Below are 56,058 nucleotides of genomic sequence, written 5' to 3' on the forward strand. Positions count from 1 at the left end.
GATCTCGTCCGCCTTGCGAAACTGCGCTGACGCATCGAACACGACTACCGCGAGCTGAAGACGACGCTCGGGCTCGACCACTTCGAGGGCCGCTCGTTCACCGGCTGGCACCGCCACGTCACCCTCGTCACCGCCGCCCACCTCTTCCTGACCGAACAGCGGTCCTGCCCAAAGTCCCTGCCAGGGTGGCCTGACCCTCTACCAGGCCCTGGACCTCCTCCAACACCTGCTAGCCACCTGGACCGGCACCTGCTCCACCTGTCGGCAACCCACCCCATGGCAGACCTACGACACCACCTAACAAAGCCCTACTAGGAACTGTCCGGTCGATCATGTGACTGTCGCCTGGTCGGATCGTTGTCCCGCGTATGGGGCGGGGTGAACGAGGGAATCTGTCGAACGAGGAGTGGGAACGGTTGCGGCCGTTCCTGCCTGTCAGCAACGGCCGATGCGGGCGGTGGCGTGATCACCGGCAGGCGATCGACGGGATCTTGCACCGGGTGCGGACCGGGGTGCACTGGCGCGACCTGCCGGAGCGGTTCGGGCCGTGGAATACGGTCTACGAGCGCCATCGGCTCTGGTCTGCGGACGGCACCTGGGAACGGCTGCTGCAGCAGGTACAGGCTGAGGCCGATGTGGTGGGCGAGATCGACTGGGATGTCTCGGTGGATTCCACCATCGTGCGCGCGCACCAGCACGCGGCCGGCGCCCGCACCGACCCGCCGCCAGCCCTCGGTGACTCAAAAGCGGGCAAGATATTGGAACACCAGGACGAAAGTCCGTGGCAGAGCCTCGTCGGCCGACTGGTGGAGGTGGTGCGGGAGGCGAGGGCCTGGGCCGCTCGCGCGGCGGCTTCACCAGCAAGATCCACTTGAGCGCGGACGGCTCCTGCCGCCCGCTGTCTCTGATCGTCACGCCCGGGCAGCGAGCCGACTGCACCCAGTTCGTTTCGGTGCTGGAGAAGATCCGGGTCCCCCGCCGCGGGCTGGGCAGACCCCGCAAGAAGCCCCACAGTGTCGCGGCCGACAAGGCATACAGCAACGGTCCCTGCCGTCAGTACCTGCGGCGGCGCGGCATCCGGCACACAATCCCGGAGAAGGCCGACAGTCAGGCCGCCCGTCTACGCAAGGGATCTCGAGGCGGACGGCCACCGTGGTTCGACGAGGAGCGGTACAAGAAGCGCAACACCGTGGAGAGGGCAATCAACAAGCTGAAGAACTCCCGCGCCGTCGCGACCCGTTACGACAAGCGCGGGTACGTCTTCCTCGGCACTGTCACCGCGGCCGCCCTCGTCATCTGGCTCCGCACATGATCAGTCAGCTCGTCCGGGACCTCCCCATCAGCGACCCGAAAAGCCCCTTGCACGGCCGGCGAGCCAGACGGCGACACGCTGCTTTTTCTCGCGGTTTGCGTAGGGCCTGTCGTAACGCGTGATCCATTCCAGGTGTCGCAGGACGTTCTCTGAGCGGCCCGGGTGATGCACCACGAGCACGTCGATGCCGGTCTCGCCCGTCGAGGCTTCGAGGTACACGCTGCCGTCCAGAGCCATCATGCCGAAACCCGGGTGGCCCGCGTGCACGCCCAGAAACGCCGATGCCGCGCCTCGGCCCATGATGTCCCAGTGATCCAGCAACCGGACCCGGGCCCAGAGCGCCGGTGCAGTGTTGCCGCTGTGCAGGTGCTGCAGAGCGGCCCGGTGCGAACGGGTGCCCTGTGGAAGCTGCACGAGGAACTCCCGCTGGAGGTCGAAAAGGCCCGAGGAGACCGCCAGGTCGTACCAGTCCGCGTTGAGGCGCTCGACCAGCCGCGAGGTGTCGTATCGGTGCGAGAAGCCTCCGGCCACGTCCTCCGCACCGTATCCGCGGACGAATGGCATCGTGCCCGCTGGCACAGCATTGGGGATCACCTCGAGGCCAGCTCGCAGCAGAGGCCGGTATACCTTGCGGTCACGTTCCTGAATACCCATCGACCCATGTTCTATCAGGGCCAACAGCCCCCAGGCCCGCCGCTTTCCTCCACCTCCACGTGATTGGCCGGACAGCTCCTCAAAGGCGACGGCGTGCACCACGCCATGCTCGGCATCGCTCGACTGCACAACCTCACCGTCGGCGGGTAGTCAAGCAGCCCGCACGTCAAAGATCGTTTACGGGACAGCCCCTTAGCCGCATCGGCTGGCGACGTCTTGCGTCCCTGCCCGGACAGGCTGGCCGATAGCGCGAGGGCGTTGCCGTCTCACTCCCAGCTGGTCTCCGGGATGTGGTTGTGAGAGTGGGTGCCCCAACCGGCGCGATCATGCCTGGAGCAGCGATCGGCAACCATCCTTCCCAGGACCGATCCGGCCACCACAGAGCTCCATGCTCCTCATGAAGATGATCATGGAGAGCCATCAGCGCAACCGGATCCGTGACCCGCGTGAAGACGTAGAAGGGCCACTTCTTCCGACCAGTGAAGATCCGGGTCTGCCTGATCCTCCACGTACTCATGAACACCCCCATGTCGAGGCCGACATCATGCGGCATCCGTCAGGATCGCTCTCGGCGGTTGATCATTCTGTTAGAGGTTCTCAGGGCTCAGGGCTCAGGGCTCAGGGCTCAGGGCTCAGGGATGAAGGCTGTAGGTTCCGCAAGTTCGCGAGCAACCGCAGCCCACTCACGCTACCCAGCGTTACTTCGCGAGCAGAGCTCGCGGAGGGTATTGCGGCGTGGCGGCGAGCAGGCCGCGCGCCTGGCTGGTTGCTGCTAGTCGCGGCTGAGGGGGAGTTTTAAGTGTCGCGAGGATCGCCGGTTTCGGTAACCGGCGATCGTCGTCTATGTTGCGGAGGCTGGGGACCAGCGACCTCGGTCCGGGGCTGGACGTGCCGCCACAGCTCGACGGAAGTGTCCACGTGACGGAGACCGACGCGAACATCCGCCGGGCTGAGCTTGTCAGGACGGACCAGCCTCCGGGAGCACGAAGCCCTTGCTCGGGGCGGGCCAGGGCTTCACCGCCTATGCGGCCCGCCTCGTCCACCTTGGTGACGACCGGACGAAGGCACAGCTTCGAGTGCCTGGCGCGGCTGACTGGCTGCCCCTCATTCGAGTGCTTGGAGGCGCGGTGGGTTCCGTCGCGGCGGACGCAGGTTGTTTGGTGACGGAGTTCGTGTGCGATGACGCCAAGAGTGGCGACGCCCGCTGAACCAGATCGGTACTGCGGGCCACCGCCCATGGCGGACCAGCGGAGTGCCGGTACGACGTCCGTTGTCAGCTTCAGGAAAGATGACCGAGTATGTGTGGAATCGTTGCGGCGGTCGGTGAGGTCAGTGTTCCGCTGTGTCGGGAGATGCTGGCCCGGATCGCGCACCGCGGCCCGGACGACTCGGGCGAGACGCGCCGCGGAGATGTCTGGCTGGGCCATCAGCGGCTCTCCATCATGGATCTGCAGGGTGGCCACCAGCTGCTCGTGGGGCCTGACGGCCGTTCCTGCCTTGTCACCAACGATGAGATCTGCAACCACCGCCGGCTCAGGGAGGAACTGGGTCCTGAACGCTTCATGACGGGCTCCGACAGCGAGGCGGCCCTGCACGTGCTGCTGGATGACGGTCCCGCCGGGCTGATCCGGCTGCGCGGCATGTTTACCCTCGCCTACGTGGGCGAAGCCGGCTCGCTCCAGGTCGCCCGCGACACCCTGGGGTGAAGTCGCTGTACTGGGTACGCGGGGATGACCGCGTGCTGTTCGCCAGCGAGCTGCGTGCCTTCGATTCCGCCGACCGTCCATGGGCGGAGAGCTTCCCTCCGGGATGCTGCTGGACCCGGAAGGGTGGGCTGGTCCGCTTCGCTGACGCCGTCCCGCCCCGGGTTCGCCCCGCCCGACGCCCGCAGGTTCCGGCCACACCGGGTCTGTGGGACGAGGCACTGCTCAAGGCGGTACGCGAGACGGTCGTCACCGCGGTGTCGGACCGGATGATGAGCGACGTCGGCATCGGTGACTTCCTCTCTGGCGGTCTTGAGTCGGCGATCGTCACGGCCGTGGCCGCGGAGTACGGCAAGCGTCACGGTCGCAGCCGGGCGCTGCCGACGTTCGCGGCCGGTAAGCCTGAAAGCTCCGATCTGCTGGCCGCGCGTGTGGTCGCGGAGTATCTCGGCACCGACGACCACGAGGCGGTGATGAGGCCCGAGGAGGCGGTGGCGGCGCTGCCGAGAGCGGTGCGGGCGATCGAGCATTTCGACGTCATCCGGTACGCAGCGCGGTGCCGAACCTGCTGCTTGCCGAGTACGCCTCCCGGCACGTGCATACGGTCCTGACCGGGGAGGGGGCGGACGGGTTGTTCGCCGACTACCCCGACTGCCACCGCGAGCCGTATCTACACCCGGACGCCCTTGCGAGGCTGGTGTCGATCGTGGAGGGGCAAGCTGCAGTGGGAGAATCTGCAGCGCTGCGACCGCACGACGATGGCGTACGGGCTGGAGGCCCGGGTGTCGTTCCTGGACCGGGACGTCATCGAGCTGGCCCTGTCGATCTCGCCGGAGTACAAGATGACCGGTCCCGGCATGGAGGAGAAGAAGCTCCTGCGGGACGCCTTCGCCGTCTGGCTGCCGGAGGAGATCCTGCGTCGCGGGAAGCTCCAGTTCGGCCACGGTTCCGGGGCCAAGGACGCCCTGACGGCAGAGAGCGCTGCTGGCACCGTGGTGGGCGACGCCGAAGAGGAGGCTGCCTTCTACGCGCTGTGGCTCGCCGAGTTCCCCGGTGTCGATCCCGAACGGACTCTGGGCCGTTCAGCCCCGTCAGCCAAGTGAGGCGAGAGCATGGCGGAACGCCCCCTGGCAGCGGTCCCAGACTTCCGAGCCCTCCCGCAGTAACAGGAGAAGGGGCCACAGGTCGGCGGAGAAGGCCCGGCTGGCCTCGGCCGGAACGAGGGAGGGGAGGTTGTCGATGGCGATGATGTCCAGGGGCCTGGGGCCCTCCCGCAGCCGTTCGACGGGTTTGTCCCAGTCGGTGACGTGGTCGTAGACGGGGAGGGCGTTGAGTTCAGATCCCACGTCGCACGTCACGTCAGCGATCACCGACAGCCGCCGCTCGTTGTCGAGGTCTGCCTTCGTCAGGAACGGAGGCACGGGCCGATCGCATCCGATGGCGTTGACGAGGAGGTCGTGTGCGAGCAGCGCGTCACGGTCCAGGTCCCGGGTGTCATCGGACCCCCAACGGGTCGGCCGGATACCGGCCACACCGAGTGCGTCGCAGGCCCCGCGCCCCGTGCGCCCGTCCGCTCCGATCACCACGGCGCTGGCCGCACCCATGCGTCGGCCGGGGGCCAGCCGTCTGCGCAGTTCCTTGCTGGATGAGGGAGCGAGCGGCACCGTCAGCTCGCCCCGGTGCTGGAGAACGGCGAGTGACGCGCCTACGTAGCCCGCCCAGTAGCCGAAGGCCGCGATCCGGCAGCCTTCGGCGTCGAGGAGCTGTTCAAGGTCGAGGAGAGTGCCGCCGCCCGCCGTGAAACGCCGCAGCAGTCGCGGTGCCTCCGGCTGCCCTTTGTAGGCGTGCCCGAAGAGAATGTGTTGATGAATCAGGTTCGTGGGTTCGTCGGGTAGTTCCTTGAGGCCCAGGACGATGTCCGTCTCGGGGCAGTGACTCGCCCAGCTGCCCGGCTGCGCGATCACGCACCCGGCCTCGGCGTACGCGCGGGCGGGAAAGGCGCGCTGCGACGATTCCTCGACCGTCAGGTGCACACCTTCCGCAATCAGCTTGCGGGCGTCCTCGGGCACAAGGGCAGCACGCCGTTCGGTCTGCCGGGATTCGTGTCTCATCCAGATGCGCAGCATGTCAGGCACCGTGCAATTGTCCGCCGCAGGTGGCTGGCCGCACGGCTCGCCGCGCCCGTTCGCCACACCTCTGGGGGCTGAGCGCCGTCAACGGAAAGCGTGAATGCACCCATCAGTGACTTTCCCGACCGGCGACCCCTGTGACTTGCTGAGATCAATGTACAACCGGCTGTAGCGAGCGGTCGGTGAACAGCGAAGGGACGACAGTGAGCACTCCACAAGCGGCAGCCACCGGCAGCGAGGAGTCGGCACCTCGGATCAACACGGTCGCGGGGACGGGGGTAGCGGGGTTCAAGGGAGACAACGAGCTGGCCGTCGCGGCTCAGCTGAATCGTCCGTACGGCATCGCGCTGGACAGCACCGGCAGCCTCTACTTCTCCGACTACAACAACCACCGGGTCCGGAAGATCAGTACCGACGGCAAAGTCAGCACGGTCGCCGGCACCGGGGCTGGCTACCGGGGTGACGGCGGTCCTGCTGCCTCGGCGCTGCTGAACTGCCCGCGCGAGGTGGCGGTGGACGCGGGGGGCAGTGTCTACGTCACTGATGCCGCGAACCACCGGGTTCGGGTGATCACCCCTGATGGGAAGATCGACACAGTTGCCGGAACGGGCGTCGCGGGGTTCAGCGGTGACGGAGGTCCGGCCTCCAAGGCGCAGTTGAACTATCCGTTGGGGGTGGCGGTGGACAGCTCCGGCGCTCTCTACATCTCCGACCACAGCAACAACCGGGTGCGGAAGGTCAGCACGGATGGAAAAATCAGTACGGTCGCGGGGACCGGCGTAGCGGGATACAAGGGAGACGATGGCCCGGCGGCTTCCGCGCAGTTGAACCGCCCGTACGCCTTGGCGGTGGATGACGCGGACATCCTGTACATCACCGATGGGAACAACCACCGCGTCCGCAAGGTCGCGTCCGACGGGACCATCAGCACGGTCGTCGGTAAGGGCACCGCGGGATTCAGCGGTGACGGCGGCCCGGCGACCTCTGCACAGCTGAACCTGCCACTGGGGGTGGTGGTGGACAGCGCCGGCACCCTCTACATCTCCGACTACAACAACCACCGAGTCCGGAAGGTGACGCCGGACGGGCAGATCACTACGCTCGCCGGCAAGGGCACTGCGGGTTTCGGCGGCGACGACGGCCCGGCCGCAGCCGCCCAGCTGAACAACCCGTTCGGGCTCGCTGTGGACTGTGTCGACACCCTCTACATCGCCGACCACCTCAACAACCGGATCCGGAAGATCGCGTCGCAGAGGATGGCCGGGCTTCCCGAGTCGGGCACCGTGGTCTCCTGGGCCAACGTGCGCAGTAGGCTGCGGATGGGGGTCTTGCGTGAGTCCACGAAGGATGGCGCCGAGATCCACCAGTCCCTTTCCTCCTCCAGGGCTCACCAGCAGTGGCGGCTGATCGCGACAGGTCAGGACGGCGGCGACATTCTGTACCGGATCGAGAACCTGCGCAGCGGCAAGGTCCTGGAAGTCGTCGGAGGGGGAACGGCAGACGGGGCGGTCGTCGTGCAGCGGGCCTACGAGGGCAACGGTGTGGACCACCAGCAGTGGCGGCTGATCCCGGTGGGGTCGGTGGCCGACACCCCGCGGGTCTATGAGATCGCGAACCGCAACAGCGGTCTGCTGCTGCGCGTCGACACCAACGCCCCTGCCGTGGTCAAGCAGTACGGGGCGCAGGGCGACCACCGCGACCGGCAGTGGCAGCTGCTGCCTGTGTGAACGCACGATTGGTCAGGGGCGGTACCGCCCCTGACCAATCGGATTTGTGAACCTACTTGGAGTCGGACGGCTTCTCGGCGGTGGCCTTGGGCGCCTTGGGGGGCTGATCTGCCTTGGGCGATGCCGGGGCGTCCGGTGCTTTGAAGTCGTCCCTCTTCGGTGCCTGCAGGCCCTCGTCCTTCTGCAGGTCGCTGTGCCGGGTCACGGTCTCGCTGGACTTCTCCATGCCGGCGGCCGCCGCCGTGGATACCGAGCCGGGGTCCTGGGCGTAGGCGGCCTGGGTGCCGGCGGATGCCTGGGTGGTCTGGATGAAGGAGGCGAGGAAGCCAAGGATGGCCCGGGCTTCGGGCGCCTGTTCCTGCACGATTTTCGCCCGGTGGGACGCACCGTGGATCCCGCTGGTGAACAGGCTCGTGGTCGTGTCGTCGTACGTGTCGTCGTCAGCGTCCTCGAAGTCGACGCCCGCTCCCGGTCGCGGCTTGTCGCGGCCGGTGGTCACCGAGAAGAGCCCCGCGCCCGTTCCGGCGGAGTCGAAGACGTTTTTGAGCACCATGGTTGTCCCCTCTGGTCGTCGTGGCGGCAGCCTGCCGGTCACGGCTTCTTGTACAGGTCTCGTTCGCTGTCGGTGAGGCTCTCGCCGTCGAACATCGTGTGGTGGACCTCCAGGGCGGAGACGACCTCGGCCAGCCCCTTCATGCGGAAGCCGCCGCCCGCCAGGTCGAGGTCGCTGATATCGCGGGCGACCAGCTGGTCGAGCCGGGGATAGTCGTCCGGCTGCGGCGGCGATAGGACGGACACCGGTACCGCGTACTTCACCGCGAGCAGCCCGGAGAAGGTCACCGGGATCTCGTAGGTGTATTGCTTGAGGGCCCGGCGCTGCGTGACGATGGTCTCCACGCGGGAGCCCGGCGGGACCGTGCCGGAGATCTGGGACTTCGACGCCCAGCCGGTGGACAGGGACCCGCCGACGGAGGCCGCGATGCCCTGAGCCAGGGCGGCATTGAGGCCCGCTGTGCCGGAGGCGCTGCCCGTGGTGGTGAAGTCCACCGAGCCGGTCATCGAGGCCGATGCGGAGTTCGTCATCCCGTTGCTCACCGCCGTGTCGACCGTATTGGCGTTGTCCACGCCCACACTGTCCTTGCTGTTCTTGTTCGTCACCGTGTTGGCGTTCTTGTTCGCCATCTCATTCTTGAGCTGCGTCCCGAGCTGCCCCTGCAGGTTCAGGCCGAGCTTGTTCTGCAGCTGCAGCTGCAGCTGCGCGCTGACGTTGCCGCCGAAGGTGAGCTTGGTGTCTCCCGAGAGTGACCAGGTGGCCCCGTTCGACACGGTGAAGTCGACCGAGTCGCTGAAGTTCATCGGGGACTGGCTGCGGTTGACGTAGGTGCGCGAGGAGAACGTGTCGGGCGGCGGCTGTGTGATGTTGCGCCGCTCCTCCATCAGCGGCTCCCCGAGGTTCATGTAGGCGAGCCAGCCCAGTTGGTACGCGGTGCCGGGGAAGGACCCGAAGCTCGACTTGTTCACGGAGAACCCGACAGGCTTGTGCCGCACCCCGTACTCGTCGACGTAGACCAGGTTGGGGTGCTCCAGGATGGACTGCCAGGTCTGCTCGATGTTGAGTTCCCGCAGGTTCTTCTTCGTCAGCGGCTGGCGCTTGGCCCGTTCCAGGTTGTACGCGTTGGAAGGCAATTTCTGTCCTCGACTGATCTGGCTGAAACCGCACTCGGCGAAATGGCGAAAAGGGAATCTGCACGCGCTCCGGCAAATGAAGCTAACAGCGGCTCCCTTGGCCGAGTAGGCACTTCTGCGGATCGCACTCAAATGGGTGGTCAAGATTCCCTGTCGCCCTTGATCACCCGATCGAGACCCCTCTGGCCTTCCATCGCAGCGCGGTGACCTAGAATTTTGCCACTTTGATCACATTTGCTTCGGTCGCATATTCGGTTATGGAGCCCCCCTCTCCCGTGCACGACCGGGCGGGCGGAATGCTGCGTGATAAACCATTTCACTGAACGACTGAGGCGTTGTTCCCCACATCGAGAACAGGTGAGGTTTCCGCGATGTACACCCAAGAACGCACGGCAATGGCGAATTTGGTGGTCGGCGGCCCGGTGGCGGTGAACAGCTACGACAACGCCATCGTGGCCGCCCTCGTCGAAAACCGGCCGGTCATGCTCGTCCACGCCTTCAACGGCGGATACCTGCGACCCGCGGAACTGGCTGCGAGCAGCCACGACAAGGGCGTCAAACTGGCCACCGCGCTCGACCCGGCCACCAAGGACGCGCAGGGTCACCTCTGGCACATCACCCCCGGCGGCTTCTTCGGCCAGCGCCCGCTGTACTTCATCGAAAGCGCCGCGGGCCAGGTGACACCCCCGCCCGCCGGCACGGCAGGCACGGCAGATGCGGACGCCGGTCGTGGCGACGACGGAACCCCGAAGCCGCAGCGCAGGCGCGTCACCGTCCACCAGGACGCCCCGCAGAGCACGGCCGACACCCTGCAGGTGGGCCTGCCCGCCAAGGTGGCCGACAAGTGGCGCGGCAAGAATGGTGCGACGGAGGACACCCAACTGTGGATCGTCACCGTGACGCCGTGGGGCGGGATCACCTTCGTCCCGATCACCCACCCCGACGCCATCCTCGGGTTCAAGGACCACACCGTGGCGAAGGACAGCGAAGCGCGCCTCACCTACAACTGGGGCGGGGACTTCACCGGGACGGTCATCAACACCTTCTACCCGCGGCTGCCCAACGAGTGGGACGTCCCCTACCACCACGTCTTCACGTGATCCGCCCCCACCAACGAGTCACTCCCGTCCCGAGCCGTCGCACCAACCGCCTGGAAGAGGCACCACGATGCCCGTGCCCACGCAAGAACTGAAGCTGGAGATCGTCAACGCCGCCACAGGCCAGCCCCTCGGCGCGAAGGCCACGCCGGCCGCGGACGGGACGCTCGTCGTCCGCGACTACCCCAAGGACGGCCAGCGCCCGGAGCTGTGGCAGTTCACCCCCGTGCCGGGTTCCCAGGACGACCCGGCATACGTCATCCGCAACACGGCCGGCAGCAAAGTGCTCGACACCCCAGCCGCCGCAGGCCAAAGCGTCCGCCAGTCGGACGCCTCGGGCAAGAAGGGCCAGCAGTGGCGCCTGGTCCCGGTCGAGGGCGAAGCGGGCCTCTACTTCATCGAAGGCGCGGCCGACGGCGCCGTTCTCGACCTCGACGCACCCGGGAAGGACGACACCCGGATCGTCCTCGGCGAGTACGACGACCTCGCGGAGAGCCAGCGGTGGCGATTCGTCCCGGCCGAGCCGGAGCGCACCAGCGACCTCGTGCTGGACTGGGCGCCGCTGAGCCACTGGAACAGCCGCCAGTCCTGGCGATTGACCCACCACAAGAGCGCCCTGCGGCCGGCACCCGACGCGACGCCCTCCTTCAGCAACGTGCTGCTGGTCCTGGAGAAGTTCGGAAGCGACCAGGACACCGCCGTCTGGAAGAACGACGCGGTCACCCCTTCCCCCAGCGGGGAACCGGGGCGCTGGGCGGGTGTCGGTGCGCGGTTCCTCGCCGACACCAAGGGAACAAGGCGAGCCGACATCGTGGGGATCAGATCCACGAAGGGAGCCGTGACCTCGTCCAGCCGGGGCGACGGGACGTTCGAGGACGAACGCCCGCTGCACCAGGGGGTGGCCACTCCGAACTCGGCGGATTTGTGGTCAGTCGTGGATCTGACGGGCAACGGCAAGCCCGACGTGGTCGCCCTGTGTACCGGCGGAGTCCGGGTATCCGCACAGGACGAGGACGGGGGGTTCACACCCGAAGGCGGCGAACTGGTCCTCAAGGCGTTCGGCCATGGCAAGCAGGCCGGCAGTTGGCTCGTCGACAAGCATCCGCGCTTCCTTGCCGATGTCACCGGCGACGGCAGGCTCGACATCGTCGGCTGCCACGACGACGGCCTCTGGGTATCCCTCCAGGACGAGGAAGGAAAGTTCGCACTGCTCTCCGACGAACCCGTCCTCCGGGCGTTCGGCCACAGCGAGGGGGCCGGTGGCTGGCTGGTCGACAAGCATCCGCGCTTCCTCGCGGACACCACCGGTGACGGCAGGCTCGACGTCATCGGCTGCCACGACGACGGCCTCTGGGTATCCCTCCAGGACGAAGAAGGAGTATTCGCCGAACCTCTGTACGTTCTCGACGATTTCGGGGTCGACCAGGGCTGGAGCTCGGTCAGGGAGCACCCCCGGTTCGTGGTCGCCACCACCAGCGGCGGGGTACCGGACATCGTCGGCTTCGGCCCGCAGGGCGTCACCGTCGCACGTGGACGCGGCGATGGCACGTTCGAGCCCTCCCAGCTCGTCCTGAACGACTACGGGCAGGCCCAGGGGTGGACGGGCCAGAAGCACCTCCGGCTCCTGGCCGACGTCACCGGCGACGGGACCCCGGACATCGTCGGCTTCGGCAACGAGGGCGTCTGGGTATCGCACAACAAGGGTGATGGCGCCTTCGAGCAGGCCCAGCTGGTATGCCGAGGATTCGGATACAACGACGACGCGGGTGCCTGGCGGGTCGACCGTCATCCCCGGTTCCTCGCCGACATCACCGGCGACGGCCGCGTCGACATCGTCGGTTTCGGCGGCCCGGGCGTTCACGTCGCCCGTAACCTCCACCGCCGCTTCAGGACCCGGTGACCCTTCAGGCACCTACAACCCACCACGGAACACGTGCACGACCGCAACACGGGCCCATGATGGGCCACGAAAGCGCCTGTCTGTGCAGGACTAGGCCCTTCTGCGCCTGATCTGCTTAGTCGTGGCCCTTCACCCTCGGGTCTCGGGCCGGGGCGTTTCGCCCCGGCCCGCCGTCTGGCTCACGCATTCATGCCAGTGCGGGAGCGACGTTGGCACGGTGCGGCATTCGCTGGTCGAGCAGGCCGAAAAGGCGGTGTGCTTCTTCGAGGAGCGCCTGGCCGCGTGGCGTCGCGGCGACGGGGCGTGTGCGGTGGTTGAAGATCTCGAATCCGGCGGCGGTCTCAAGCATCTTCAGTCGGCCGTTGAGTGACGTGCGGGGGATGCCCAGGGTGAGGGCGGCCGAGCGACGTGTCCGGGGATCAGGAGGGCGATGCGCAGCCATTCGGGTCCGCCCTGGCGGGTGCTGATGTGTTCCATCGGTGCTGACAGGGGGATGCCTAGGTCCGCGAAGGGGCTCGGTTGCCAGGCCGGAGGTGCTCTGTGGCCGGCCGGATGGCGGGGGATGCCCCAGGTGTCGAGGAGCGGGGAGACGTTCGTGGCGGGGGCGGCCAGTTCGCGGGCGATGTCGGCCAGCGTTCTGCCTTTGACGTGGTACTCGGTGCGCAGCCATGCCGGATCGACGGACTGTTTCAGTTCGCCAGGTGCGCGGCGGGGGCGCAGCGGGATATTCGCCTGCTTCAGCGCGGTCTTGACGACGGCGGTGGTACATCCGGCGAGTTCGGCGATCTGCAGCTGCTGGAGGCCCTGCCGCTGGTGGAGGTCGCGCAGCTTGTCGGGGACCAGGTAGCCCCGCCGCGGTGGGCGGGGGTAAGTACCTTTGTTGTGCGGGCGGGCCTGTGCGCTCAGACCGCGGCTCTCCATCAACAGGCGCAACTGGTGCACCGTGAGGCCGAGCGTCTGCGTGACGTCCCGGGCCGTGGAGTCGGGGGTCAGCGGGGCGCGGACGCGCTCGATGAGGAGGTCCAGAGCCGGTTGCGGCAGAGTGATGGTGTCGAGCCAGTGTGCGGGTGGCTCCCACGTCACTGGCTCATGGGTGATGTGGTGGGCGGCGAGGTTGCGGCGCGCCTGCTCGTTGAGGAAGGCGAGGATCTCCGGGTGGGTCCGGGCGAGAAGAACCTGCGCGGCGTCCTGGGGCGGCCCGATCCCGGTGAGATCGGCGCGGCCGGTTACGACTACCTTCGGCCTTTGCTGTCCCGCAGTCCCGCCAGCCGGAGCCGGTGATGCCCGACGGCGGCACCGGGGTGAACAGCGCCGGCCCACCGGGCGGCCGTCCGCGCCGAGCCGCCGCGGCTCCGGCGGCGGCAGCTCCGCCATCGTGAAGTGGCTGGTCAGCGGGGTCGCGTAACCGCGTTTTGGGGTGCTCGTGCCGGCCGTGGGCGGCAGCTTGTGTCGTAGATCCTGCGGTGGTGGTTTTGCCGATGAGTTCACCGTCCTCGAACGGTCTACCCAGTGACACGACCGTTCTCGACAGGAGTGCCATGTCCACCATCCAGCCCGTGATCCTGACTGCCGACCAGGACGTCCTGCTCGGCTTCTATACGAAGCTGTTCGGCGCCGAGGAGATCTTCCGGGTACCGGAGGAAGGGCCGGCCTTCTACCGCGGCTTGCTCATCGGCGACACCGACCTCGGGCTGGTGGCCAAGACGGACCTGGAGACCGGGACGGCGCCACGGATGCTGCTCAGCATCGGGGTCGACGACGTCGACGAGACGCTCGGCCGCGTGGAGGCTCTGGGCGGCTCGGTCCGCAGCGGCCCCAGCGACATGCCGTGGGGGCAGCGCGTCGCCCACATCAAGGACCCCGACGGCAACCCGGTGAACCTGACCCAGCCGATCCCGGCCGTGTGACGCGGTTCCGGGGGCATGTGCTGATCGGCCCTCCTGCCGCTCCCCCCAGCAGCGCAGGAGCTGGTGGCAGCCCACGGGCATGCGCGTGCCCAAGACGCGGGGGAGCTCCGACCGAGCCGCTCCGGCTGCCTCGCTTCTTGCGGTGCGCGGCCTGGTCCTTCTTCTCCGGGGCGACGGCCTTGAGGCCGCGCCTGCGCATGTAGGCGCGGTTGGCGCGGGAGGGGTACGCCTTGCCGCTTCCAGGATCTCGCCCAGGACGGCCCCACCGGCAGCAGGATCCCCGGCCTCCTCATCCGCGACGTCCGGAGTACCCCGGCCCGCTCGTAGCGGTTGACGGCGGCGGCCCCGGTCCGCCGCCGGAGAGTCATGACATCCGGCAAATAATTCCGTTGTACGGGGACGACGTTGTGGGAGATCATGCGCGCTTGTGACCTCGCGAGCAGATGAACCCATCCACGACGCGGCCCTGCCCGCCGCCGTTGTGGCTGTCACCCCCTCCACCCCGGTGCACCGGGACGGCAACGTCCTTCGCTGGCTGATCGCCTACACCTTCTCCGTGGTCGGCGACGCCGCCTACTTCGTGGCGCTCGGCTGGGCGGCGCAGAAGGTGGCCGGACCGGCCCAGGTCGGCCTGGTGATGGCGGTCGGCGCGATACCCCGGGCGATCCTCATGCTCGGCGGCGGTGTGATCGCCGACCGGTTCGGCCCGCGCAGGGTGGTCATCTCCTCCGACGCGGTCCGTGCTGTGGTGATCCTCGCGGCCGCCGCAGCGCTCGCGTTCAGCACCCCCGGCCTCTGGTTGCTCGTCGCGCTCGCCCTCGTCTTCGGCGTTGTGGACGCCCTGTTCATGCCGGCGGTCGGAGCCATGCCGCCTCGGCTCACCGGCCGCGACCAGCTGATGCGGGTGCAGAGCCTGCGCAATCTGGTGCAGCGGTCCGGCCACATCGCCGGTCCGCCGCTCGCCGGGTTCTCGATGGGGCTCGGCGGCCCCGCCGCCGCGTTCGCCGTGACTGGTGTCCTCTTCACCCTCTCGCTGTTCCTCCTGGTCGCGGTCCGGCTCGCCCCGCTGTCGCCCGAGGAACAGCCCGCCGCGGACTCCACCGCCCGCCGCGACCTGGTCGACGGCGTCGTCTACCTGCGCCACGAGCCCGTCGTCGGCCCGCTCGTCCTGTCCGGACTGCTCTCCATGATCGGCTGCATCCCGCCGATGGCGATCGGCGTCATCATGCTCGCCGAGGAACGCGGCTGGGGACCCTCCGGCGGTGCCTGGGTGAACGCCGCCCTCAGCACCGGTGTCTGCACGACCTCGCTCCTGCTCGTCGTGCGCGGCCGCTTCCCCCGGGCCGGCTACTGGCACAACATCGCCCTGCTCGTCGCCTCCGCCGGCATCGGCCTGATCGGCGTGATGCCGAACCTCCACCTAGCGGTCGCCGTGGCGCTCGTCGCCGGCCTGGTCTCCGGCCTCTGCGGCGGTCTTGCCATGGCCCTGATGCAGGCCAACACCGCCCTCGCCTTCCAGGGCCGGGTCGCCGCCGTCCAGGCGCTCAGCGCGGTCGGCATCACCCCGGTGATGTTCCCGCTCTTCGGCCTCTTGGTGGAAGGGTGGGGCGCCGGCCCCACCTTCCTCCTCTTCGGCTGCATCAGCATGCTCGGCGCCACGGTCTCCACTGCTTCCCACGCCGTCCGCCATGCCGACCTGCACTTCAAGAAGACCGCGGCCTGACTCCGGCCTCCGGCCGGGGCCGCAAAGGCCTGTGTGACGTTGTGATCCACGGGGTTCGGGGCGGGCGGGCCAGGAGCCCGCAGGGTCTTTCCTACGAGCCCCTCCGGGGCTGCCAGGTGCGCTGCGCGGGCGTGTCAGATCGAGCCGACGACCTTGCGCGGGGTGATACGGATGACGACGCGGTCGGCGTCGTCCTTCGACGCCGGGTTGAAGTCCGAGTAGTCCTTCCCCGTGTACTTGCGCGAGAGTGTGTCGATCAGTTGCTGGCCGCCTTCAGTGGTCAGCGTGGCCGAACCGCGGATCTCGGCGTAGGTGTAGGGCGCGTTCGCGGGGTTGATCATGACGGTGATCCGGGGATCGGTACGCAGGTTCTTCTCCTTGCGACGGCCGGTGGTCGTGGAGACCAGCAGATCGTCGCCGTCCCTGGCGAGCCAGGTGATGGACAATTGCGGGCTGCCGTCGGGCTGAATCGTGGCCACGGTCGCGAAGACCGGGGTGTCGTCGATGAGCTTCTTCAGGTCGTCGGAAAGTTCGGCGGACACTGGACGGGTTCCTCTCCTAGGCCGATTGCTGTCCCGGACCGACTGCCCGTCAGCGCTGATCAGCAACGGACAGCCTGCAGAATTGTGGTTGTCTCCTGCAAGTTCCGGTGATCGGGTGGTACGCCGACAGGGGCCTCCGGTCGCGGGACGGGGCGGGCCTTGTCGTATCCAGGCCGGCGGATCGGGCACGGGAAGGTTCACTCACGCGGCCGAGTCCGGTCCCGGTCCTCACTCCAGCTGGCCTGGGTCCCGGCAGGACAGAGCAGTATCCTGCTTCTGGTCCTCATCTTCGTCGTGCCCCTGCAGTCAGTCGCTGGACTGTTCGCCTTCCTCGCCCGCGACGCCGGCGCCGGCACTGCAATGCTCCTCCTCGGTGGCGCTTGGGCCGGAACGAGCGTGACCTCCCTCGACTCCCCACCGGGCCGGCCAGTGGTGGCACAAGCAGTCCTCCTTCTGGCGCTGGTTCCCTTCGTCCTCGCCCTCGCGGGTGCGGCGGCGCAGTCGAAGCCTCTGTTCGCGGTGCTACTCACCCTCACCGCACTGCGCTTCGGCCTCACAGGCCTTTATGAGGCGGGCCTGGGAAACGCACTGCAGGTCGCGGCGGGCTGGACGGGTCTCGGTATCGGTGCCTACGCGTTGTACGGCGGGCTGGCGCTCCTCGTGGAAGACGGCAAGCAGCGCACCGTACTGCCACTGTTCCGGCGTGGCGCTGCCCGCAGGTCCATCGAGGGCGGTCTTCGTGAGCAGCTCAGCGTCGCGCAGCAGGAGGCTGGAGTCCGCCACCAGCTGTGACGCCGGGATGACGGGCCGGCCCAGGGCAGGAAGCCCTCTGCCCAGCCATGGCTGCTGAACTCCCAAGAGGCCGGGACAGCGGGGCCAACCGCTGTCCCGGCGAGGCTGTTCGGTTCAGCTCTTGCCGCCTTCGGCCGGTGGGTCGTCGTGCGGCAGCGCCAGGATCCGCAGCACGGCCGGGGCCACCGGTGGCGCCTTCCTCGCCAGAACGCGCGGAACGGGGCTGGGCCATGAAACTGACTTCCTTCGGCGAGAAGGTCATCGCGGCATCCGCACCCTGCCGGGCCAGTGCACGAGTCAGTCCTGATCCTGAGCGTCATCGGGCCTGAACCGGGAGTCGATGTTGTTCCGCGTGAAGCCGTCCTTCCAGCCCGCCCTACCAGCCGCCCAGCCGAGCACGGCAGTCAGGACATTCTCCTGGGAGATGGTTCGCGTCTGATAGTGCTCGGCCGCAACGCCGTCCCGGAATTCGAGTTGGTACGTATTGTCGTCACGCAGCAACACCTGGGCATACCAGCTGCCCTCCAGGTCCTCCTCCGCGCGCTCCAGGACCAGATGCGCGTTTCCACGCTGGAGGTTGGCCAGCATTTTCCCTATCGCCGGCTTCGAGGGCTTCTTGACCACTCGCCCTGCCTCATCAGTTGCGATCAGCACGCCTTGATCCTCCAGCACGACTCCGACATTGCCAGCGGCTCCCCGTCGACTGGCTCCAAGCGCACCCTCGCCACCGAGGCGACGCACCACCTTTTCCCCACGCTCGTGCAGCGGCTCACGCATCGTCCCGAGGTGCTGTTGCAGTGGAGGTGCCGGTAACTGCTGACCGTCAGCACCGGTGAACAGATCTAGGGGTCTCCTCGACGTCCTTCCTGACACCTTGGACAAGATCCCGGGGACCTTCGACACGGCGTCCAAGAAGGAGTCGTCAGCCGCATCGAGCAAGTAGAGACTGTGCGGCCTTGGGTGTAACGGATGGCAGCCGCCTCCGACGTCCCCGTGCAGCTGCAGCTGCAGCCTGCTGGACCGTCTGAGGAAATGACACCGCTCCGAGACAGTCGCCAGCCGATGCAGCGTCCTGAATTTTTCCGTACTCCACAGCGCGGCCGATGAGTTTGTGGCTCCCGGCCGGTCCAAGCTCGTGACACCCCAGGAAAGGACACCGCCATGTCGGAGCTTCTCGTCGACTTCATCACCTCCCTCGACGGCCATGCATCGGGAGAAGGATGGCCCGGGTTCTGGGGCCTCGAGGGCCCGGAGTACCTCGCATGGCTCGGCGAGCAGCCCGAAGCCACCTACCTGATGGGAGCGAACACCTACCGCCTGATGTCGGGCTTCGCCGCAGGCGAGGTCCCGAGTAGCCAAGACGAGTTCAGGCCCGAAGAAGAGGCGTCCGTCGACGAGCTCACGCAAGCGTCCAAGGTGGTGTTCTCCTCCTCACTGGAGGAGCCACTGACGTGGGCCAACTCCACGCTCGTCCGCGACGACGCAGTCGATGCGGTCCGCGCCATGAAGTCCAGCGGCTCGGGGCTCCTCAGCACGATCGGCAGCCTCAGCCTGTGCCGGTCCCTGCTACGAGCAGGTCTCGTCGACCGCTTCCGGGTCGTGATGTTCCCGGTGATCACCGGGGCCACGGGCGAGGAACGCATCTACGACGGCTATCCGGACGTTGCCCTCGAGATGATCGACCACCGCACCTTCGACCGCCGCATCCAACTGGCCGAGTACAAGCCCCGCGTGCTCGAGCACCCGCCGCTCGGCGCCCCTGCGTGACGCCGCCCCGTCCGCCGGTCCGGACGGCCGCCAAGCCGCCGCCGGCGGGCGCGGAGCCGTCCGGAGCTGCCCGCGCTGCACTTCCCGTCACGGCAGGGTGACCAAAACGCCGATGGCCTCACCCCAACCATGCGAGAGGTCGTCAGGCCCCTGCGGGAGGGCCGCTTCGGCCTGCGGGCCTCCCCGTCGTCTCTGTCCCTGCGGCGGGCGCACTTATCCGGCAGGTTCCCCCAACCCCGATACGAAGCCGGTCGGCCTGGGTCGGCACCCAGCTCGTCCTTGGGGTCGATCCGCTTCTCCGCCACTGTGCACAGGTGGGCCCAGTTGTCGCCCGTACCTCGACCGCGCCGCCGTGAACGCCGACCTCACCCTGCTCAGGGCCTCGCCGAGCCGGGCCGACCCGTGTGTACGGCCACCGCTCGATGCCGGGTACTCCCTCGCAACGACCGCCGTCACAATGTCACGAACCTGTTCGAAGACCGCTCCCGCTCGGTGCGATCAATCGGCAGCACCGCTCCCATGGGGCACGATCACCGGGACATTCCAATTCCCGGGGGACTTCTCATGGCTCACACAGCTCGTTCACGCCGTACCACCGCCGCACTTGCCGCTCTGTCGATCGGCATCCTGGCCCTGACCGCATGCAACGGTGACGCCGAGAACGACGTGGCCACCCCGGGCACGCACGCGAGCCCTTCCGCTACGGGTACGGACAAGGGCACCGACACGCCCTCGTCGGCCGACCCTGGTGACGGCGGCAGCGGGAAGTCCTCCGACAGCCCCAGCACCCCGCCGTCGTCGCCGAAGCCCGGGGCCGACGACGATCAGGACGGAGGTGTCGGCATGTGCGAGACGGCCGACCTCACCTACAACGTCACCGTCGCGTCCAGGCCGGTCAACCACGCCTTGCTGACCGCCGCCAACAAAGGCAGCGACCCCTGTCTGCTGTCGCCGAACGAGCTGGTGATCACGTTTCCGGGACTCGACGGCGCCGCCGGGCACATGGGACCCGCCGGCAAGGACTGGATTCTCAAGCCCGGCGAGAGCGCGTATGCCGGGATCATGTTCTCGCGCGCCGACACCGCGGGTGGCAAGAGCGCCGACAAGGTGGAAGTGGCAGTCGCCGCTTCCGAGAGCCCGATGACCGTTCCGGTCAACGATGGCCCCGTCACGGTCAACGACAGCCAGGTCACCAGCTTCTTCGGTACCGCCGAGGACGCGCTGACCTACTGAGCTCTTTCAGCGTGGCCACGGATCGGGTGACAGGCTCGACGCCCGCGACGCACGAGGCTCCTGTGGCGCTGAGGGAAGAGGCCGTTTGGCTACTCACCACGGCGCAGGTCAGGGGTGATGGGGCACTGATGTTCAGCTGATGGCTGGGTCCACTGGCTCCGCAGCGGAGTCATGGACCAGTTCGGCGAGCTGCACGAGGTAGTTGTACGTCCCGGTACGCCCCTGGAGCCGCAGGAGGTAGGACCGGTCGGAGCACTGGTAGATCTCGCGGCGGCGGATCTTCCAGCGAGTGTGCGTGTATGCGTGCGCCGCCTGCAGGAGAGCAGCCGTCGCCTCTTGGGCCGGGGAAGCCACGGAAGGCCACAGCTGTTGGCGCAGTGCGTCAGCCTGGCGCGGGGGGAGAGTACAGCCAACGCTTCAAGGGCGGCAGCGGGTGCGAGTGCGCGTGCGCGAGAACAGCCTCTGGCCGCCCGCTCCAGGGTGCGACACTGGGGGAGTGGAGGACGACGAGCGGCAGATGGACCGATGCTTGGAACGGACCATTCTGGAGCTGTTGGAGCGGCGTGACCCGAAAGCCACGATCTGCCCATCCGACGCCGCACGGGCGGTCTACGAAGGGGAGGGCGACGGCTGGCGCGCGCTGATGGAGCCGGCACGTCACGCGGCCCACCGGCTGGTCGATGCCGGTGAGGTGGAGATCACCCAGGGTGGTAGCCCCGTCGAGCCCTCGAAGGTCCGCGGCCCGATCCGCATCCGTCGCGCCCGCTGAGTCCGTCCCGCTCGTGTGGCACCCGGCCGGACGGGTGCCATGAGGCGCCCCTGACCTCCGGCTCCGGGAAGCGGACAGATCGCGTACGCGCCGAAACTCACGGATACGCGCGGAGAAGCAAGAACGAGGCGTCATGGACCAGGGGGAAGATCGCGGTTGACCGCGTGTCCTGATGTCGTCCGTCCGAGCCGCAGGACAGCATCGACCGGATGAACCCCCCTGCGGACCCGGAGCGGACTCCGGACGGCAGATACGTGGTCGTCGACCACCGCCGATGGCGTGCGACGGATCCGGAGATCCCCGAGGACGTCGCCTCCCGCCTACGGCATCATCTGATGGCGGCGCGCCGCGGGGTGGCTGCCGCACGCCGCGCCGCTGACGCGAAGGCTGAGGGCCGGGCGCGGAAACGCGTGAACACCGCGAAGGTGGCGCTCGGTGAGCGGGGTGATCCCTGGTGGGAGCAGTCTGCCGAGGTTCGCCGTCTGCGCTGGGAGAGAGGGCTCCACGAACTCGACCAGGCTGAGCGGGAGGAAGGCGGGCGCGCACCGTGAGGCGGGTTGTCTCCTTGGGCGTGGTACGAAGCACCAGCTCGTGGTGCACGGAGCGATCAGGTCCCTGGACCCTGCCAATTCGAAGCGGACCGCTGTGCCTTCCGGTACGGGACCGCTGAGGGGCGAGGTCCGACATACCTCGCGCGGGAGTTCCGCCCTGACCGGTATGACCTCAGCCCCCGGGGAAGGGAGACTCACGTTCCCCACCCCGGGCGAGAGGAGTCCATCGATGGCAGCCGACGACATGGGGCACGCCGAGGACGCGTGGTGGCGGTCCGCGGTGGTCTACCAGGTCTATCCGCGCAGCTTCGCCGACTCCGACGGTGACGGCGTCGGCGACCTGGACGGCCTCACCGGACGCCTGGACCATCGCGGCGCGGTGCTCGTGCTGCACAATTTCTCCGAGCGGTCCGTCACCGCCTCCGTCGAGGTCCCGGGGCTGAGGGGCGGCCGGCTGCTCACCGATGTCTTCACCGGTGACACCCTCAAGTCGGCGGCCGCCGGCCTCGTCGATGTCGCGCTGGACCTGCACGGCTACCGGTGGCTGAGGGTCAACACCCCCTTGACGACCCGGATCGGGCGACAGCGGTGTGATCCGACGCGCGCGAGGTGTCCGGCCGCACGGAGTGGGCCGGGCACCTCGCGCGATGGTCGTCCCGCCGGCTAAGGCGCGTCCACCAGAGTGCGGCCGTCGGCGGGAACGAGCGAGGCGAGGCCGCCGGCGTAGGCGGACTCGACGCGGGATCGTTCAGTCGCGTTCGGAACCGCGTTCGTGCAACTGGTGCCCGCGGCCGACCCTGACATCAGCTGGGAGCACGGGCCGGGCTTGGTGTCGGGCAGGCCCAGGCTGTGCCCCATCTCGTGGGTGGCGATGCGGGTCTTGTCATAGCCCTCGGACACCGCCAGGCTGCCGAGTTCGACACGGACCTGGCCACCCGGGCGCACCGGTCCGAGTGTCGCCTGCGGCCAGCCACTGGTGGCGACGATCTGGATCTCGGCCCGGGTGCCGGGTGCGGCTTCGACGAGCCTGACGTTGCTGACGTTCCGGTTCCACGAGGCGACTCCGGCGGCGATCGCCGCTTCCCAGCCGCCTGCGCGGCTGTCGTCGTAGCGGAGTGTCACTACGGCAGCCACGCTTGTTGCTGCGGTCAACTCCGGCGCGGGTGCGGGCGCGGGTGCGGCGTGGGCTGCTGTTGCTGTGGCCAGGGCGACCGCGAAGGCGGCGCCGGCCGCCTTCAGCCATGAGGAGTGCGGCATTGCTGTCCCTTCACTCGTGGGGGACTCGGCTCGCTCCGAACCGAGAGCGGGGAGGGGCCCGCGACCGGCGCAGGGGCCGGTCGCAGGTTCTGCGGGGGCCTCAGAACTATTCCCATCGCTCCGTGCTTATCATGCCCCTGTCATTAGGTGAGGCCGGAAAGGAGCGGTGCGGACCGCGTCCGCGGTCCGGAGCGGGCTGCCTGTGCCGTGTGAGCCGGCGCTCATGACCACACATGAAAGCGGCCCGTTCGGACACGCGCCCGATGAGGTCCTGACGATGCGGCGTTACCCTGCGCGGACGATTCTTCGGTGGAGGTACGGATGCGTCGTTCCGTAGGCCGGAATGTGTCGTTCCTTACTGAGCTTCTTCGAGTTGGCCACCGATCGGGTGATGGTGACTGAGCCCTTCACTTGGCGAGTGAGCGCTTGAGTGGGTGGCTGCAGCGCCCGGTGCCGGCAGCTGGGTGCGCCGGGACAAGGGCCCACTCGAATGTCGGCCGGAACGCCAACACGGTGGGCAAGGCCGATGAGCGACTGTCAAGCTGTTGTCAGTGGCTGACTTTAGGATCGGCGCTATGACAGCAGACCTGGTCCATGCCTCATGGACTCGCATCGACGCGTGGTTGCGCGAGCACGCACCCCGCACTTTCGCGACGCTTCGGCCGCCCGCCAGGGACGAGGAGATCGCGGCAGCGCAAGAGGAACTGGGTGTCACCTTTCCGCCGGACCTGGTCGCTTCACTCCTCCGACACAACGGGGCGCTGGAGGGACCTGAGGCTTTCCGGTTCAGCACGGGCGACCGGCTGCTCGGAGTGAGCGGGATCCTCGGGGATACCGGGTTCATGCGTGGCTTTGACCAAGGCATCGACGGGGAGGTCGAGGGCTACTGGCTTCGCGACTACGTGAAGTTCGGTTCCTATGATGTGACGTCGGACGGTCTCCTGGTGGATTGCCGTACTGGGCGGGACTCCTTCGGTGCGATCGGCCGGTTCTTCGACGAGACCGGCACCAGTTTCGGACAGGCCGACTCGCTGGGTGGGTATCTGGCCGAATTGGCCGGCACGCTTGAGCGCGGCAAGGACGGTGGTGTCGTCACGTTCAACGGCCGGCTGTTCTGGGAGGGGCCTCTGGCTCCCAGGCCGGAGTGCAGTGCCGACGATCCCCTTCCCGCGCCGGATGAGAAGCTGCCGGAGCTGGAGCTGTCCCACAGTCCCACCGACCTCTTCCACGCGAGCTACCTGGACGGGCACGAGGAACTCGGTGCACTGATCGCGATCCTGCCGTACGAGCAGGTGGTTGAGGCCGCGCGGAAGCAGTTGCGCAGACTGGCGGTCGAATCGGGTCTGAACAAGTACCCGGAGGTCAAGTCAGCCCTGGACGCGTGGGAGTGCGGTGTGGCTCCACCGCGGCCGGACCAGACCGGGCCGCTCGCTTTGCGACTCCGCGCGGTGCTCGTGCAGGCCAACTCCGGCCGCGACGTCACTCTCAGGTGGGCCGCGGAGAAGATAGCCCTCGGGATCTGGGGGTCCCCCTACAGGTCCGTGTGCGAGAGCGCGGAAACCCGCAGTCATTTCACTGTCGACTGGCGTGCGGATCTGCATGCGGACCTGGGCAGTCCTCCGCTGCCGCCGATACCTGACGAGCGCTTCTGGGGGGCTCTGCGCAACCCCGCCATCGACTCCAGTTGGTACGTAGCTCAGTACACCCAAGATCAGGACTGAACGTCACCCGGCGAACAGCGCCGTGCAGGGAGACGACGACGAGCTGATTGAGAAGCTGCGCGCCCGCGCATGGGACCCGGGCCCCTCGCCGTCGACAACCCGGTGCTGCTCTACGACTCCGGCGATTGGGATCCGACGTGGGGCCGGCGTCCTCACGACGGGCTGCGTCATGCGACCGCATCACTGCGGCGGTGGCTGTGGACGTGGGCCGACGGCGGCAACGTCTGGGACGCAGTACTCAGCCGGTAGACCCTGGCCGCGATCGAGGCTCGGCATAGCCCCATCCCATTCTGTAACGAGCAGTACGTATTGTGACCCCGTGGAGTCCGACACCGTAACGTTCCCGCCTCACCCGATCCGGGGTGTCCGAGCCGTTTACGCGCGGCAGGCCAGCTGTCCCTCCGACTTCGCGGAGGTCACTGTCGACTTCGAGCCGTGGGAGACAGGCATCACCTTCGAGACAGCCTCTGAACTGGCTGTTGACGGGGACGACGATCCGCAGTGGCAAGCCGACTGCCAGGCCGCTGTCGAGGCGGGTATACGCGACGAACTCACACAGTCAGGGACCGAGTTGTCTCCGGCTACAGCGGTAGTCCTGCGGCGCATGCGCTTTCACCCGGTCGACTCTCATCCGCGGGCGTTCCGGCAGGCCGGCCGCCTTGCTGTCCGCAACGCTCTCGCAGCAGCCCACCGGCCACCGCAGGCGACAGATGAACGCCAGGGCTGACGGCAGGGTGGCCGCATGACGACACGACCGACCCGTGTGCGACCGAGGCACGCCCACTCAGGCGTACCCGCCGCAGTGGACCTGTCCCGTACTGGCTTTCGAACGGGTTCGTCCCTGCAAGCTCGTGGGTAATTTGGGGCAGCGTCCGCCTGGTTGCCAAGGTCAACCCGTTGCGCGTCCTGCACCTCGACGGACCGGCCTGATCGAGAAGCGCGGCGCGGATGCGGCGAGTGGTCCGCTGCCCCGCAGAGACCCAGCCGCCCGTCCCCGCCCGGTGGCAGCGGCGTCGGATCAGTTCATGCGTTACGCCAGCAGGGCGCCGAGGAGCATGCCACCGAGCAGGCCGACGGCGCTGACCACGATGGCGGGCACGGCGAGCCGCTCGTGCCGGACGGTCTTGGCGATGATGGCCAGCACCAGGCCGATCACGCCGAAGACGATCGGCAGAAAGATCAGCGAGAACACGCCCAGCACCATCGCGATGATGCTCAGCACGTTGCCGGTCGACGCGCGCTGCGGTGCACCGTGGGGCTGCTGTCCAGTCGGTTGGTTACCGTACTGCGTTGTCATCTGCCACTCCCTCGTGTGATCGCACGGAGACCTGATCCCGGAATGGACCGGCCCAACCCAGCGGGTGCCCACAAGTTCCATGGAAACACCACGACTTGGAAGCAAAGGCCGGAAAGACGTGTCCGGGCCTCGGCGCATTGGGCACGTTCGGCGGATGCCCGCCTCGCGACCGGACGGGGGTCATGGTCGCGGCAGGGCGTTGTGGGCTCCTACGATCCGGCCGACGCCACTGGCTCAGCAGACCCACCCTGAGGTGTCAGAGTCCCGTCCAGCACCGCCCGGCCGAGCCCGGTCCGGTGGTGGAGCACGCGTACACCTTGGCGCTGGGAAAGGAGCAGCCCCGCCTCTCGGAGAACGGTGGCGTGCCGGCTGGCCGTCGACGGTGCGAGTCGCAGCGCCGCGGCGATGTCCATGGTGGTCATCGGGCGGTCCAGCACCCTGAGGAGTTCCGCACGCGAGGCGCCGATGAGCTGGGCCACCGGGGCGTCCCCGCCGTGATGGCGGCGTTCGAGCCAGCCGGGCGGGGGCGAGAGGGGGTGGACGAGCACCGGGGGCAGTTCCTCATCGACGAGGGCGAGCGGGGCGCGAACGCAGAAGAAGGCCGGGATGAGTGTCAATGCCCTTCCATGCAAGGCGAGTTCGCGTTCTATGGGGTAGGGGGCGTGGAGATTCTGGTCCTGGTAGCGCCACCCGGGCAGTTGGTCGTACCCAGTGAGCAGGCCCTCCGCACCATGCGTGAGGACGGCCTGGACGCGTATGGTCCGGTCGGCCGCCGCCTGGGCGCGCATCGAGGCGAGGTAGGGATCGACGGCTACCTGGTGATAGGCGCGCAGAGCGGCGCCGAGGCGATGCAGCGCCTTCGGGCAGCCGTCGGCGAGTGGGCGCAGGCTGGCCGGTGCGGGGCGTCCGGTGTGGGCGTGCAGACGGGTGAGTTCGGCCCGCAACCGGTGCCGGGGGGTGGACAGCAGTCGGTCGAGCCCGGTTTCGAGATCGGCGTCACCGCGGCCGGGCGTCAGGAAATCGGGGAAGTAGGAGCCGTCCGGGCAGAGTCGCGTCAGGGCGCGTGTCAGGGAGACCAGGCCGGATTTCCGCAGAGCTGTCCCCACCTCGCGGCGCCAGGCTCCGAACGCGAGGGGTGCCTGGCGGTTCTGCAGGAGGTGGAGACTCAAGGCGGTTTCCCAGAGTGGGTCCACGCCGGACGCGACGCGTAAGCGGGCCAGCTCCTGGCTCGTGAATTCCACCCGTAGCACAGCGCACCCCCGGTGGTCGCAGGCGTGTGACGGCGCCCGCCCTGCGGAACTCTACGCGCATCACAGATGTGACGCATGCATGTCAGCAACTTGAGGCGATCGAACGAGGGTCCGACCGGAACTCGTGGAGGCCCGACCGGAATTCGTCCCGGGCCGGGCCCCACGATGCACTGTCACGGTTCAGCAGAGTGGGACCCCGGGCAGTTTCGCGTCCGGGTGGTCGATGTAGATGTTGCTGATGAAGCCGTTCTGGTCGCGCAGTTTGCTCCACCAGTTGTTGCTGTAGCCCTCGGCGTTGACGGTGTCACCCTGCTTCTGGCACAGCACCCGCACGGCCGTCGGACCCGCGAGGGTGGTGACGACGGTGGCGTTGACGCGCGCGTCGGCACGGACGTTCACCCCGCTTCCCCAGGTGTTGAAGGGGAAGCCGCTGCCACCGCAGCCGTTGTCACTGGTCAGGTACGCCTGGTTGTAGCTGCCGGGGTAGGAGAGGCCGGCGCCGTTGATCACGATGTTCTGGCCCACTCCGTTGAGCAGCTGCTCGTAGTGGATGTGCGCCCCGGAGGAGTTGCCCGTGCTGCCTGTGACGCCGATCTGCTGTCCTTGGGCGACGGACGCACCGCTCGGCACGGAGTACGCGGAGAGGTGGAAGTAGTACGTCGTCCAGCCGCCGCCGTGGTTGATGGCTATGTAGTTGCCGGCACCGCTCGGCTGCGAGTAGCGGGTGGCCGTGCCTGCGGCCGAGGCGAGCACCGGGGTGCCGGCCGTCGTACCACCGTCGGAGCGCACGAAGTCCAGCGCTCTGCGCACCTCGGCCGAGTGGTGGCTGTACGTCCATCGCTGGCCGCAGGGGTAGGGCGCCTTGAAGACGGGGGCCGCCGTCGCACCGGCCTCCCCGGCCTGCGCCGGGGCGACCGACAGTCCGGCCAGGGCCATGAGTGCCGCGACGAACAGAGCCGGAAGACGTCTGAGAAACCTCACGAATGCTCCTAGGTGGGGGAGGCGCCCGGACGGAACCGGGCGGAGGCGCGGTAGGACGTCGGGAACGTAGCGGCGGCCCGTGCCGGTGACAAGCGTGCGGCGGCCTCCTTCGACCAGGAACGAATTGCTTGCGTCTCGCGGCCGCCCCCCACCACCGTTTGCTCACGTGCCACAGCGTCACCAGGCCGCCGGCTCGGTGCGCCCGTGCCCCGAAGGAGCCCCCATTCATGTGTCCGCTCCGTCCCGCCCGCCGTATGTCGCTGCTCGGCGCCGCCCTCATGTCTGCCGCGCTGATCGGCGCGTACGCCGGCTCCGCGGTGGCCGAACCTCTCGTGTCTCCCCCCGCCGCCGCTCGTAGCGGTCCGCAGTCCGCCGGCTCCGCGCACCTCCCGTCCACCGGGCCCGCTGTCACGAGAGCCGGGCCGGCGGCGGCAGTTGAAGCGGAGACCCGAACCGTCGTGGACATACCCGCTGGGGTCACAGCGGGCGTCGCGGTGTTCGACCGGCTCACCGGCCGCTTCACCGAATCGCACCAGCCGGACCGCGCATTCCGCTCCGCATCGGTGGTCAAGTTGCTCCTCGCACTGGACCACATGTGGAATCTGGGGCCGGCCTACGATCTGCCGCAGGCGGACCGGGACCGGCTCGGGGCGATGCTCAGCAGCAGCAACGACGCCGCCGCGAGTCACTACTGGTCCACCGGTGGCAGCAGTGCCGTGATCTCGCGCATGGTGCCCCGCCTGGGGCTCACCGGTACAGCACCGCCTCCGGCCGGCTATCCCGGCTACTGGGGCTACACGGCGACCACTGCCGCGGACACCGTCCGCGTCTACCGCTATCTCCTCGACCAGGCGCCGGCACCCGTGCGGGACCTCGTCCTGGGGGCGTTGCACCGGTCCACACGCTGTGCCGCCGACGGCTTCGACCAAGGCTTCGGGCTGCCCTCCGCGTTCGAGACACCAGGGGCGGTCAAGCAGGGCTGGTCGGGCTTCACTTCCGGAGGCTGTGTCGCTCCTGAGGCACGGGCCGGCATCGCCTCAAGCAAGTCTCCCAGCCCGACCAAGCCCGGGAACGACCCCGCGAGGCCTGGATCCCGAAGGACGCCCACCGACGCTGCGGCCCCCTTCGCGCCGCCTTCCGGCGATGCCGCGGCGCCTGCGCTGGATCTGACGTCCGAGGCCCTGCACACCACCGGAACCGTGGGCCCCGACGACCGTACGGTGGTCGCCGTCCTCACCCTGCACCCCGATGGCACCCCGTACGGAACCGCCTACAGCAAGGTCACCGCACTCACCGGTTCCCTGAACGTGCCCGGAGCCGTCCGTCCCTCCGGCACCCGGTTCACCACCTGGGGCAGCGGCGTCCGTGTCCGCGCGGCCGCCACCACTTCCTCCGCCGCCCTCACCACTCTGCCCGCCGGAGTGGACGTCCTCGTCGGCTGCCAGAAGCAGGGCGGACAGGTATCTATTCCGCCCTACCTCAACGACTGGTGGGCCTATCTGCCCCAGTACGGCGGCTGGATGACCAACATCTACATCAGTACCCCCGGCAACACACTCCCGGGCGTACCCAACTGCCCGTGAACGCCTTCCCCGCCCCCACCGAGAAGGAGGCGCACAGTGCGCCGCAACCAGAGACCGAACGCCCGCCCCCTACCCGTGGGACGAGGGCCGGCCATCGCCGTCTCCCTGCTGGCCGTGGTGGCTCTCACACTCGCCGCCGGCCCCGCCGCCGCCCGCGTTTCCGCGCCCGCCGACGCCCCGCTCGGGGGCGTCAGCTGGCGGACGGACCTGTCCGCACCCACCGGTGAGGAGACCAACGTCCGCCGTGTGGACGGCAGTCTGCGTCTCCGCGATACCGGCCTGCGGCCCGCCTCCGCCCGTGTCGCCCGCGGACAGGGCACGGTCCTGCTGCCCGCGCGAATACTCGACCGCGCGGTCGACCTGATCACCCCGGACCTCGACGCCACCGTTCCCACCGGCTCCCAGGTCGCCGTCGACGTACGCGGACAGGACGGGCTGGGCCGGTGGACCGAGTGGCGCGAAGCGCGGGACGACTCCCCGGCGCTGCTGCCCCGGGCCGTCACCCGCGTGCAGACCCGTATCACCCTGGTCTCCGCGCCGGACGGCACCGCGCCGACCGTGCACGCCCTGGCGCTGAGCGCAGAACTCGACAGCACGCTGAACGAAGCGGCGGCCGCGGAAGCCGTAACGGCCAGCGTCTACGCAACCCGTGAGGGCCTGGTCGGCGGCACCACCGCGAACGGGCACGTGATCGTCCCCAACGATCACTTCGTGGCGCTCCCCTCCCGGCGGGGCCTCTCCCCGAAGGGCAGCGGTCAATATTCGGTCCGCGTCTGCGGCCCCGCGCGCTGCGAGACCGCCCCGGTCTGGGACGTCGGCCCGTGGAACACGCGCGACGACTACTGGAACCCGTCCTCCGTCCGCGAGTCCTTCAAGAACCTGCCGCAGGGCAAGCCCGAAGCCCAGGCTGCTTACCAGGAGGGCTACAACGGCGGGCTGGACGGGTCCGGTCGCCGGGTGCTCAACCCGGCAGGCATAGATCTTGCCGACGGTACGTTCTACAACGTCGGCCTGAACAACAACGGCTGGGTCACCGTCACCTATCTGTGGACCGGCAGCGGCGCTCCGACCACGTCCTTCCCGACCTGGGGCACCGACGTCAACATTCGTCAGCAGCCCACCAGCGCATCCACCCGGGTCGCACAGCTCCCCGGTCCCACGACGGTGCGCGTGCAGTGCCAGGTGCACGGCCAGCTCGTCCAGGCCGACGGCCACAGCAATGACGCCTGGTCCTACCTGCCGGACTACGGCGGTTACGTGTCCAACATCTTCATCGACGTGGCCGACAGCTGGCTTCCGGGCGTTCCGAACTGCTGATCCACCAAGTCCGTCTTTCCCGTTCGTGAGGCAGATTGCCGGGCCCTTTTGCGCGGCGGCACTCCTGGTGGGCCGGCCGCCGGGGGCACCGGCGGCCGGCCCTGTCGCGTCCGGCGGGATGTCCGGAGCGGCTGCGGGACTACTGCACGACGAGGGTCGTTCAGGCGCCCGGGAGGAAGAGACAGAACGGATGACCGTGAGGGCTGGTGCTCCTCCAGCGTCGCGCCCAGGGGCGCAAGCTCGCTCGGTCTCCACTTCGAGGTGACAGTGGGGCCTCGAGTCGAGTCTCAGCCGGTTCTCGTGGGTCGGTCCAGGGCGTCCAGGTAGGTGGAGAGCTGACCTGCGGCGTACAGCTGGGCCATTCCGCGGGACGTGAGGTCGCGCCGCCACCCTTCCAGGGCCCTGGCCAGCGCGTCGAGGCTGCCGGCGTTGCGGAGTTCTCCGAGGACGGTGGCGATGGTGCCCAGGGGCCGGCCTCCCCGGCGCAGCAGGTGCGCCAGTTCGGCGTCGCGCACGTCCTGCGCAAGGTATTGGCGGTGCCTGCTGCGCGGGTCACGTCGTGGGGTGAGGACTCCGGCCCGTTCCCAGGTGCGCAGGGTGGCCGGGTTGAGCTCGAGGTGGCGGGCGAGCTCACCGACGCTGTACGGCGCCCGGGCGCTGACCACCGTATCCGGGGCGGTGGCTCCGAGATGTGAGAGTGCCGCTTCGACGGTTCGCAGCGTGCTGCGGTCGCGGGCCAGGAGCGCGTGCCCGTCATCGACGTACTCCAGTGCTTCGTCGAGTTGGCCGCCGGTGACGGCATGCATGATGAGCCGGCTCGTCGAGTGGCCGAAGGCAGGGACGAGCGCCAGGTAGGCCGCGAGGAGGGCGGCGCTGCTCCCATCGCGTGGCCGCCCGCCGCGCGGGCCTGCATCATCGTGACCTCGCCGTGCACCCAGGCCCGGGCATGCTCGATAGCCCGGCGCGGTCGCGGATCCCCCGGTCGGGCCGACTCGAAGAGGCCAAGGACGTGCTCCGCACAGACGGCAGCCCATAGAGCGGGGAAACGATGATCCGCATCTGTGAGGGGGAGTTGCTACCCGCCGCCCAGGGCAGAAGAAGACAACAACAGAAACCGGAGCCCCACCGCCAGGTGTTACGGCCGGGAGCGTCAGGGCCTGGCCTTGCGCTGGCCGACCGCCAGGTCGCCGGCGGCGGCCGACGCACGCGAGGGATGCGATGTGTACGTTTCCCAACGGTCTCTTCGCGCGTGGCTCGTAACACTGCATGCTGGGGGGTCTTTTTGAGAACATCCCTGCGGCGGGACATCGCAGCGCTAAGGTGCCGTTCTGCGCTTACTGGGGGTTGCCACGTTGGACAACGCGCTTCTGTGGATGATCGTTCTCGGGTTTGCTGGGCTTGTCGCGATGTTCCTGGTCTTCCGGACGCGACAGCAATTCAACGCCGAGGTCGAGAAGGAACGACTGCACGTGTACCGCGCGCTGGGCGTTCCCCCGCACGTGGGGGAGATCCCTGACAAGCAAGCGGAGAGGAAGGACGTCGGGAGCGAGGACGACGGCAGTCAGTTCGTTGCCGTCCTGCTCAGCTACTACGTCTACGGCTTGCGCCAGGCGAAGAGCTCATTTGGCACAGCGCAGCGCTTTGCCGGCTTGGGTGTGCTCATTCTCTTCTTCGGAATCGGGATGGCCATTTGGCGAGCGGAGACAACTGGTGATCTCTACCTAGCCATGGTGACATCGGCATCCGGCACCGTCACCATGCTCGTCGGTCACCTCTTTCATCGCCGTGCGGATCGTTCCCTGGAGCACATGGTTCACCAGACCGACAAGCTGCGGGACGATCAGCGGCATGACGCCAACACCGCTCTCTCTGTCGAACTGATCAACCAGATCACTGATCCGGAAGTTCAGGCACGCCTTCAAGCAGCGCTCGTCCTGAAACTGTCGGGGGCCGAACTGCCCGACCTGACGACCGGCGCACAGGCGGCTGAGCCACGTCAGGCCACAGCCACCAACCTCGTGCAGTAGAGGGAGGAATTCATCAAGGGGCTGCAAATGAGGGCTCCGGCTGTTCGCTCGACTCGATGGGAAGGTCGACAGCGTGTGGTCCGCCTCGTACGAAGGTGCAGTTTGATGGGCAGCGTTGCCGGACCGGCGGAGTGTGCGTCCGCGGTACGGCGCTGATGGATCAGTGCCACCCATGCGGTACCCCGGGGCCTCACTCTGTTGCACTTACTGGGGCGAGGACTGATCACCGAAGCGCAGCCGCCGGCTGCGCCCGACCTCTCCTCGACCGCAGAGGCCCGGCCAATGCATTACTGCCATGTGGGTGTGGTTGAACCGTCTGGGGCCAGCCCATATGGCCACAAGCGTCTGAAGGGCTCGAGCTGGCCGGCCGACGGTTCGTCCGGCTGCTCGGCGGGGAGCACGGGGTCGCTGTCGGGTCTGCTGGTCGCCTCGGCCTCACGCGGGTCCAGGTTGGTGCTCGTACCTCCAGGACCCTGCCGACAGGGCCAGGCCCTTCCTGTGGATCACGACGTGAGTCAGTGGAAGCGCCGCACCGTCAGTCGCAGGATCGTTCTCGACCGAGGAGCTGTGGAATGATCGGCAGATGTGGGGCACCAGCAGTGAGGGTGGGCGAGCGCTTCGGCGTGAAACCGAGCGAGTAGTCAACGAGGTCGCCCAAGAGCTCCGCACGTTGGACGAAGGAGCATCCTGGTTCTCCGCCCTTTCCCCGGTGGAACGGCAGGCTGTTCTGCAGGAAGTCTCCGGCTACGCGATGCAGGCCCACATCACGGCGGCAGACGGGCGTGAAGGAGTTGCCCGGGCCGGTGTGAAGCCCACGGCCAACCCATCAGTGATGATTTGCATGGACCCACCTCGCTACGGGTTCGCAGCCTTGCCGGCCGACGAACACGATAAAGCGTTCCGTGTCCTCGTCTCGGTGTTCTCCGTCGCCGACACCCGCCGTAGGCAGACGTACTGCAAAGGTACTTGCGGACACACATGGCACAACTTGCCCCCTGGTGAGATGCCGTGGCGGCGCACGCTGACCTAGTGAGGCTCCCCTGGTCGTTGCCGCTGGACCATCTGATCGTTCGTTGGTTTGTGTCGTTGACTGACGCCCAGTGCGCGAGGATCGAGCCGTTGCTGCCGGACCGATCGCCGAGGCGGGGTGGGCGGTGGCGGGATCACCGACAGGTGCTTGATGCGATCGCGTTCAAGTACCGCACCGGGACACCGTGGGTGGACCTGCCCAACCACTTTGGGTCGTGGAAGGGCGTCCACAACCGGCTGCGGACCTGGGCCGCCGACCACCTTGGAGAGAGTGTTCACCTCCCTGCTGGCCCGAGCGGATACTTTGGGCGACTTGGGCTGGGTCGTCGCGGCCGACTCCACCATCGTCCGCGCATCAGCGCGCGGCCGGGCCCGCCAGAAGGGGCTCCTGGCGGCGAGCCGGACGATCATGCCCTTGGACGGTCTCGCGGCGGCCTGACAACAAATGCCCACCTCGCTGCCGACAGTCGTTGCCGACCACTCGCCTGTGTCCTCACTGTGGGCCAGGCAGGTGATGCACCCGCCTTCGAGTCGCTCATGGCACGGATCCGGGTGCCCAGACCGGTCGGCAGACCGCGAACAACACCGGACGTGGTCCTGGCCGACATCGCGCGCGTTCCGCGATCACCCGCGGTGTCAGGGGATCCGGGCGGTGATCCCGCAACCGGCCGACCAAGCCGCCAATCGCAAGCGCAGAAGCAGCCTCGGCGGCCGGCCTCCAGCTTCCGACCGCGAGTCGCGCGAATGAGTGTGTCCAGTCCCTGCCATGCCGGGGACGAGGCGTTGACCGTGCCCTGGATGAGGGCAGGGATCTCGGAGGTTGCATCCAGCTCGGGCTGTTCGTCGGGTCCGTAGCGTTCCCGGATCGCCTCGGCGATCCGGCGGGCGAGGTCGTCGATGCGGGGATCGTCAGCGTCGAGGCCCTGCGCATGGTCGTAGTCGAGGAAGAGCTGGCGTAGTGCTGGGTCGGCATCCCCCGAACCGAACTGCCCCCAAATGCCACCGGATTGCTACGACAACCCGGTGGTGACGGTCTCTGGCCTCGCTCGATTCCATGGCGCCTCGTGGCGCACCCACCCGGTACGACAAGCTCGCCGTCCGCTACGAGTCGACCGTGCGCGTCGCGGCCATCACGTCCCTACCTCCGTGGAAATCTAACGCGCCGATCATGCACAGCACCACTGACAATGACGCCCCCTCATGGACGCAAACCTCACGTGACCTGGACTCTCATAACAGGCCCCAGACCCCCATCCACGCACGCGAGCCGTGAGGTATGGCCCCGTGGGGCTCTCCGCCGGGCCGTCTCGCTGGCGAATCGGGAGCGTTACGCGTGATCAGCGGAGCTGGCAGTTCCGGCGGCCTCCCTCGTTCGGCGAGGGCTCTCGCATGTCAGCTCTGGACCGCGAGCTCCCGTTCCGCCATACTCCACGCATCATTTATGCTTGAAAATGCTTGAAACGACCCTCAAGTTTGCAATTTCACGCATCAAGTCTGCGGGTGCCGCCATGGGCCCGCTCCAGTCCTCCTAAGGAGCGATTCCCCTATGTCCACCGCAGCGTCGTCCCTCACCGCCGTCGAGATCGCCTCACAGCCGGACACCTGGCTGCAGGCCAGGGACTCGCTCGGCCTCTTCTCCGATGTCCTGCCCCGCCGTGGCGAACGTGTCGCCGTCGTCGGCTGTGGAACCTCCTGGTTCATGGCCCTGGCCTATGCAGAGCTGCGCGAGCGTGGCGGTCACGGCGAAACGGACGCCTTCGCGGCTTCAGCGTTCCCGCACGGGCGCCGGTACGACCGCGTGGTCGCGATCAGCCGCTCCGGCACCACGACCGAGGTCCTGGACCTCCTGGCCCGGGTGAAGGGCACCACGCAGACCGGGGCGATCACCGCCGATGCGGAGACTCCCGTGATGCGGGTGGCCGACGGTACCGCCGTGCTCGGCTTCGCCGATGAGGAGTCGGTGGTGCAGACACGGTTCGCCACCAGCACACTGGCGTTGCTGCGCGCACATCTGGAGGCGGAAGGCGCGCTGCCGGCCGATGTGCGCCCACTCGAGCAGGCGGTGGTGGACGCGCGGCATGCGATCGCGCTGGACCTGGACGTCGACGTGTGCGCCGCTGAGCAGTTCACCTTCCTCGGCACCGGTTGGACCTACGGTCTGGCACTGGAGGCGGGCCTGAAGATGCGCGAGGCCGCCGGTGCGTGGACCGAGGCGTACCCGGCCATGGAGTACCGGCATGGGCCGATCAGCATCACCGGTCCCGGCCGCGTGGCGTGGGTCTTCGGTCCGACCCCAGCGGGGCTGGCCGACGACGTCGCCCGGGTCGGCGGCACGATCGTCGCCGGGTCCGGTGACGGCTCCGGCGACCTCGACCCTCTGGCAGACCTCATCCTGGCCCAGCGGCTGTCCGTCCGGCTCGCCGAGGCGCGGGGTTATGACCCCGACCGCCCGCGCAACCTGACCCGTTCCGTGATCCTCGAGAGCCGCCATGCGTGACGAGGCTGACGGGAACGACTGCGTCATCGCGCTGGATGTGGGCGGGACCAGCATGAAGGGTGCCCTGCTCGGCCGCGACCTGAAGGCCCTGCTGACCGTGCGCAGGGCGACGCCTCGCCGGGAGGGTCCGGACGCGGTGATCGCCGAGATCTCCGCCGTTCTGCGTGACCTCAACAGAAAAGCCACCACGCGCGAGCTGACCGTACGTGGTGCGGGGGTGGTGGTCCCGGGCATCGTCGACGAGGAGACCCGGACGGCTGTTTACTCGGCCAACCTCGGCTGGCGTGACCTGCCGCTCGCGGCTTTGCTCGAAGGAGCTTCGGGCCTCCTCGTCGCACTGGGTCACGACGTACGGGCCGGCGGAGTCGCCGAATGTCGTCTCGGCGCGGCCCGGGGCGCACAGAATGTCTTGTTCGTGCCTATCGGTACCGGTATCTCTGCGGCCGTCTTCTGTGACGGGCGGCCGGTCCGTGCCCACGGCTACGCGGGCGAGCTCGGCCATGTCGTCGTCGAGCCCGGTGGGGAACCGTGTGCCTGCGGTGCCCGGGGCTGTCTGGAGACCGTCGCTTCGGCCGCGGCGGTCGCCGTGGCGTACAGCGCACGCTCCGGGCGCCAGGTCGAGGGCGCCGCCGCGGTGGCGGCGATGCTCGCGCAGGGCGATCCCGACGCCCGTGTGGTGTGGGACCGGGCGGTCGAGGCCCTGGCCACAGCGCTGGCGACGACTACGACACTGCTCGCCCCCGAGGTCGTCGTGCTCGGCGGCGGGCTCGCCGAGGCCGGTGGACTGCTGCTGGAACCGCTGCGCGCTTCCCTCGCCCGGAAGCTGACGTTCCAGCGGCGGCCCGATTTGGTCCTCGCGGCGCTCGGGGACATGGCGGGATGTCTGGGCGCCGGACTCGCCGCATGGCATGCCGCGGGATCTCCGCAGCGACTTCCGGAGACACCGTCGGCGGCGACGTCATGAGCCTCACCGTCACTCTCGACGCCGCTCCGGACATCACCTACAACGTCGGCGCCCTGGTTCCGCGCTCGCATCGCGTGAGCGAGTCGTTCTCGTGAGCGGACGCCGTCCTCGACCTCGAGCTCATCGCGTGTCTGCGGGCCGCTGTCGGCGTTCCCCTCGTCCTGCCGCGTAAGTACCTTGGTCCCGCTCGCGCTGCTGTCGCGGACGAAGTAGCACGACCCCTGCGTGTGCTCGCGCGCAACTAACCCGGTGCAGGCGCGGCTTTTTACCCTGACCGGCCGTGCTCACACCGGTCACCCTTTCGAGGCCGCTCCCGGGCACCGGAAGATCCGCCTGCCCGGATCGGGCCGGCGGATCGTTCGTTCCCCGGCCGGCCGGGGAAGGGGATCCCCGAATGCCGCACGGCACAGGCGTGGGCCGTGGAGTACGACCTACCGCACCCGACGACGGCGACCCGCCCGCCCGGATGCGGCAGCCGGGCGGCGACGGAGACGGCCAGTTCCGCCGCCCTCACCCAGCGCTCCGGCCGGCTTGCGATCTCCGCAGTGGCATGTGCGGCGGCGCTCATGGGGCTCTCTTCTCCTTTGCTCTGTCGGGTCGTCCGAGAGCCATGTTCCAGCCCCGTCCGCACACCATTGCAGTGAGCAATAGGCGAGCAATTGCGTCACGTTTCAACAGTACTTCAGTGATTGCTTATTGATTGCGTACGCGGAGGGTGAGTAGACCTGCCGTTCAACAGGCCGACAACGGTGTTGAGGAGCAGGGCGATGAACAGATGGTTGATCCGGCGGACCGCGGCCATGAGCGTGGCCGGCGCGCTCGCCCTGGGGCTGACCGCATGCGGCGGCTCGACAGGCAGCGCCTCCGCGGGCAGCGGCAAGGAGCTCACGTACTGGTCGATGTGGAAGGAGGGCGAGCCGCAGCAGAAGGCGCTGTCCGCCGCCATCGACGCCTTCACCGCCGAGACCGGCATCAAGGTCAAGGTGCAGTGGCAGGGCCGCGACGTGCTGAAGAAGCTGCAGCCGACCCTGCACGGCGTGCCGGCCGCCGACCTCATCGACCGCAACCTCCCCCAGGTCAAGTCGATGATGGTGTCCACCGACACGGCCGCCGACCTGGCCGGCGTCCTGAAGGAACCGATCCCCGGCGAGCCCGGAAAGACCGTCGGCGACGTGGTGCCGGCGAAGTATCTCGAGCTGGGCAAGGCCGAGGGCAAGCAGGTCGTCCTGCCGTACGCGATCGTCGCCAACGGCCTCTGGTACGACGGGAAGTCCTTCCCCGGCCTCGGCCAGAAGCCCCCCAAGGACTGGGACGCCTTCCAGGCGACGCTTGCCGCGGAGAAGAAGGCGGGCCGCGCCCCGCTGGCCCTCGACGCGGACATCCCTGACTACGGCGCCTACTGGTACAGCAACTTCGTGGTGGGTGCCATGGGCCCGGGCTCCTTCCACGCGGCGGCGGCCGACGAGAGCGGGAAGCTGTGGAAGGAGCCCGATTACGTCAAGGCGGCCCAGCGCGTCTCCACGCTCGCCAAGGGCGGGTACTTCGCCGACGGCTACGCCGCCAGCAAGTTCCCGGCGATCCAGCAGAAGTGGGCCACGGGCAAAGCCGGTTTCCTGCTGATGGGTTCATGGATCGCGGGCGAGACCAAGCCGTACGCCACGCCCGGCTTCGACTTCAAGATGCTCCCGTTCCCCACCGACGGTGCCCCGGGCGCGGGCACGCCCATCGAGACGACCACCTTCGGCTGGGTCGTCCCGAGCAAGGCCAAGCAGAGCGAGGCGGCCCGTAAGTTCGTCGCCTTCCTGTACGGCAAGAAGCAGATGCAGGCGTACGCCGACGAAGCGCAGGGCATCGTCGCCCGCGAGGACATCAAGGTCGCCCCGGCCATGGCCGACGCCGCCGCGGCCCTGAAGGAGAACACCCCGTACAGCACCTTCGACGGCGTCGACATGGACTTCGCCGAGTGGTGGACGAAGACCTTCCACCCGCTGCACACCAAGCTGGTGACCGGCAAGATCTCCGCACAGGACTTCAGCGACCAGCTCGCCGCGCAGAGCGCCGACTTCTGGAAGCGGGCGGGCTGATGACCACTGCCGTCGCCGACGGCGCGCGTTCCACCGCCCCGGCCCGCCGCACGGTGGCGGGCCGGGGCGCCGTCGGCCCGTTCGCCGCCCACCGCAAGCGCCTCTACCTGCCCTTCGTACTGCCCGCCTTCCTTCTGTACGCCGCGTTCCTGCTGGCACCTGTCGTCGCCACCGGCTGGATCAGCCTGCACACATGGGCGGGCGCCGGACCCATGGAGTGGGTGGGCGCGGACAACTACACCCGGATGTTCCAGGACCCCGCCTTCCGGACGTCCTTCGGCAACACTCTGCTGCTGCTCTTCGGCGGCGGCTCCGTCACCTTCCTGCTCAGCTTCGTCCTCACGATGCTGTTGCGCGACCTTGCCGGGAGGTCCACGGCCCGCTCGGTGATCTTCTTCCCCAACATCGTGCCCGCGCTGGTGATCTCGATCCTCTGGGGATTCCTCTTCCAGGCCGACGGGCTGCTCAACACGGCGCTGCGCTCCATCGGCATCGCGCATCCGCCCGCCTGGCTCGCCGAAGAGAACCAGTTCAAGATCATCATGCTGGGCATCATCTGGATGAGCACCGGCTACTACACCACGATCATCATGGCTGCGGTGGACCGTATTCCGCCGTACCTGTACGAGGACTGCGCTCTGGCCGGGGCCAATGCCTGGCAGCGCTTCCGCCACGTCACTCTGCCGCTGTCCTGGGACGTCATCGGGATCTGCGCGGTGCTGTGGACCATCAACGCGATGAAGGCCTTCGAGTTCATCCTCGCCATGGCCGGCTCGGCCAGCTCCATGCCCTCCATGTCCAACTGGACCGCATCGCTGTATGCGTACACCTCGGTCTTTGCGCCGACGGGTGTGCCGCAGTACGGCATCGCGGCGGCCTCCGCCATCGTCACGCTCGCGCTCGTCGGCGTCCTGGTGGTGCTGATCCGCCGGCTGATGCGGCGCGAAGCGCTCGAATTCTGATCGGGGAACACTGTGAGCACTGCATCGACTCTGCGTGCCGGCCGGGCGCAGCGCCTGCTGGGCGCGCCGCTGGTCTGGGCGTTCGTCGCCTTCAATCTTCTTGTGCTGGTGTGGATCCTGGCCTCCTCGATGAAGGAGACCAGGGACATCATCGCCTCGCCCTGGTCGGTGCCGGACGCCTTCCATTGGGACAACTTCGAACGGGCGTGGAACGCGGGGAACTTCGGCCCGGCAGCCCTCAACTCCTTTGCGCTGGTGGGTGGTACGGCTCTTGCGACGGCGCTCCTCGCCGCCCCCGCCTCGTACGCGCTGAGCAGGCTGGGGGCGCGGAGCGCGGGCGCGGCCACCTCGCTGTTCGCCATCGGCCTCGGCATCCCGGCACACGCCGTGTTCCTGCCGCTGTACCAGGTGATGGCGCCCCTGGGCCTCGTCAACAACCTCTGGGGACTATGGCTGCTCTACACAGCGACCTCGATGCCGTTCGCGGTCTTCTTCCTGACGGGGTTCTTCCGCTCGCTGCCCGCCGAACTGGAGGAGGCGGCGGCCCTGGACGGCGCCTCCCCGTCGTACACCTTCTGGCGAATCATGCTGCCGCTGGCACGCTCCGGTCTGATCACCCTGCTGCTCCTCAATGTCATCAACCACTGGGGGGAGACGTTCTTCGCACTTGTCTTCATCCAGGATCAGCAACTCCAGACGCTGCCGCTGGCACTGCTCGGCTTCATGCAGCAGATGCAGTACAACGGTGCGGACTGGGGTGGGTTGTTCGCAGGCATCGCGGTGGTCGTCCTGCCGTTGGTGGGGCTGTACATCTGGCTCGGCCGCCGCATCATCGAGGGCATGACCCTCGGCTCCGGCAAGTAGTACGCACACGTATCAGGTTGCCGGTCATGGAAGGGCAAAACGCACTGTGTCACCCCGACTCACAGCTCTCATCGCCATGCGCCAGGATGTGGCGGCACTGGCACTCCCCGACGACGTACGGGCGCGGCTGGGCGCGGTCTGCGACGTACCGGACCTGGTGGTCGACGACTTCGGCCGGCCCGAGGCGCGCAAGGCCCTGTCCCGCACCGATGTGCTGATCTCGGGGTGGGGCTGCCCGACGGTCGACGCGAGTGTGCTCGCGGACGCACCGCGGCTGCGGGCCGTCATGCACGCGGCGGGCTCCGTCAAGCATGTGCTCACCCCGGCAGTCTGGGAGCGCGGTATCACGGTCTCGTCGGCCGCGCCCGCCAACGCGGCGCCGGTCGCCGACTACACGCTCGCCGCGATCCACCTGTCGGCCAAGCGGGCGTTCCGCACGGCGGGGGAGTACCGGGCGGGCCGGCCCCAGGACCTGACGGTCTCCCCGGCCACCGGCCTGCTCGACCGTACGGTCGGCATCGTCGGGGCCTCGAAGATCGGCCGGCTGGTACTGGAACGGCTTGCCGGCGCGGGAGTACGGCTGCTGGTGCACGACCCGTTCCTGGAAGCCGCGGACGCGGACGCGCTGGGGGCCCGGCTCGTGGGCCTGGACGAGCTGTTGGTCAGCTCGGACATCGTCTCGCTGCATGCCCCGCTGCTGCCCGAGACGAGGCATCTGATCGACGCGCGGGCGCTCGGCCTGCTGCGGGACGGCGCGGTGCTCATCAACACCGCACGCGGCGGCCTCGTCGACACCGAGGCGCTGACAGTGCACTGCGCGGCGGGGCGCATCGACGCGGTCCTCGATGTGACCGAACCGGAACCGCTGCCGCCGGGTCATCTGCTGCTCACCCTGCCCCATGTGCTGGTCACCCCGCACATCGCGGGCGCGATGGGCACGGAAGTGCGGCTGCTCGGCGCGTTCGCGGTCGGCGAGGCGGAGCGATTCGCCGCGGGCGAGCGGCTGCTGGGCGAGGTACGAGCCGAGGACCTGTCCCGCATCGCCTGATCGCCTGATCACCGGGTTCCGGGGCAACGCCCCGGGACCCGTCACCGCGTGCGCCCGCCACACGACGCGCGGACCACCAGATTGGGGCGCAGCTGCACCTGGTGCAGCGGTGACGCGTCGCCGTCGGACAGGCGGCGCAACAGAATCTGCGCGGCCAGCCGGCCCACCTGGAACTTGGGCGGCGAGACGGCAGTCAGCGGAATCTCTGCCACGTCCGCGAACTCGTTGTCGTAACTGACCATGGCGAGGTCGTGAGGGACGCGCAGCGCTGCCCGCCGGGCCGCCGACTGCACCAACGCAGCCTCGCGGTCGCCGAAACACAGGGCGCCCGTGACCCCTGCGGCAACGAGCTTTGCCACGGTGGCGTCGGCGCGGTCCGGGTTCCAGGCGTCCATCACGGCGCTGTCGTACACCGCCTCGGGCAGTGCGAAGTCCACGACCGCGCGGGCGAATCCGGTCCGGATGGGCTCGGCGGTCGGCGCGTCGACGCGGACGACCAGTGCGAGACGCTCATGACCGAGGGTGCGCAGATGCCGCACGGCGTCGTAAGCGCCTCCCTCGTGGTCCGTGCAGACGTGCTCCGTGGGGTCGCCGGGACCCGCCGCCGTCAGCCGCCGCTCCACCAGTACGGCCGGGACGGGCAGATGGAGCAGTTCGTCCGTGCGTCGCGCCGGATCGTCGGAGGCATGCAGGCCCGGCACCAGCAGAAGCCCGTGCACACCCGCAGCCAGCAGCTCGGCTATCGCCGCGTCCTCCGCCTTCGGGTCGTAGTGCGAGCACGCCAGCACGAACTGGGCACCTGCCTCGGCCAGCACCTCCTGGATGCCCTGGATGACGCGTGGGTAGTAGAGCGCGGTGTCGGGCACGAGTACGCCGACGATCCTGCGCCTGTCCGGGACGCGTGGCGGGAGACCGAGCGCGAAGGTGCCCGCGCCCTGCCGCCGCTCCACGAGGCCTTGGTCGACCAGGTCCTCGTACGCCCTGCGGACGGTGGTGACGGACAGGCCGGTCTCGGTGGCGAGCGCCCGCTCGGTGGGCAGTTTGCTGCCCGGCGGCCAGGTGCCGTCATGGATGCCTCGCCGCAGATCGGCGGTGAGCTTGCGGAATTTGAGTTCTCGGGCCGACACGGTCCCCCCTGGGCGTGCGAAGAAAGAGCAATTCTCGATGCGCGGCGGAATGCTCCTTGAATCCTATCGTCGGACCTCCCTAACGTCCGCAGGCAATTCGGCATCGGATTCAGTACCGGCTCACGTCCCAGCCCAGCTCTCTTGAGGATGCTCATGAACGCTCTCCCCCCTCCGCCCGTTTCGCGCCGCAGACTGCTGGCGTACGGCGCCGCCGCCACCGGTGCGGTGGCCCTGCCCTTCGTCGCGGCCCCGGCCGTCGACGCCGCGGAGGCTGCCGAAGGGGCCGCCGAGGCGCCCGTGTTCACCGAGCTGGAGGAGCGGGCTCTGGCACTGAGGCCGCCCGCGTTCCTCCTTGAATCCGCCGTCCCACAGCAGATCACCGCGAGCCCGGACGCCGGACTCGCGATCAGCGACGTGCGATCCGTCTGCGGCACGCGCTCCCTGCGCTGGGACCACGGCCCGCGCTCCGTGATCACCGTCGACGCCGAGCTCGCCTGGTCCGCCGACCCGTACGAGCCGAGGCCGCTCGCCGACCAGGCGTGGCAGGGCACCGTCGACACCTTCTCGGTGTGGATCCACAACGAGAAGTCCACCGGCACCGACGACGTCGTGCGCTTCGAGTTCGGGCGGGGGAGCCGCACCGACTGCTGGTTCGAGTTCCGCCTGGACTTCACCGGCTGGCGCACCGCCTGGGTGCGCTATGCGTACGACATGCACGGCCGCCCGCACCCGGCCATGGACACCCTCCGCATCATCGCGCCCCGCAGGTCCGGCACGCTCTGGATCGACCAGCTGCTGCTCAATGTGGCGCTCCGTCCCGACGCCCCGACCCGCGACGCGCAGGTCCCCGAGATCTGCGTCGAGGGAGACGACTGGGACCAGCAGCACTGGCAGGCACTGCACCTCTTCGACCGCATCCTCACCCGCACCACCATCCCCGCCCCCGACCCGTCCGGGGCCGAGACCGACGCGCTGCGCGACCTGAAGACCCGCTACCACGCCGACTACCTCGCCGCCGCTCCCAAGGTCGACGATGCCTACGTCGCCACCCTCACGGGCCAGGCGAACGCCCTCCTCACCGGCCGCCCCGTGTTCTCGTACCAGTCTCAGATCTATCCGCCGGAGATCAGCGCCGACCTCAAGACCTTTGTCGGCGCCGTCACTCTGCGCGCCGTCACCGACCTCATGCAGAAGACCGCCCAGGCGTACGACGTGGCGGGCGCAGCCCACAGGCCGGCCATCGGCGCGCTCTATGTACGGCTCGTGGAGCGGCTGCGTGAGCAGGGCTGGACGTACGGGAGCTGTCTCGGCACGATCCACCACGTCGGCTACGACATCCGCGGCTACTACGACTCCGTGTACCTGATGCGAGACGTCCTGCGGGAGGCAGGCCTGTTCGAGGCCGTACGCGCCGACCTGACCTGGCTCACCGGCTTCGGCCGGATCTTCCGCGGCCTCGAACACCGCAACGCCCACGGCTCCACGTCGGACATCATCAACACCACCGTGCGCGGCAAGCTGGCCGTAGCCCTCCTCCAGGACGGCGAGGCCCGCCAGGTCGCGTACCTGAAGGCACTGCGCGACTGGCTCAGCCGATATCTGCTGCCCACCGACGGCATCCAGGACGGCCTCAAGACCGACGGCACCACCTTCCACCACGTCGGGTTCTTCCCCGACTACGCGCGTGACGGATTCGTGGGGCTCGCGCCGATCGTGTACGTGATGAGCGGTGGCCTCTTCCGGATCTCGGCCGAGGCCCACGGCTTCCTCAAGCAGGCCGTACTCACCATGCGCGTCGTCGCCAACACCCACCACTGGCCGATCTCGCTCAGCGGCCGCAATCCCATCGGCACCACCGGCCTCGTCGTCTCGCCCTTCCAATGGCTCACCATCGCCGGCACCCCCGACGGCTCCAAGGACCTCGACCCCGAGCTCGGCGCCGCCTTCCTGCGCCTGCTGCCCGCCGCCCCCGCCACCGCTCAGAAGAAGATCGCGGCCAGACTCGCCGCCGTCGGAGTCACCGCGGAGAGCGCGCCGTCCGGCGCATGGGCCTACAACTACGCCGCACTCGCCGTGCAGCGCCGTGACAACTGGCAGGTGACCGTGCGCGGCCACAACCGCTACCTGTGGTCCACCGAGATCTACGAAGGTTCCAACTGGTACGGCCGCTACAACACTTACGGCCAGATCCAGGTCCTGCACCGCGGCAGCCCCGTCACCAACCTCGACAGCGGCTACGGCCACGACGGATACGACTGGAACCGCCGCCCCGGCACAACCACCCTGCACAAGCCGTGGGCACAGTTGAAGGGCGACCTCACCGGCACCATCGAGGAAGTCATGCTCACCGAGGAGCGGTTCGCCGGTGCCCACACCATCGACGACCGCAACGGCATGTTCGCGATGCGGCTGCGCGAGCACCCCAAGTACGACGGCAGCCATCGCGCCCGTACGTCCGTCTTCCTCTTCGACAACCGGGTCGTCGCGCTGGGCACCGGCATCGAGAACGGCGACGAGGTCCACGAGACGGAAACCACCCTCTTCCAGACCCGCCTCGCCACCACCACCGAGCCCACCCACGTGGGCGCGGAGCCGGTCACCGCGTTCCCCTACGAGCACCACCGTGAACTCACCTCCGCGCAATGGCTGCTGGACGACAAGGGCCTTGGCTACTACCTCCCGCCCGGCCAGCACCTCGCGCTCACCCGTTCCAGCCAGCTGTCGCGCCACCACGGCACGGACGCCGAGACGCGCGGCGACTTCGCCACCGCCTGGCTGCGCCACGGGACCGCGCCACGCGGTGCCTCGTACGCGTACGCCATGCTCGTCGGCGCGACCGCCGAGTCGATGGCGGACTTCACCGAGGCGATGGCCGACGAGGCGCGGGCGCCGTACACGGTCCTGCGCGCCGACGACACCGCGCACATCGTCACCGACCGGTCCACCGGCATCACCGGGTACGCCGTCTTCGACGCGAGCCGCACACTCACCGGCGACGGGCCGGTCCGGGCCGTCGACACACCCTGCATGCTGCTGGTCCGCACCCCGTCCGACACCGCCGACGGCGCGACGCTCGTCCTGTCGGTGTGCGACCCGGACCTGCGTCTCTACGAGGGCCGCGACCACGCCCAGTACGAGAAGGGCGAATACACCGGCCGCTACAGCCCGTTCTCCCGCCCCTGGCTGGGCAGCCCGAGCGTTCCGCACACCTTGCGCGTCACGCTCGACGGCCGCTGGCACCCGACAGCGGACCAGCCCTGCACCACCCGCATCCAGAACGGCAGAACCGTCGTCTCTTTCCGCACGGTCGACGGCCGCCCCGTCCAATGCCTTCTGACAAGGGAGTCATGATGACCGGAACCCTCCGCCCGCTGGCGGCTGTCTCGCTGGCCGCCGCACTGCTCGGCTCCACCGCGTACGCCGTTCCGTCCGCGGCACCCGCACTGGTGGACACCGCGACCCCCGCGTCGGCCCAGCCCGCCGCCGGGCCGGCAGGAACCCTGGTGTTCAGTGACGAGTTCACCGGCTCGGCGCTCGACGCCACGAAGTGGAAGGTGCGTGATCAAGAGCGCACGGAGACCGACCGAACCGACGGCATCCGCTGGTGGTACAAGCCGGCCAACGTCCGGGTCATCCCCGACAACGGCGGCAACCTCGCCATCGACCTGCGCAACGTGGCCACGAACCAGTACGCGGGCGGCCGCGTCGACACCGACAGTGTCTTCGACTACACCCATGGCACCCTCGAGGCTCGCATTCATGTCCCGCCCACAAATGGGCACTTGGGTGCGGTCTGGCTCCAGACACACAGCTGGGGCAGCATCAAGGGCAGCGCCGAGGACGGTGCGGAGATCGACCTGATCGAGAGCGCGTACGCCGACGACAAGTACGCCGCGACCATCCACTACGACGGCTATGGAGCCGACCACCAACAATCCGCCCAGGTCGTCCCGGCCGCCGCCCTGCACAGCACGCACTACCACACCATCGGCCTCAACTGGACTGCGTCACGTATGGAGTTCACGTACGACGGCACGGTCGTGCGTACCGTCACCGACCCCAAGCTGATCAGTCAGGTGAAGGAGTATCCGATCCTCTCCCACGAGGTTCTGGACTGGGCCGAGGGCGACGTCACGACAGCGCCACTGGACTACCGATCGACGATGTACGTGGACTGGATCCGCGTCTGGCAGTGAGCACGGGGCGGGGCTGGGCCCGAGCAGGACGTCCCGGCCGTGTGGCCGCGCTCGGCGTGGGCGTCGAAGACGAGATTCTGCGCGGTCCTTGCGACATGGCGCGCGGCGAGGATCCGTTCAACGGGGCGCTCGCTGAGTACGTAACGGGCAGCTCGGGCGGGCATCGGAGCCGGCCCTCTCCGGCCCCGGGAGGCTTCCTGGATCACCGCCTCGGATTACCTCACCCTGCCCCCGTTGCGGCAGGCGGAATTCGGACTGCACGAGCCCGCCGTCGAGGACGCCTCGGGGACGAGACGGCCGCCCGCGCCGTCGGGATCTTCTCCTGGGCGTTCTCCTTGACGCCAGGCTGCTCGGGACCGTCCTTCCGCCTGCGGGCGAAGGCCGAGCAGTACGAGGACGGCACCGAACCGATCATCCTGCGCACGGCACGCTACGACGACGAGCGCGCGGAGATCGACACCGGAGAGGTCTGTGCGACATCCCGCGAGTTCTCCTGAGCCTCGCTGAGTGACCGAGGTCAGGGGCTCGTTCCTCCTTCGGGTGCCCTGCCCGTCTGCGACGTAACTTCGGGATTCCTGAAGCGTTCCTCGACCTGCCCAACCGTAGGATCACCATCGCCGGACATGGCCAACGGCTCGGCGAACTGCCCCACCAGACCCTGCTGGCCTGGCTCGACCAGCGCCGGGCCACCTGGCCAAAGACCCCCAACCGGCACGTCCTGATCAACGCGAAGACAGCCCTGGGAACCGGGCCCGTCAGCCCCGAATACCTTAAACGGCACCTGCCGCACCACGGCGTTTACCTCGAACGCATCTGCGCCGACCGGGTACTTCACGAGTCACTGACCGTCGGCACCGACCCACTGCATCTCGCCCTGGTCTTCAACCTGTCCCACACCGCCGCGAGCCGCTACGCGGCCATCGCCCAAAACCTGCTCGACGACCAGATCGAGCAGACCGCCGAGATGCGGTCGGAAGGGAGAACGGGCCCTCTTGACGGCTGCCCGTGAAGCGATCCCCGGCCGAACGGTGGTGGCGGATCAGACAGAAAAGACCGGCACGGCTTCTGTCGAGGAGCTGCCGTTAAACCAGTGGCACCCCGCGGACGCGCCTCATAGCTTGTGCGCTCGTGACTGATGATCCGCAGATGCGCCCGAATCGACATGACCTCGGTCGAGTGTTCAACGAAGTGCCCGAGCTCTACGACCGGGTCCGGCCGGGATACCCCGACGAACTGTTCGCGGACCTTGTCACCGTCACCGGCATGGACGAAAGGTCGTCGGTGCTGGAGGTGGGCTGCGGTACCGGCCAGGCGACGCGCTCGCTGGCAACGCTCGGATGCTCAGTGACCGCCATCGAGCCGGGCGAAGGAATGGCCGCACTCGCTCGCCAGCGGATCGCCACCTTCGGCAACGTCGAAGTCGAGACGTCGATGTTTGAGGAGTGGGACGACCGCGGTCGACGCTTCGATGTCCTTGTGGCTGCGTCGTCGTGGCACTGGGTCGACCCGTCGATCGGCTGGCAGCGAGCGCACGACGTGCTCCATCCCGCAGGCTGGATGGCACTGCTCGGCAACGTCGTTGTCCGCCGAATGGGAGAGCCGGAGGTGTATGCCGAGACAGCCGATCTCCACGAGCGGTTCTGCCCCGGGAACCCCGACTGGGGTCATCCGCCCATGGAGGACGACGTGCGCACCACCGACGAGGGCTGGGGACTGGTCGAAGATCCCGGCGGATTGTTCGGCTCAACGATCGTGCGCTGGTACCCGACCGTTCAGTGGTTCGACGGGGACGGCTTTGCCGATCACCTTCGCTCGTTGTCGCTGTACCGGAGGCTCGACCGCGACGTCCGTGAGCCCCTGCTCGACGCAATCGCCGAGCGCATCCGCACGCGGATGGGCGACCGAGCATCACGCCGATACCTGAGCGTTCTCCGCGTCGGACAGCGCGCCGAGTGATCCCAGCGGTGAAGGACCTGCCGATTCATCGGCAACGGACCCACCGCACTTCCATGCCTGCCTGCCAAAGGCGCCGTGGGTTCCCAGTGAAAGCACCTCAGTCACGCTGAACTCACGGCCGACGTGCCGGTAAGAACCGCGTCACCAGCCGCAATCAGCGGTGATTCAGTCCTCCTGGGCTGGGCGGCTCGTACACTGACGAAAATGGAGGACCACACGGCCACCGGGATCGGTGCACGTCCGGCGCCCGTCTTGCGGCAGTACGTCGACTCGTATGTCGGCTTCGACCTCCGCGGGCTCCCGACGGGGGTGCACTGCGGCCCGCCGAGCCGCGCGCTCACTGCGGTGATCAGCCTGTCAGATCCTTTGGAGGTGGCGGCGGGCGTTGACGACGGGTCACCGGTCACCCGATTCGGCAGCGTGGCCGGCGGTCTGATGTGTCGGTCCGTCGCGATCCACCACAACGGACGCCAAAAAGGTGTTCAGGTATCGCTGACACCGCTGGGGGCCCGGGCCATCTACGGCATGCCGCCCGCCGAGCTCGCCCACCGGCTGGTCCCCCTTGACGAGCTTCTCGGAGCGCTTGCCGTCGAGCTGGTCGACCGGCTCCGAGCGGCGACGACATGGGCGGCGCGGTTCACCGCGCTGGACGAATTACTCCTCCGCGCTGTCGGCCGTGACGCCTGCGGCCACCATGTGCGCGGGGGGCGCCCCGAGGTGGCCGAGGCGTGGCGCCGCCTCGTTGCCGCGCGGGGTTGCGTCCAGATTGGTGCGGTCGCCGCGGAACTCGGCTGGAGCCGTCGGTACCTCACCGAGCGGTTTCGCGGTGAGGTGGGCCTGTCGCCGAAGACCTTCGCCCGAGTCTTGCGCTTCGAGCACGCGCACGAACTGGCGGCGGCGCACGACCCGCTCCCGTGGGGCGATGTGGCAACCGTCTCCGGCTACTCCGACCAGGCCCATCTCGTCCGGGACTGGCGCGAGTTCACGGGCCGATCGCCGACCGCCTGGCGTCGCAGCGAAGTCCTCCTCGGAGCCGGGTAGCCGCCAACCGCCTGCCCTTCGCGTCGGCTTCCCTTCCCTTTTCTTCAAGACCGCCCGATCGCTGTCGTGGACGATCGTCGGCATGAGACTCGTCAACCACGAACGCAATGCCATGGACCTGCGGACCACCCCCGTGCACCTCGCACTGGGATCGAGAGCGAAACCCGTCGAGGGCTTCACCTGGGACCCGGAGGTGCTCCAGGCCTACAGCGCCGCGGTCGCGGCAGACGGCGCCGAGGGCCGGATGGTGATGATCTTCGACGGCGACGGGCCCGGCGACCATGGGGAGGTCCACCCTGCAGGCGACGAACTGGTCGTTTGCCTCAGCGGGTCCGTGACGGTCACCCGCGACGTGGACGGGGTACCCGACCGCGTTCTGCTCGGGCCGGGCGAGGCCACCATCAACCCGGCCGGGGTATGGCACGTGGTCGACATGGAGGGGCCGACGTCCATCCTGGCCATCACCGCGACCCTCGGCACCGACCACCGTCCTCGGACCGACACCCGCCCGACCGAACGCGTCGGCACGCCCAGCCCGGAGGAAGCGCCGTGACGACACGCATCGTGTGCCTCGGCGACAGCCTCACCCGCGCGCAGTTCAGCGTCGACTACCTCGATCTTCTCGGACGACGCCACCCTCCCGGTGACGTGCAGCTTGCCCGCTTCGGAGCCAACGGCGACTTCGCCTACAACCTCTTGCAACGCCTCGATGCTGTCGTCACGAACCCACCCGATGTGATCACCGTGTTGATCGGGACCAACGACGCCCGAGCGAGCCTGGCCGGCTACCCCGTCGAGCAGGCCATGAAGCGCAAACAGCTCCCCGATCGCCCGTCGGCTGGCTGGTTCCAACAGTGCCTGGGAGCCGTCGTCGCACGGCTGCGAGCGGAGACCGACGCGACGATCGGTCTGCTGTCGCTACCGGTACTCGGCCAACAACTCGACGGAGCAGCGGCACAGGCATCGCAGGCGTACAGCCGGATGATCGCCGAGGTCGCCGCCACCAACGAGGTGGCCTACCTCCCGCTCCACGAACGCCAGGTCGAGGAACTGCGCCAAGCGGACCCGCCGCCGATTTCGTACCGGGAGGTGACGCCCGCAGCGGTCGTCGGCGTCCTCGTCCAGCACGCAGTGCTGCGCCGCAGCCTCGACACGATCTCGCGGCGGCGAGGTCTCGTGCTCACGACCGACCACATCCACCAGAACAGCCGCGGCGCCACCCTTATCGCTGAGGTCATCGATGCCGGTCTGCTGACCCAGAGCGCGTAGCTGGTTCCGGCGCCCGGCCAGTCGGATGCCATCCGCGCGGAGGTGGCATCCGATCCAGGCGGTCAACGCCTACGCCATCCGGCTCGTAGCGCTCAAGCCCTCGAGCGGGGCGACGACGAGCGCCTCGTGGCGAAGGGGGCCACGGTGTCGGTCGGCGCTCTCCGTGCGCGGACCATGGGTGAGTTAACCTGCCCGCATGCGCACACAGTTCACCGGATGGCCGGAGCAGGCCATGGACGTGTTGTGGCAGCTCCAGGGCGAACCGTCCCAGGCGACCCGCGAGCTCTGTCGCGCGGACCGCGAGCGCCTGGTCCGGCAGCCGATGATCGCCCTGCTCAACGAGGTCGCGGACACCGACCCTCGGTACGAGGACTTCTCCGTCTGGCACTACCGCACCGACTCCTGGTGGTGGCAGCACCAGAGCGCGGTGATCCGGCTCGGCCGCAAGATCGAGATCGGTCTCCGGTTCGACCTGGACGGCCTGCGGATCCAGGGTGCCTGGTGGTACCCCGATCCCGGCCAGGTGGACATGTTCCGCAAAGCCGTGGCCTCCGAGGGGAGCGGCCGCGAACTGTCCGCCATCGTCGAGGAGGTGCGGAAGAAGGGCTACGAAATCTCCGGGGACGTGATGAAACGTCTCCCACGCGGCTACCCGACGAATCACTCCCGTGCAAACCTGCTGCGCCACCGTTCGCTGATCGCCGCCCGTTCCCTCGGCTGCGAGGAGTGGCTGCACACCTCCGAGGCAGTCGACCGGGTCCTCTCGGCCGCCGCCGATCTGGACGCACTGCTGATGTGGCTGGTCCGCCACGTCAACCAGGCCGCCTGACGTTACGTGGGCGCCGCGCGGCACGGGAGGAACCACACCCGTGTCTGCAAGCGTGGCATCTGGGCCCGGATCTACAAGTAGTAGGGGCAGCACTGGACGCAGGCTTCTCCGAACTTGGGGCCGGTCTGTCCCGAGCCTCCGATCCGCAGCTTTCTGAAACCGAATTGGTGATGCCAGAGCGATCAGAACACGATGTTCCGGCGAGCGAGATCCGGCTCCGTCCGCCACCTCAGTACTGTGACTTCGCATGACCGACACCGAGATCGAGATCACCGCAGACCTGGTCCGCGACCTGCTGGAGGAGCAACATCCAGACCTTGCAGGGCTGGCCATTCGCGAGGTGGCGGGCGGCTGGGGCAACCAAATGTGGCGTCTCGGGGACGAGTTGGCCGTGCGCATGCAGCGCATGGACCGCACCCCGGAGTTCCAGCTCAAGGAGCGGCGGTGGCTACCGTTGCTGGGCCCGCGCCTGCCGCTCCCGGTGCCGGCGCCGGTGCGGTTCGGCGAACCGTCCGAGCGCTTCCCCAAGCACTGGACCGTGATGACGTGGGTTCCCGGCGAGCCGCTGGACCACGGCTCGATCAGCCGCGGTGACCACGCGGCCGACACGCTGGCCGGCTTCCTTCGGGCGCTCCATGTGGAGGCGCCCGCCGAGGCGCCGATCGCTACGGACCGCGGTGCCCATCCCAAGAACTGCACGGACGGTTTCGAGTACTTCCTCCAGGCCGTTGTCCCCGACGACATCGCTGCCGATGTCCGGGCCGTCTGGGACGATGCCGTCGCGGCCCACGCGTGGGAGGGCCCGCGGGTGTGGGTGCACGGCGACCTCCATCCCGCGAACGTCGTTGTCTCGGACGGAACGCTCTCGGGCATCATCGATTTCGGTGACATGTTCGCCGGCGATCCGGCGTGGGACCTTGCCGCCGCATGGGTGCTGCTGCCCTCGGGCAAGGCCTCACGGTTCTTCGACATGTACGCGAATGCAGACGGGGCGGCGATCCGGCGTGCCCGCGGGCTGGCCGCTATGAAGAGCCTCTTCCTGATGCTCATGGGGCAGAACGGAGATCGGGGGCTTCCAGGCGGCAAGCCGAACTGGGGGCCTGCAGGCCGGGCGGCACTTGATCGTGTTCTGACGGGAGTTTGACGCACGCTTCTTTGCCCAATACCACGCTCAGGTAAGCAGTTCCGAGAGGCGGTGCCTGGTGCTCCGTCCGGAAGATACGCCCGGCCAATGCTCGCAATCGAGTCGCTCGGCGGGTTGAATGCGAAGAGACTCGTGGAAATGAAGCACCACAAGCAGTCCACCGTGACATCCACCCCGGAAGAGGCGGAATGACCGACAACACGAAACCTCTGGTCGAGGCCATCGGCGGTCTTGATGCGCTCCGCCGCCTGAGCAACACCTTCTATGACGCTGTCCTGGCGGATCCTGTGCTCGCCCCTGTCTTCGCCAACTTCAGCCGCACCCATACCGAGCACGTCGCCGTGTGGCTCGCCGAGGTCTTCGGCGGCCCGACCGGGTTCACTGACGAACTCGGCGGCCACCAGGCTCTGCTGCGCTCCCACCTCGGCCTGTCGATCACCGAGGAGCAGCGCCTGCGCTGGATGGAGCTGATGACAGGTGCTGTCGAGAAGGAACTCCCGGACGACGAATTGCTGCGGTCCCGTGTCATTGAATACTTCGACTGGGGCACCAAGATCGCCCGCGAGGTGTCAGCTGATCCGGCGGGCACCGACGTCGGTGACCCCGGGCCCACGCCCCGGTGGGGCTGGAACGGACTGGCCTGATTCTTTGCCCTCTGTGTGGACGGTTCCTGGATCGGGTCCATGAGGTAGAGGCATCACGCGTCGCTGACCTGCCCAAAACGTAGCCACGTATGGCTCGTTGGAGCCATCGACCCGGATCTTGCCCACAGCAGGACGGGCCCGGCCATCCCTCGACAGAGCAACCCTCGGAGCGTGCACCGCTCCAAGCGGATGCGTCGGCCCGTCGAGTGCTACAGCGAGGTGGGCCGGTCCGGGGAGCGGAGTACGAGCAGGGTGATCTCGCTGGGGGCGAAGACGCGGAACGGCGGGCCCCAGAAGCCGGTGCCGCGGCTGGTGTAGAGGAGGGTGCGGGCGCCGTGGTGGCTGAGGCCGGCGAGGGCGGGCTGGTCGATGCGGACCAGGTGGTGGAAGGGCCAGATCTGGCCGCCGTGGGTGTGGCCGGAGAGCTGGAGGTCGACGCCGTCGGCTGCCGCCCGGTCGATGAACTTGGGCTGGTGTGCCAGGAGCAGGACGGGTAGGTCGGGGTCGGCGCCGTCCAAGGCTCCGGCGAGGTGGGCGCGGTGTCCGGCCAGGCCGGAGGACTCGGCGGTGACGTCATCCACCCCGGCGACCACGAGAGTGTCGCCTCCGCGGTCGAGCAGCAGATGGCGGTTGCGTAGCGGCTCCCAGCCCAGCTCGTCCATCAGGTCGACCCAGCCCTGGGCCTCGCTGTAGTACTCGTGGTTTCCGGTGACGTACACACGGGCTCGGGTGGCCCGCACGGTTCCGAGTGGGGCGGCCTGCGAGCGGCGGCGTTCGGCCGTACCGTCCGCGATGTCACCCGTGTGGCAGACCAGGTCGGCCTCCAGGGTGTTCACCTTCTCGCACACCTGTGCCGACCAGCGAGTGCGATCGAGGGGACCGTAGTGGGTGTCGGTGATGAGGACGACGCGGAGTCCGTCCAACCCAGCACCCAGCCGGGGGAGTTGCACGTCGAGTCGGCGCACGCGCGGCACGCGGCGGGCTTCGGCGTATCCCCAGGCGAGTAGTACGGCGGTTGTGCCGAGGACGGCCCACGTGACGATTCGAGCCCGGTCCTGGCCCTCCTCGACGCCGGCCACGGTCAGGGCGAGCCGCAGGAGGACGCCGAGCAGAACGGACCAGGTGAACAGGACCCAGCTGGTACCCAGGAGGGTGTCACCGATGATCGCCGCCCGGTCCTGCTGGCGCCGGCCGTGGCCGCGCATCATCGCGAGCGGCATACCGACGAGACCGAGGGCGAACAGGGCGGTGCCGGCGAGCGTGACCGGCAGCGGCCAGTGCTGGCCGCCGTACAGGAGTACCCAGCAGGGCACCGCCCACAGCAGGACGGGGGCGATCAGGGGGAGGTAGCGCATCAGGCGGTGTAGTCGACTCTGCCGCGGCGCTTGCGCCTCACTGTCGGCGGATCGGGTGTTGCTGGAGTCGGTCACGCTTCCCCTCACAGGCCGGGCTGCCGTCCCGCGCACTGTATCCGGTCGC

54 protein-coding genes and 6 pseudogenes are annotated in these 56,058 nt (G+C 68.5%); 42 read left to right on the forward strand and 18 right to left on the reverse strand.

All coding sequences use genetic code 11. The annotated features are described in order from the left end of the window. Positions 1-233 (forward strand): annotated as a pseudogene (locus tag ACFW9O_RS35720) (transposase); the annotation flags it as partial. A gap of 135 nt (positions 234-368) precedes the next feature. Beyond that, positions 369-1,312 (forward strand): annotated as a pseudogene (locus tag ACFW9O_RS35725) (IS5 family transposase). A gap of 27 nt (positions 1,313-1,339) precedes the next feature. On the opposite strand, the gene ACFW9O_RS35730 reads toward ACFW9O_RS35725, so the two are convergent. Beyond that, positions 1,340-1,966, reverse strand: coding sequence for a hypothetical protein (locus ACFW9O_RS35730; RefSeq protein WP_384615333.1), 627 nt, complete (start codon positions 1,964-1,966; stop codon positions 1,340-1,342). 1,298 nt (positions 1,967-3,264) lie between these two features. Here ACFW9O_RS35730 and ACFW9O_RS35735 point away from each other — a divergent pair. From ACFW9O_RS35735 to ACFW9O_RS35745, 3 genes are all read left to right on the forward strand, one after another. After that, positions 3,265-3,672, forward strand: a complete 408-nt coding sequence (locus ACFW9O_RS35735) for a hypothetical protein (protein ID WP_384615260.1) — start codon at positions 3,265-3,267, stop codon at positions 3,670-3,672. Positions 3,673-3,704: 32 nt separating this feature from the next. Beyond that, entirely contained in the window at positions 3,705-4,280 is a 576-nt protein-coding gene (locus ACFW9O_RS35740; RefSeq protein WP_384615261.1) for an asparagine synthase-related protein, read from the forward strand. A 147-nt stretch (positions 4,281-4,427) separates the two neighbouring features. Continuing rightward, complete coding sequence (locus ACFW9O_RS35745; protein WP_384615262.1) at positions 4,428-4,772, forward strand: asparagine synthase-related protein; 345 nt, start codon at positions 4,428-4,430, stop codon at positions 4,770-4,772. Here ACFW9O_RS35745 and ACFW9O_RS35750 read toward each other — a convergent pair. Continuing rightward, on the reverse strand, positions 4,761-5,780 hold the full coding sequence (locus tag ACFW9O_RS35750; RefSeq protein ID WP_384615263.1) for a saccharopine dehydrogenase: 1,020 nt from the start codon (positions 5,778-5,780) through the stop codon (positions 4,761-4,763). The genes ACFW9O_RS35745 and ACFW9O_RS35750 overlap by 12 nt on opposite strands. A 221-nt stretch (positions 5,781-6,001) precedes the next feature. On the opposite strand from ACFW9O_RS35750, the gene ACFW9O_RS35755 reads away from it, so the two are divergent. Beyond that, the gene (locus tag ACFW9O_RS35755) at positions 6,002-7,525 is read left to right on the forward strand and encodes an RICIN domain-containing protein (RefSeq protein ID WP_384615265.1); all 1,524 of its coding nucleotides are present in this window, start codon (positions 6,002-6,004) and stop codon (positions 7,523-7,525) included. A 52-nt stretch (positions 7,526-7,577) separates the two neighbouring features. Here the strand turns inward: ACFW9O_RS35755 and ACFW9O_RS35760 are convergent, their stop codons facing one another. Beyond that, positions 7,578-8,078 (reverse strand): hypothetical protein, encoded by a 501-nt coding sequence (locus ACFW9O_RS35760; protein WP_384615267.1) that lies wholly within the window; start codon positions 8,076-8,078, stop codon positions 7,578-7,580. 38 nt (positions 8,079-8,116) lie between these two features. Further along, the gene (locus ACFW9O_RS35765; RefSeq protein WP_384615269.1) at positions 8,117-9,211 is read right to left on the reverse strand and encodes a hypothetical protein; all 1,095 of its coding nucleotides are present in this window, start codon (positions 9,209-9,211) and stop codon (positions 8,117-8,119) included. A 371-nt stretch (positions 9,212-9,582) separates the two neighbouring features. Between ACFW9O_RS35765 and ACFW9O_RS35770 the strand changes: the two genes are divergently transcribed. Both ACFW9O_RS35770 and ACFW9O_RS35775 read left to right on the forward strand, forming a co-directional pair. Next, a complete protein-coding gene (locus ACFW9O_RS35770) occupies positions 9,583-10,311 on the forward strand; it encodes a hypothetical protein (RefSeq protein WP_351177984.1) in 729 nt (242 codons plus the stop codon). Positions 10,312-10,378: 67 nt separating this feature from the next. Beyond that, entirely contained in the window at positions 10,379-12,208 is a 1,830-nt protein-coding gene (locus ACFW9O_RS35775) for an FG-GAP-like repeat-containing protein (protein WP_384615271.1), read from the forward strand. 187 nt (positions 12,209-12,395) lie between these two features. Here ACFW9O_RS35775 and ACFW9O_RS35780 read toward each other — a convergent pair whose 3' ends face one another. Next, a complete protein-coding gene (locus ACFW9O_RS35780) occupies positions 12,396-12,557 on the reverse strand; it encodes a hypothetical protein (RefSeq protein ID WP_384615272.1) in 162 nt (53 codons plus the stop codon). A gap of 2 nt (positions 12,558-12,559) precedes the next feature. Then, positions 12,560-13,291 carry a hypothetical protein gene (locus ACFW9O_RS35785; protein WP_384615273.1) on the reverse strand — a complete coding sequence of 244 codons (732 nt, stop codon included), beginning with the start codon at positions 13,289-13,291 and terminating at the stop codon, positions 12,560-12,562. Positions 13,292-13,369: 78 nt separating this feature from the next. Between ACFW9O_RS35785 and ACFW9O_RS35790 the strand changes: the two are divergent. Together ACFW9O_RS35790 and ACFW9O_RS35795 are read left to right on the forward strand one after the other, a co-directional pair. After that, positions 13,370-13,576, forward strand: a pseudogene (locus tag ACFW9O_RS35790) (ISAs1 family transposase); the annotation flags it as partial. 170 nt (positions 13,577-13,746) lie between these two features. Beyond that, positions 13,747-14,115, forward strand: coding sequence for a VOC family protein (locus ACFW9O_RS35795; protein ID WP_384615274.1), 369 nt, complete (start codon positions 13,747-13,749; stop codon positions 14,113-14,115). 115 nt (positions 14,116-14,230) lie between these two features. Here the strand turns inward: ACFW9O_RS35795 and ACFW9O_RS35800 are convergent. Then, positions 14,231-14,377: pseudogene (locus ACFW9O_RS35800) on the reverse strand (IS5/IS1182 family transposase); the annotation flags it as partial. A gap of 165 nt (positions 14,378-14,542) precedes the next feature. On the opposite strand from ACFW9O_RS35800, the gene ACFW9O_RS35805 reads away from it, so the two are divergent. After that, positions 14,543-15,838: an MFS transporter gene (locus ACFW9O_RS35805; RefSeq protein WP_384615276.1), complete on the forward strand. Its 1,296-nt coding sequence runs from the start codon at positions 14,543-14,545 to the stop codon at positions 15,836-15,838. Between the two features lie 134 nt (positions 15,839-15,972). Here the strand turns inward: ACFW9O_RS35805 and ACFW9O_RS35810 are convergent, their stop codons facing one another. Beyond that, on the reverse strand, positions 15,973-16,380 hold the full coding sequence (locus tag ACFW9O_RS35810) for a PPOX class F420-dependent oxidoreductase (RefSeq protein ID WP_384615277.1): 408 nt from the start codon (positions 16,378-16,380) through the stop codon (positions 15,973-15,975). A gap of 180 nt (positions 16,381-16,560) precedes the next feature. Here ACFW9O_RS35810 and ACFW9O_RS35815 point away from each other — a divergent pair, with 180 nt between their 5' ends. Continuing rightward, positions 16,561-17,172 carry a hypothetical protein gene (locus ACFW9O_RS35815; RefSeq protein ID WP_384615334.1) on the forward strand — a complete coding sequence of 204 codons (612 nt, stop codon included), beginning with the start codon at positions 16,561-16,563 and terminating at the stop codon, positions 17,170-17,172. A 297-nt stretch (positions 17,173-17,469) separates the two neighbouring features. On the opposite strand, the gene ACFW9O_RS35820 is transcribed toward ACFW9O_RS35815, so the two are convergent. Then, entirely contained in the window at positions 17,470-17,826 is a 357-nt protein-coding gene (locus tag ACFW9O_RS35820) for a hypothetical protein (protein WP_384615278.1), read from the reverse strand. Between ACFW9O_RS35820 and ACFW9O_RS35825 the strand changes: the two are divergent. The 3 genes and pseudogenes from ACFW9O_RS35825 to ACFW9O_RS35835 all read left to right on the forward strand — a co-directional run. Further along, positions 17,802-18,135: pseudogene (locus tag ACFW9O_RS35825) on the forward strand (hypothetical protein); the annotation flags it as partial. The gene ACFW9O_RS35820 and the pseudogene ACFW9O_RS35825 overlap by 25 nt on opposite strands. Positions 18,136-18,333: 198 nt before the next feature. Continuing rightward, complete coding sequence (locus tag ACFW9O_RS35830; protein ID WP_384615279.1) at positions 18,334-18,939, forward strand: dihydrofolate reductase family protein; 606 nt, start codon at positions 18,334-18,336, stop codon at positions 18,937-18,939. 564 nt (positions 18,940-19,503) lie between these two features. After that, the gene (locus tag ACFW9O_RS35835) at positions 19,504-20,172 is read left to right on the forward strand and encodes a DUF4232 domain-containing protein (RefSeq protein WP_384615280.1); all 669 of its coding nucleotides are present in this window, start codon (positions 19,504-19,506) and stop codon (positions 20,170-20,172) included. Between the two features lie 132 nt (positions 20,173-20,304). Here ACFW9O_RS35835 and ACFW9O_RS35840 read toward each other — a convergent pair whose 3' ends face one another. After that, positions 20,305-20,526, reverse strand: coding sequence for a hypothetical protein (locus ACFW9O_RS35840; protein ID WP_384615282.1), 222 nt, complete (start codon positions 20,524-20,526; stop codon positions 20,305-20,307). A gap of 142 nt (positions 20,527-20,668) precedes the next feature. Here ACFW9O_RS35840 and ACFW9O_RS35845 point away from each other — a divergent pair, with 142 nt between their 5' ends. The 3 genes from ACFW9O_RS35845 (at position 20,669) to ACFW9O_RS35855 (ending at position 22,159) form a co-directional block, all read left to right on the forward strand. Further along, positions 20,669-20,941: a DUF3253 domain-containing protein gene (locus ACFW9O_RS35845; protein ID WP_384615284.1), complete on the forward strand. Its 273-nt coding sequence runs from the start codon at positions 20,669-20,671 to the stop codon at positions 20,939-20,941. A gap of 209 nt (positions 20,942-21,150) precedes the next feature. Beyond that, entirely contained in the window at positions 21,151-21,492 is a 342-nt protein-coding gene (locus ACFW9O_RS35850) for a hypothetical protein (RefSeq protein WP_331726371.1), read from the forward strand. A 385-nt stretch (positions 21,493-21,877) separates the two neighbouring features. Further along, positions 21,878-22,159, forward strand: a complete 282-nt coding sequence (locus tag ACFW9O_RS35855; protein WP_384615336.1) for a hypothetical protein — start codon at positions 21,878-21,880, stop codon at positions 22,157-22,159. Here ACFW9O_RS35855 and ACFW9O_RS35860 read toward each other — a convergent pair. Continuing rightward, positions 22,156-22,749: a snapalysin family zinc-dependent metalloprotease gene (locus ACFW9O_RS35860; protein WP_384615286.1), complete on the reverse strand. Its 594-nt coding sequence runs from the start codon at positions 22,747-22,749 to the stop codon at positions 22,156-22,158. The genes ACFW9O_RS35855 and ACFW9O_RS35860 overlap by 4 nt on opposite strands. 551 nt (positions 22,750-23,300) lie before the next feature. Here ACFW9O_RS35860 and ACFW9O_RS35865 point away from each other — a divergent pair. The 3 genes from ACFW9O_RS35865 (at position 23,301) to ACFW9O_RS35875 (ending at position 25,197) form a co-directional block, all read left to right on the forward strand. Then, on the forward strand, positions 23,301-24,470 hold the full coding sequence (locus ACFW9O_RS35865) for an SMI1/KNR4 family protein (protein WP_384615338.1): 1,170 nt from the start codon (positions 23,301-23,303) through the stop codon (positions 24,468-24,470). A 69-nt stretch (positions 24,471-24,539) separates the two neighbouring features. Continuing rightward, a complete protein-coding gene (locus ACFW9O_RS35870; RefSeq protein ID WP_384615288.1) occupies positions 24,540-24,719 on the forward strand; it encodes a hypothetical protein in 180 nt (59 codons plus the stop codon). A gap of 70 nt (positions 24,720-24,789) precedes the next feature. Continuing rightward, the gene (locus ACFW9O_RS35875; RefSeq protein WP_384615289.1) at positions 24,790-25,197 is read left to right on the forward strand and encodes a hypothetical protein; all 408 of its coding nucleotides are present in this window, start codon (positions 24,790-24,792) and stop codon (positions 25,195-25,197) included. A gap of 303 nt (positions 25,198-25,500) precedes the next feature. Here ACFW9O_RS35875 and ACFW9O_RS35880 read toward each other — a convergent pair whose 3' ends face one another. The 3 genes from ACFW9O_RS35880 to ACFW9O_RS35890 all read right to left on the reverse strand — a co-directional run bounded on the left by ACFW9O_RS35880 (position 25,501) and on the right by ACFW9O_RS35890 (position 27,998). Beyond that, positions 25,501-25,767, reverse strand: a complete 267-nt coding sequence (locus ACFW9O_RS35880; protein ID WP_384615291.1) for a hypothetical protein — start codon at positions 25,765-25,767, stop codon at positions 25,501-25,503. 209 nt (positions 25,768-25,976) lie between these two features. Then, the gene (locus ACFW9O_RS35885; RefSeq protein ID WP_384615292.1) at positions 25,977-26,936 is read right to left on the reverse strand and encodes an ArsR/SmtB family transcription factor; all 960 of its coding nucleotides are present in this window, start codon (positions 26,934-26,936) and stop codon (positions 25,977-25,979) included. A 261-nt stretch (positions 26,937-27,197) separates the two neighbouring features. Continuing rightward, complete coding sequence (locus ACFW9O_RS35890) at positions 27,198-27,998, reverse strand: peptidoglycan DD-metalloendopeptidase family protein (RefSeq protein ID WP_384615294.1); 801 nt, start codon at positions 27,996-27,998, stop codon at positions 27,198-27,200. 227 nt (positions 27,999-28,225) lie between these two features. Here ACFW9O_RS35890 and ACFW9O_RS35895 point away from each other — a divergent pair, with 227 nt between their 5' ends. Continuing rightward, positions 28,226-29,581 carry a hypothetical protein gene (locus tag ACFW9O_RS35895; RefSeq protein ID WP_384615295.1) on the forward strand — a complete coding sequence of 452 codons (1,356 nt, stop codon included), beginning with the start codon at positions 28,226-28,228 and terminating at the stop codon, positions 29,579-29,581. 36 nt (positions 29,582-29,617) lie between these two features. Further along, a complete protein-coding gene (locus ACFW9O_RS35900; RefSeq protein WP_384615297.1) occupies positions 29,618-30,898 on the forward strand; it encodes a hypothetical protein in 1,281 nt (426 codons plus the stop codon). A 287-nt stretch (positions 30,899-31,185) separates the two neighbouring features. Here the strand turns inward: ACFW9O_RS35900 and ACFW9O_RS35905 are convergent, their stop codons facing one another. Continuing rightward, a complete protein-coding gene (locus ACFW9O_RS35905) occupies positions 31,186-31,704 on the reverse strand; it encodes a MerR family transcriptional regulator (protein ID WP_384615298.1) in 519 nt (172 codons plus the stop codon). A gap of 59 nt (positions 31,705-31,763) precedes the next feature. Beyond that, positions 31,764-31,964 (reverse strand): annotated as a pseudogene (locus tag ACFW9O_RS35910) (putative immunity protein); the annotation flags it as partial. A 286-nt stretch (positions 31,965-32,250) separates the two neighbouring features. Between ACFW9O_RS35910 and ACFW9O_RS35915 the strand changes: the two are divergent. From ACFW9O_RS35915 to ACFW9O_RS35955, 9 genes are all read left to right on the forward strand, one after another. After that, a complete protein-coding gene (locus ACFW9O_RS35915) occupies positions 32,251-32,925 on the forward strand; it encodes a hypothetical protein (RefSeq protein WP_384615299.1) in 675 nt (224 codons plus the stop codon). Positions 32,926-33,508: 583 nt separating this feature from the next. After that, on the forward strand, positions 33,509-33,955 hold the full coding sequence (locus ACFW9O_RS35920) for a DUF5958 family protein (RefSeq protein WP_384615301.1): 447 nt from the start codon (positions 33,509-33,511) through the stop codon (positions 33,953-33,955). Positions 33,956-34,005: 50 nt separating this feature from the next. Further along, positions 34,006-34,809 carry an IS5 family transposase gene (locus tag ACFW9O_RS35925; protein WP_384615340.1) on the forward strand — a complete coding sequence of 268 codons (804 nt, stop codon included), beginning with the start codon at positions 34,006-34,008 and terminating at the stop codon, positions 34,807-34,809. 691 nt (positions 34,810-35,500) lie between these two features. Beyond that, positions 35,501-36,451, forward strand: a complete 951-nt coding sequence (locus tag ACFW9O_RS35930) for an SIS domain-containing protein (RefSeq protein WP_384615303.1) — start codon at positions 35,501-35,503, stop codon at positions 36,449-36,451. Further along, positions 36,444-37,415 (forward strand): ROK family protein, encoded by a 972-nt coding sequence (locus ACFW9O_RS35935; protein ID WP_384615305.1) that lies wholly within the window; start codon positions 36,444-36,446, stop codon positions 37,413-37,415. The genes ACFW9O_RS35930 and ACFW9O_RS35935 overlap by 8 nt, the downstream gene beginning before the upstream one ends. A 767-nt stretch (positions 37,416-38,182) precedes the next feature. After that, the gene (locus tag ACFW9O_RS35940; protein ID WP_384615307.1) at positions 38,183-39,499 is read left to right on the forward strand and encodes an ABC transporter substrate-binding protein; all 1,317 of its coding nucleotides are present in this window, start codon (positions 38,183-38,185) and stop codon (positions 39,497-39,499) included. Continuing rightward, positions 39,499-40,461 carry a carbohydrate ABC transporter permease gene (locus ACFW9O_RS35945; protein ID WP_384615308.1) on the forward strand — a complete coding sequence of 321 codons (963 nt, stop codon included), beginning with the start codon at positions 39,499-39,501 and terminating at the stop codon, positions 40,459-40,461. The genes ACFW9O_RS35940 and ACFW9O_RS35945 overlap by 1 nt, the downstream gene beginning before the upstream one ends. Positions 40,462-40,473: 12 nt before the next feature. Further along, positions 40,474-41,325, forward strand: coding sequence for a carbohydrate ABC transporter permease (locus ACFW9O_RS35950; protein ID WP_351178453.1), 852 nt, complete (start codon positions 40,474-40,476; stop codon positions 41,323-41,325). 76 nt (positions 41,326-41,401) lie between these two features. After that, on the forward strand, positions 41,402-42,373 hold the full coding sequence (locus ACFW9O_RS35955) for a hydroxyacid dehydrogenase (protein ID WP_384615342.1): 972 nt from the start codon (positions 41,402-41,404) through the stop codon (positions 42,371-42,373). A gap of 41 nt (positions 42,374-42,414) precedes the next feature. Here ACFW9O_RS35955 and ACFW9O_RS35960 read toward each other — a convergent pair whose 3' ends face one another. After that, a complete protein-coding gene (locus tag ACFW9O_RS35960; protein WP_384615310.1) occupies positions 42,415-43,500 on the reverse strand; it encodes a substrate-binding domain-containing protein in 1,086 nt (361 codons plus the stop codon). A 153-nt stretch (positions 43,501-43,653) separates the two neighbouring features. Between ACFW9O_RS35960 and ACFW9O_RS35965 the strand changes: the two genes are divergently transcribed. From ACFW9O_RS35965 to ACFW9O_RS36010, 10 genes are all read left to right on the forward strand, one after another. Next, positions 43,654-46,851 (forward strand): chondroitinase family polysaccharide lyase, encoded by a 3,198-nt coding sequence (locus tag ACFW9O_RS35965; RefSeq protein WP_384615312.1) that lies wholly within the window; start codon positions 43,654-43,656, stop codon positions 46,849-46,851. Further along, complete coding sequence (locus ACFW9O_RS35970) at positions 46,851-47,696, forward strand: family 16 glycosylhydrolase (protein WP_384615313.1); 846 nt, start codon at positions 46,851-46,853, stop codon at positions 47,694-47,696. Before ACFW9O_RS35965 ends, ACFW9O_RS35970 begins: the two co-directional genes overlap by 1 nt. Before the next feature lie 335 nt (positions 47,697-48,031). Continuing rightward, positions 48,032-48,193, forward strand: coding sequence for a hypothetical protein (locus ACFW9O_RS35975; RefSeq protein ID WP_384615314.1), 162 nt, complete (start codon positions 48,032-48,034; stop codon positions 48,191-48,193). Between the two features lie 631 nt (positions 48,194-48,824). Next, positions 48,825-49,652, forward strand: coding sequence for a class I SAM-dependent methyltransferase (locus ACFW9O_RS35980; RefSeq protein WP_384615316.1), 828 nt, complete (start codon positions 48,825-48,827; stop codon positions 49,650-49,652). A 204-nt stretch (positions 49,653-49,856) separates the two neighbouring features. After that, a complete protein-coding gene (locus ACFW9O_RS35985) occupies positions 49,857-50,693 on the forward strand; it encodes a helix-turn-helix domain-containing protein (protein ID WP_384615318.1) in 837 nt (278 codons plus the stop codon). An 82-nt stretch (positions 50,694-50,775) separates the two neighbouring features. After that, entirely contained in the window at positions 50,776-51,246 is a 471-nt protein-coding gene (locus tag ACFW9O_RS35990; RefSeq protein WP_384615319.1) for a cupin domain-containing protein, read from the forward strand. Further along, positions 51,243-51,962 carry an SGNH/GDSL hydrolase family protein gene (locus ACFW9O_RS35995; protein ID WP_384615320.1) on the forward strand — a complete coding sequence of 240 codons (720 nt, stop codon included), beginning with the start codon at positions 51,243-51,245 and terminating at the stop codon, positions 51,960-51,962. Before ACFW9O_RS35990 ends, ACFW9O_RS35995 begins: the two co-directional genes overlap by 4 nt. 196 nt (positions 51,963-52,158) lie before the next feature. Beyond that, on the forward strand, positions 52,159-52,791 hold the full coding sequence (locus ACFW9O_RS36000) for a DUF2461 family protein (protein ID WP_384615321.1): 633 nt from the start codon (positions 52,159-52,161) through the stop codon (positions 52,789-52,791). A 247-nt stretch (positions 52,792-53,038) separates the two neighbouring features. After that, complete coding sequence (locus ACFW9O_RS36005; protein ID WP_384615323.1) at positions 53,039-53,935, forward strand: phosphotransferase; 897 nt, start codon at positions 53,039-53,041, stop codon at positions 53,933-53,935. 188 nt (positions 53,936-54,123) lie between these two features. Beyond that, positions 54,124-54,579 carry a group II truncated hemoglobin gene (locus tag ACFW9O_RS36010; protein ID WP_384615325.1) on the forward strand — a complete coding sequence of 152 codons (456 nt, stop codon included), beginning with the start codon at positions 54,124-54,126 and terminating at the stop codon, positions 54,577-54,579. A gap of 209 nt (positions 54,580-54,788) precedes the next feature. On the opposite strand, the gene ACFW9O_RS36015 is transcribed toward ACFW9O_RS36010, so the two are convergent. Continuing rightward, a complete protein-coding gene (locus ACFW9O_RS36015; protein ID WP_384615326.1) occupies positions 54,789-56,009 on the reverse strand; it encodes a metallophosphoesterase in 1,221 nt (406 codons plus the stop codon). Positions 56,010-56,058 lie beyond the last annotated feature (49 nt).

It is taken from the genome of Streptomyces sp. NPDC059499 (assembly GCF_042749285.1).
In the GTDB taxonomy this organism is placed as follows: domain Bacteria; phylum Actinomycetota; class Actinomycetes; order Streptomycetales; family Streptomycetaceae; genus Streptomyces.

Coding starts and splice junctions, on each gene's coding strand:
- ACFW9O_RS35730 (WP_384615333.1), bottom strand. CDS start 1,966: ATGGGTATTCAGGAACGTGACCGCAAGGTATACCGGCCTCTGCTGCGA.
- ACFW9O_RS35735 (WP_384615260.1), top strand. CDS start 3,265: ATGTGTGGAATCGTTGCGGCGGTCGGTGAGGTCAGTGTTCCGCTGTGT.
- ACFW9O_RS35745 (WP_384615262.1), top strand. CDS start 4,428: ATGGCGTACGGGCTGGAGGCCCGGGTGTCGTTCCTGGACCGGGACGTC.
- ACFW9O_RS35750 (WP_384615263.1), bottom strand. CDS start 5,780: ATGAGACACGAATCCCGGCAGACCGAACGGCGTGCTGCCCTTGTGCCC.
- ACFW9O_RS35760 (WP_384615267.1), bottom strand. CDS start 8,078: ATGGTGCTCAAAAACGTCTTCGACTCCGCCGGAACGGGCGCGGGGCTC.
- ACFW9O_RS35770 (WP_351177984.1), top strand. CDS start 9,583: ATGTACACCCAAGAACGCACGGCAATGGCGAATTTGGTGGTCGGCGGC.
- ACFW9O_RS35775 (WP_384615271.1), top strand. CDS start 10,379: ATGCCCGTGCCCACGCAAGAACTGAAGCTGGAGATCGTCAACGCCGCC.
- ACFW9O_RS35780 (WP_384615272.1), bottom strand. CDS start 12,557: ATGCTTGAGACCGCCGCCGGATTCGAGATCTTCAACCACCGCACACGC.
- ACFW9O_RS35795 (WP_384615274.1), top strand. CDS start 13,747: ATGTCCACCATCCAGCCCGTGATCCTGACTGCCGACCAGGACGTCCTG.
- ACFW9O_RS35830 (WP_384615279.1), top strand. CDS start 18,334: ATGTCGGAGCTTCTCGTCGACTTCATCACCTCCCTCGACGGCCATGCA.
- ACFW9O_RS35835 (WP_384615280.1), top strand. CDS start 19,504: ATGGCTCACACAGCTCGTTCACGCCGTACCACCGCCGCACTTGCCGCT.
- ACFW9O_RS35850 (WP_331726371.1), top strand. CDS start 21,151: ATGAACCCCCCTGCGGACCCGGAGCGGACTCCGGACGGCAGATACGTG.
- ACFW9O_RS35860 (WP_384615286.1), bottom strand. CDS start 22,749: ATGCCGCACTCCTCATGGCTGAAGGCGGCCGGCGCCGCCTTCGCGGTC.
- ACFW9O_RS35870 (WP_384615288.1), top strand. CDS start 24,540: ATGGGACCCGGGCCCCTCGCCGTCGACAACCCGGTGCTGCTCTACGAC.
- ACFW9O_RS35880 (WP_384615291.1), bottom strand. CDS start 25,767: ATGACAACGCAGTACGGTAACCAACCGACTGGACAGCAGCCCCACGGT.
- ACFW9O_RS35895 (WP_384615295.1), top strand. CDS start 28,226: ATGTGTCCGCTCCGTCCCGCCCGCCGTATGTCGCTGCTCGGCGCCGCC.
- ACFW9O_RS35905 (WP_384615298.1), bottom strand. CDS start 31,704: ATGCATGCCGTCACCGGCGGCCAACTCGACGAAGCACTGGAGTACGTC.
- ACFW9O_RS35920 (WP_384615301.1), top strand. CDS start 33,509: ATGTGGGGCACCAGCAGTGAGGGTGGGCGAGCGCTTCGGCGTGAAACC.
- ACFW9O_RS35930 (WP_384615303.1), top strand. CDS start 35,501: ATGTCCACCGCAGCGTCGTCCCTCACCGCCGTCGAGATCGCCTCACAG.
- ACFW9O_RS35935 (WP_384615305.1), top strand. CDS start 36,444: ATGCGTGACGAGGCTGACGGGAACGACTGCGTCATCGCGCTGGATGTG.
- ACFW9O_RS35940 (WP_384615307.1), top strand. CDS start 38,183: ATGAACAGATGGTTGATCCGGCGGACCGCGGCCATGAGCGTGGCCGGC.
- ACFW9O_RS35945 (WP_384615308.1), top strand. CDS start 39,499: ATGACCACTGCCGTCGCCGACGGCGCGCGTTCCACCGCCCCGGCCCGC.
- ACFW9O_RS35955 (WP_384615342.1), top strand. CDS start 41,402: ATGCGCCAGGATGTGGCGGCACTGGCACTCCCCGACGACGTACGGGCG.
- ACFW9O_RS35965 (WP_384615312.1), top strand. CDS start 43,654: ATGAACGCTCTCCCCCCTCCGCCCGTTTCGCGCCGCAGACTGCTGGCG.
- ACFW9O_RS35970 (WP_384615313.1), top strand. CDS start 46,851: ATGACCGGAACCCTCCGCCCGCTGGCGGCTGTCTCGCTGGCCGCCGCA.
- ACFW9O_RS35985 (WP_384615318.1), top strand. CDS start 49,857: ATGGAGGACCACACGGCCACCGGGATCGGTGCACGTCCGGCGCCCGTC.
- ACFW9O_RS35990 (WP_384615319.1), top strand. CDS start 50,776: ATGAGACTCGTCAACCACGAACGCAATGCCATGGACCTGCGGACCACC.
- ACFW9O_RS36000 (WP_384615321.1), top strand. CDS start 52,159: ATGCGCACACAGTTCACCGGATGGCCGGAGCAGGCCATGGACGTGTTG.
- ACFW9O_RS36005 (WP_384615323.1), top strand. CDS start 53,039: ATGACCGACACCGAGATCGAGATCACCGCAGACCTGGTCCGCGACCTG.
- ACFW9O_RS36010 (WP_384615325.1), top strand. CDS start 54,124: ATGACCGACAACACGAAACCTCTGGTCGAGGCCATCGGCGGTCTTGAT.